Annotated in this window: 56 protein-coding genes (1 of these 56 running past the window's edge); 24 read left to right on the top strand and 32 right to left on the bottom strand. The window is 58.2% G+C overall.

The genetic code is table 11. The features are described from left to right. The 3 genes from tig to ABD827_RS15355 form a co-directional block, all read right to left on the bottom strand. Window positions 1-489, bottom strand: partial view of a trigger factor gene (gene tig, locus ABD827_RS15365; RefSeq protein WP_298719141.1) — the start only. Its footprint begins 822 nt before the window's first position; only the first 489 of its 1,311 coding nucleotides appear in the window; its start codon is at window positions 487-489; its stop codon lies beyond the left edge, outside the window. A gap of 292 nt (window positions 490-781) precedes the next feature. Further along, complete coding sequence (locus ABD827_RS15360) at window positions 782-2,479, bottom strand: NAD-dependent malic enzyme (protein ID WP_344965562.1); 1,698 nt, start codon at window positions 2,477-2,479, stop codon at window positions 782-784. Window positions 2,480-2,607: 128 nt separating this feature from the next. Beyond that, window positions 2,608-3,693: a GGDEF domain-containing protein gene (locus ABD827_RS15355; RefSeq protein WP_344965560.1), complete on the bottom strand. Its 1,086-nt coding sequence runs from the start codon at window positions 3,691-3,693 to the stop codon at window positions 2,608-2,610. A 293-nt stretch (window positions 3,694-3,986) separates the two neighbouring features. Here ABD827_RS15355 and ABD827_RS15350 point away from each other — a divergent pair, with 293 nt between their 5' ends. Genes ABD827_RS15350 through ABD827_RS15335 form a run of 4 tightly spaced genes read left to right on the top strand, consistent with a single transcriptional unit; the run spans window position 3,987 to window position 6,382 of the window. Next, window positions 3,987-4,337, top strand: coding sequence for an ArsC family reductase (locus ABD827_RS15350; protein ID WP_344965559.1), 351 nt, complete (start codon window positions 3,987-3,989; stop codon window positions 4,335-4,337). A gap of 12 nt (window positions 4,338-4,349) precedes the next feature. Continuing rightward, window positions 4,350-5,483 carry a succinyl-diaminopimelate desuccinylase gene (gene dapE / locus ABD827_RS15345; RefSeq protein WP_344965558.1) on the top strand — a complete coding sequence of 378 codons (1,134 nt, stop codon included), beginning with the start codon at window positions 4,350-4,352 and terminating at the stop codon, window positions 5,481-5,483. Further along, window positions 5,480-6,151 (top strand): M15 family metallopeptidase, encoded by a 672-nt coding sequence (locus tag ABD827_RS15340; protein WP_344965556.1) that lies wholly within the window; start codon window positions 5,480-5,482, stop codon window positions 6,149-6,151. The genes dapE and ABD827_RS15340 overlap by 4 nt, the downstream gene beginning before the upstream one ends. A 3-nt stretch (window positions 6,152-6,154) precedes the next feature. Continuing rightward, complete coding sequence (locus tag ABD827_RS15335; protein WP_344965555.1) at window positions 6,155-6,382, top strand: hypothetical protein; 228 nt, start codon at window positions 6,155-6,157, stop codon at window positions 6,380-6,382. A gap of 89 nt (window positions 6,383-6,471) precedes the next feature. Here the strand turns inward: ABD827_RS15335 and ABD827_RS15330 are convergent, their stop codons facing one another. From ABD827_RS15330 to dapA, 3 genes are all read right to left on the bottom strand, one after another. Next, window positions 6,472-8,820, bottom strand: coding sequence for a DNA polymerase II (locus ABD827_RS15330; protein WP_344965554.1), 2,349 nt, complete (start codon window positions 8,818-8,820; stop codon window positions 6,472-6,474). A 119-nt stretch (window positions 8,821-8,939) separates the two neighbouring features. Next, window positions 8,940-9,941, bottom strand: a complete 1,002-nt coding sequence (bamC, locus tag ABD827_RS15325; RefSeq protein WP_344965553.1) for an NlpB/DapX family lipoprotein — start codon at window positions 9,939-9,941, stop codon at window positions 8,940-8,942. 4 nt (window positions 9,942-9,945) lie between these two features. Beyond that, entirely contained in the window at window positions 9,946-10,833 is an 888-nt protein-coding gene (gene dapA / locus ABD827_RS15320) for a 4-hydroxy-tetrahydrodipicolinate synthase (protein WP_344965552.1), read from the bottom strand. 131 nt (window positions 10,834-10,964) lie between these two features. On the opposite strand from dapA, the gene ABD827_RS15315 reads away from it, so the two are divergent. Then, window positions 10,965-11,492: a glycine cleavage system transcriptional repressor gene (locus tag ABD827_RS15315; RefSeq protein WP_298719160.1), complete on the top strand. Its 528-nt coding sequence runs from the start codon at window positions 10,965-10,967 to the stop codon at window positions 11,490-11,492. Window positions 11,493-11,509: 17 nt separating this feature from the next. Next, a complete protein-coding gene (bcp, locus tag ABD827_RS15310; RefSeq protein WP_344965550.1) occupies window positions 11,510-11,974 on the top strand; it encodes a thioredoxin-dependent thiol peroxidase in 465 nt (154 codons plus the stop codon). Window positions 11,975-12,299: 325 nt separating this feature from the next. On the opposite strand, the gene ABD827_RS15305 is transcribed toward bcp, so the two are convergent. After that, a complete protein-coding gene (locus ABD827_RS15305; RefSeq protein WP_344965548.1) occupies window positions 12,300-12,719 on the bottom strand; it encodes a DUF6691 family protein in 420 nt (139 codons plus the stop codon). Window positions 12,720-12,721: 2 nt separating this feature from the next. Further along, a complete protein-coding gene (locus ABD827_RS15300) occupies window positions 12,722-13,141 on the bottom strand; it encodes a YeeE/YedE family protein (protein WP_344965546.1) in 420 nt (139 codons plus the stop codon). Between the two features lie 171 nt (window positions 13,142-13,312). Here ABD827_RS15300 and ABD827_RS15295 point away from each other — a divergent pair, with 171 nt between their 5' ends. Next, window positions 13,313-16,258 (top strand): sensor domain-containing phosphodiesterase, encoded by a 2,946-nt coding sequence (locus tag ABD827_RS15295; RefSeq protein ID WP_344965545.1) that lies wholly within the window; start codon window positions 13,313-13,315, stop codon window positions 16,256-16,258. A 69-nt stretch (window positions 16,259-16,327) separates the two neighbouring features. On the opposite strand, the gene ABD827_RS15290 is transcribed toward ABD827_RS15295, so the two are convergent. Further along, window positions 16,328-16,816, bottom strand: a complete 489-nt coding sequence (locus tag ABD827_RS15290; RefSeq protein ID WP_344965543.1) for a GlcG/HbpS family heme-binding protein — start codon at window positions 16,814-16,816, stop codon at window positions 16,328-16,330. A gap of 147 nt (window positions 16,817-16,963) precedes the next feature. Here ABD827_RS15290 and ABD827_RS15285 point away from each other — a divergent pair, with 147 nt between their 5' ends. From ABD827_RS15285 to bamJ (ABD827_RS15275), 3 genes are all read left to right on the top strand, one after another. Continuing rightward, entirely contained in the window at window positions 16,964-17,644 is a 681-nt protein-coding gene (locus ABD827_RS15285) for a winged helix-turn-helix domain-containing protein (RefSeq protein WP_344965542.1), read from the top strand. Continuing rightward, entirely contained in the window at window positions 17,625-18,953 is a 1,329-nt protein-coding gene (locus tag ABD827_RS15280) for a sensor histidine kinase (RefSeq protein ID WP_344965540.1), read from the top strand. The genes ABD827_RS15285 and ABD827_RS15280 overlap by 20 nt, the downstream gene beginning before the upstream one ends. A gap of 305 nt (window positions 18,954-19,258) precedes the next feature. Further along, the gene (gene bamJ / locus ABD827_RS15275) at window positions 19,259-19,729 is read left to right on the top strand and encodes a BamJ family beta-barrel-assembly machinery protein (RefSeq protein ID WP_344965539.1); all 471 of its coding nucleotides are present in this window, start codon (window positions 19,259-19,261) and stop codon (window positions 19,727-19,729) included. Window positions 19,730-19,891: 162 nt separating this feature from the next. Here the strand turns inward: bamJ (ABD827_RS15275) and ABD827_RS15270 are convergent, their stop codons facing one another. Together ABD827_RS15270 and tkt are read right to left on the bottom strand one after the other, a co-directional pair. Next, window positions 19,892-20,644, bottom strand: a complete 753-nt coding sequence (locus ABD827_RS15270; RefSeq protein ID WP_344965538.1) for a hypothetical protein — start codon at window positions 20,642-20,644, stop codon at window positions 19,892-19,894. Between the two features lie 808 nt (window positions 20,645-21,452). Next, complete coding sequence (tkt, locus tag ABD827_RS15265) at window positions 21,453-23,453, bottom strand: transketolase (RefSeq protein WP_344965537.1); 2,001 nt, start codon at window positions 23,451-23,453, stop codon at window positions 21,453-21,455. 262 nt (window positions 23,454-23,715) lie between these two features. Between tkt and metK the strand changes: the two genes are divergently transcribed. The 8 genes from metK to ruvX all read left to right on the top strand — a co-directional run bounded on the left by metK (window position 23,716) and on the right by ruvX (window position 30,383). Then, the gene (metK, locus tag ABD827_RS15260; RefSeq protein WP_344965536.1) at window positions 23,716-24,876 is read left to right on the top strand and encodes a methionine adenosyltransferase; all 1,161 of its coding nucleotides are present in this window, start codon (window positions 23,716-23,718) and stop codon (window positions 24,874-24,876) included. 470 nt (window positions 24,877-25,346) lie between these two features. Then, entirely contained in the window at window positions 25,347-25,862 is a 516-nt protein-coding gene (locus tag ABD827_RS15255) for a SprT family zinc-dependent metalloprotease (protein ID WP_344965535.1), read from the top strand. Next, the gene (locus ABD827_RS15250) at window positions 25,859-26,329 is read left to right on the top strand and encodes a peroxiredoxin (RefSeq protein ID WP_344965534.1); all 471 of its coding nucleotides are present in this window, start codon (window positions 25,859-25,861) and stop codon (window positions 26,327-26,329) included. Before ABD827_RS15255 ends, ABD827_RS15250 begins: the two co-directional genes overlap by 4 nt. A 655-nt stretch (window positions 26,330-26,984) precedes the next feature. Beyond that, window positions 26,985-27,689 carry an endonuclease gene (locus ABD827_RS15245; protein WP_298719183.1) on the top strand — a complete coding sequence of 235 codons (705 nt, stop codon included), beginning with the start codon at window positions 26,985-26,987 and terminating at the stop codon, window positions 27,687-27,689. Further along, complete coding sequence (rsmE, locus tag ABD827_RS15240) at window positions 27,667-28,398, top strand: 16S rRNA (uracil(1498)-N(3))-methyltransferase (protein ID WP_344965533.1); 732 nt, start codon at window positions 27,667-27,669, stop codon at window positions 28,396-28,398. The genes ABD827_RS15245 and rsmE overlap by 23 nt, the downstream gene beginning before the upstream one ends. Then, entirely contained in the window at window positions 28,395-29,342 is a 948-nt protein-coding gene (gene gshB / locus ABD827_RS15235; RefSeq protein ID WP_344965532.1) for a glutathione synthase, read from the top strand. The genes rsmE and gshB overlap by 4 nt, the downstream gene beginning before the upstream one ends. A gap of 70 nt (window positions 29,343-29,412) precedes the next feature. Then, entirely contained in the window at window positions 29,413-29,967 is a 555-nt protein-coding gene (locus tag ABD827_RS15230; protein ID WP_344965531.1) for a YqgE/AlgH family protein, read from the top strand. Further along, entirely contained in the window at window positions 29,964-30,383 is a 420-nt protein-coding gene (gene ruvX / locus ABD827_RS15225; RefSeq protein ID WP_344965530.1) for a Holliday junction resolvase RuvX, read from the top strand. The genes ABD827_RS15230 and ruvX overlap by 4 nt, the downstream gene beginning before the upstream one ends. A gap of 436 nt (window positions 30,384-30,819) precedes the next feature. Here the strand turns inward: ruvX and ABD827_RS15220 are convergent, their stop codons facing one another. The 7 genes from ABD827_RS15220 to ABD827_RS15190 form a co-directional block, all read right to left on the bottom strand. Then, a complete protein-coding gene (locus ABD827_RS15220) occupies window positions 30,820-31,023 on the bottom strand; it encodes a cold-shock protein (protein WP_071473096.1) in 204 nt (67 codons plus the stop codon). Window positions 31,024-31,292: 269 nt separating this feature from the next. Continuing rightward, window positions 31,293-34,520 (bottom strand): carbamoyl-phosphate synthase large subunit, encoded by a 3,228-nt coding sequence (gene carB / locus ABD827_RS15215; protein WP_344965529.1) that lies wholly within the window; start codon window positions 34,518-34,520, stop codon window positions 31,293-31,295. Between the two features lie 16 nt (window positions 34,521-34,536). Continuing rightward, the gene (gene carA, locus ABD827_RS15210) at window positions 34,537-35,673 is read right to left on the bottom strand and encodes a glutamine-hydrolyzing carbamoyl-phosphate synthase small subunit (RefSeq protein WP_344965528.1); all 1,137 of its coding nucleotides are present in this window, start codon (window positions 35,671-35,673) and stop codon (window positions 34,537-34,539) included. Window positions 35,674-36,084: 411 nt separating this feature from the next. Next, window positions 36,085-36,897, bottom strand: coding sequence for a 4-hydroxy-tetrahydrodipicolinate reductase (gene dapB, locus ABD827_RS15205; protein ID WP_344965527.1), 813 nt, complete (start codon window positions 36,895-36,897; stop codon window positions 36,085-36,087). Window positions 36,898-37,083: 186 nt separating this feature from the next. Continuing rightward, the gene (gene bamJ, locus ABD827_RS15200; RefSeq protein ID WP_298719199.1) at window positions 37,084-37,695 is read right to left on the bottom strand and encodes a BamJ family beta-barrel-assembly machinery protein; all 612 of its coding nucleotides are present in this window, start codon (window positions 37,693-37,695) and stop codon (window positions 37,084-37,086) included. Window positions 37,696-37,746: 51 nt separating this feature from the next. Then, complete coding sequence (locus ABD827_RS15195; protein ID WP_344965526.1) at window positions 37,747-38,667, bottom strand: ROK family protein; 921 nt, start codon at window positions 38,665-38,667, stop codon at window positions 37,747-37,749. A gap of 150 nt (window positions 38,668-38,817) precedes the next feature. Further along, on the bottom strand, window positions 38,818-39,081 hold the full coding sequence (locus ABD827_RS15190; protein ID WP_298719203.1) for a helix-turn-helix domain-containing protein: 264 nt from the start codon (window positions 39,079-39,081) through the stop codon (window positions 38,818-38,820). Between the two features lie 449 nt (window positions 39,082-39,530). On the opposite strand from ABD827_RS15190, the gene ABD827_RS15185 reads away from it, so the two are divergent. The 3 genes from ABD827_RS15185 to purU all read left to right on the top strand — a co-directional run bounded on the left by ABD827_RS15185 (window position 39,531) and on the right by purU (window position 41,931). Beyond that, the gene (locus ABD827_RS15185; RefSeq protein WP_344965525.1) at window positions 39,531-40,487 is read left to right on the top strand and encodes an OmpA family protein; all 957 of its coding nucleotides are present in this window, start codon (window positions 39,531-39,533) and stop codon (window positions 40,485-40,487) included. A 110-nt stretch (window positions 40,488-40,597) separates the two neighbouring features. Continuing rightward, complete coding sequence (locus ABD827_RS15180; RefSeq protein WP_344965524.1) at window positions 40,598-41,059, top strand: YchJ family protein; 462 nt, start codon at window positions 40,598-40,600, stop codon at window positions 41,057-41,059. 35 nt (window positions 41,060-41,094) lie between these two features. Continuing rightward, a complete protein-coding gene (gene purU, locus ABD827_RS15175) occupies window positions 41,095-41,931 on the top strand; it encodes a formyltetrahydrofolate deformylase (RefSeq protein WP_344965523.1) in 837 nt (278 codons plus the stop codon). 98 nt (window positions 41,932-42,029) lie between these two features. On the opposite strand, the gene ABD827_RS15170 is transcribed toward purU, so the two are convergent. Next, the gene (locus ABD827_RS15170) at window positions 42,030-42,359 is read right to left on the bottom strand and encodes a DUF1244 domain-containing protein (RefSeq protein WP_344965522.1); all 330 of its coding nucleotides are present in this window, start codon (window positions 42,357-42,359) and stop codon (window positions 42,030-42,032) included. 36 nt (window positions 42,360-42,395) lie between these two features. Between ABD827_RS15170 and yfbR the strand changes: the two genes are divergently transcribed. Further along, complete coding sequence (yfbR, locus tag ABD827_RS15165) at window positions 42,396-42,989, top strand: 5'-deoxynucleotidase (protein ID WP_344965521.1); 594 nt, start codon at window positions 42,396-42,398, stop codon at window positions 42,987-42,989. 38 nt (window positions 42,990-43,027) lie between these two features. On the opposite strand, the gene ABD827_RS15160 is transcribed toward yfbR, so the two are convergent. From ABD827_RS15160 to ABD827_RS15100, 13 genes are all read right to left on the bottom strand, one after another. Then, window positions 43,028-43,567: a DUF3833 domain-containing protein gene (locus ABD827_RS15160; protein WP_344965520.1), complete on the bottom strand. Its 540-nt coding sequence runs from the start codon at window positions 43,565-43,567 to the stop codon at window positions 43,028-43,030. Between the two features lies 1 nt (window position 43,568). After that, window positions 43,569-44,060 carry a chalcone isomerase family protein gene (locus ABD827_RS15155; RefSeq protein WP_298719212.1) on the bottom strand — a complete coding sequence of 164 codons (492 nt, stop codon included), beginning with the start codon at window positions 44,058-44,060 and terminating at the stop codon, window positions 43,569-43,571. Next, window positions 44,057-44,542 (bottom strand): DUF2878 domain-containing protein, encoded by a 486-nt coding sequence (locus tag ABD827_RS15150; RefSeq protein ID WP_298719214.1) that lies wholly within the window; start codon window positions 44,540-44,542, stop codon window positions 44,057-44,059. The genes ABD827_RS15155 and ABD827_RS15150 overlap by 4 nt, the downstream gene beginning before the upstream one ends. After that, window positions 44,512-45,765, bottom strand: a complete 1,254-nt coding sequence (locus ABD827_RS15145) for a class I SAM-dependent methyltransferase (protein WP_344965519.1) — start codon at window positions 45,763-45,765, stop codon at window positions 44,512-44,514. Before ABD827_RS15145 ends, ABD827_RS15150 begins: the two co-directional genes overlap by 31 nt. Before the next feature lie 11 nt (window positions 45,766-45,776). Beyond that, a complete protein-coding gene (locus ABD827_RS15140; RefSeq protein ID WP_344965518.1) occupies window positions 45,777-46,496 on the bottom strand; it encodes a DUF1365 domain-containing protein in 720 nt (239 codons plus the stop codon). Then, the gene (locus ABD827_RS15135) at window positions 46,493-47,740 is read right to left on the bottom strand and encodes an NAD(P)/FAD-dependent oxidoreductase (protein WP_344965517.1); all 1,248 of its coding nucleotides are present in this window, start codon (window positions 47,738-47,740) and stop codon (window positions 46,493-46,495) included. Before ABD827_RS15135 ends, ABD827_RS15140 begins: the two co-directional genes overlap by 4 nt. Next, on the bottom strand, window positions 47,737-48,465 hold the full coding sequence (locus ABD827_RS15130; RefSeq protein WP_344965516.1) for an SDR family NAD(P)-dependent oxidoreductase: 729 nt from the start codon (window positions 48,463-48,465) through the stop codon (window positions 47,737-47,739). The genes ABD827_RS15135 and ABD827_RS15130 overlap by 4 nt, the downstream gene beginning before the upstream one ends. Next, window positions 48,462-48,884, bottom strand: coding sequence for a nuclear transport factor 2 family protein (locus ABD827_RS15125; RefSeq protein WP_344965514.1), 423 nt, complete (start codon window positions 48,882-48,884; stop codon window positions 48,462-48,464). Before ABD827_RS15125 ends, ABD827_RS15130 begins: the two co-directional genes overlap by 4 nt. Beyond that, window positions 48,881-50,290: a deoxyribodipyrimidine photo-lyase gene (phrB, locus tag ABD827_RS15120; RefSeq protein ID WP_344965574.1), complete on the bottom strand. Its 1,410-nt coding sequence runs from the start codon at window positions 50,288-50,290 to the stop codon at window positions 48,881-48,883. The genes ABD827_RS15125 and phrB overlap by 4 nt, the downstream gene beginning before the upstream one ends. Continuing rightward, window positions 50,262-51,107 carry a MerR family transcriptional regulator gene (locus ABD827_RS15115; RefSeq protein ID WP_344965513.1) on the bottom strand — a complete coding sequence of 282 codons (846 nt, stop codon included), beginning with the start codon at window positions 51,105-51,107 and terminating at the stop codon, window positions 50,262-50,264. Before ABD827_RS15115 ends, phrB begins: the two co-directional genes overlap by 29 nt. Then, entirely contained in the window at window positions 51,097-52,050 is a 954-nt protein-coding gene (locus ABD827_RS15110) for a YbgA family protein (protein ID WP_344965512.1), read from the bottom strand. Before ABD827_RS15110 ends, ABD827_RS15115 begins: the two co-directional genes overlap by 11 nt. Window positions 52,051-52,329: 279 nt before the next feature. Further along, window positions 52,330-52,608 carry a YeaC family protein gene (locus tag ABD827_RS15105; RefSeq protein ID WP_298719226.1) on the bottom strand — a complete coding sequence of 93 codons (279 nt, stop codon included), beginning with the start codon at window positions 52,606-52,608 and terminating at the stop codon, window positions 52,330-52,332. A gap of 110 nt (window positions 52,609-52,718) precedes the next feature. Next, complete coding sequence (locus ABD827_RS15100) at window positions 52,719-54,149, bottom strand: glyceraldehyde-3-phosphate dehydrogenase (protein WP_344965510.1); 1,431 nt, start codon at window positions 54,147-54,149, stop codon at window positions 52,719-52,721. A 143-nt stretch (window positions 54,150-54,292) separates the two neighbouring features. Here ABD827_RS15100 and ABD827_RS15095 point away from each other — a divergent pair, with 143 nt between their 5' ends. Further along, window positions 54,293-55,087, top strand: coding sequence for a DUF2989 domain-containing protein (locus ABD827_RS15095; RefSeq protein ID WP_344965509.1), 795 nt, complete (start codon window positions 54,293-54,295; stop codon window positions 55,085-55,087). Window positions 55,088-55,313: 226 nt separating this feature from the next. Beyond that, window positions 55,314-56,309, top strand: coding sequence for a type I glyceraldehyde-3-phosphate dehydrogenase (gene gap, locus ABD827_RS15090; protein ID WP_344965507.1), 996 nt, complete (start codon window positions 55,314-55,316; stop codon window positions 56,307-56,309). The last annotated feature ends 174 nt before the right edge of the window (window positions 56,310-56,483 follow it).

The following is a 56,483-nucleotide window of genomic DNA, read 5'->3' as shown; positions in this document are numbered from 1 at the left end:
GCGGTCGTCGGTGGTGGCTTCGCGCTCAACGGCAACCCAGTCGGCGTGCTGCTTGCGCAGGGTGTCGATCATCTTGTCCAGATCGGCATCGTTCACTTCAGCCTGGGGCTTTTCAACGCTGACGGCGTCCAGACCCTTTACTTCCACTTCCGGGTACACTTCGAACGTCGCGGTAAAGGTGAAGTCTTCACCGGCTTTCAGCGCGGAAGGCTCCATGGTCGGCATGCCGGCCGGGTTCAGTTTCTCGCTGATCACCGCTTCGAAGAAGTTGCGCTGCATCAGGTCGCCGGCCACGTCGGCTTCAACGGAAGAGCCGAACATTTTCTTGATAACGGTCAGCGGCGCCTTGCCGGGACGGAAACCGTCGATGCGGCGAGTCTTGGCCAGTTGACGCAGGCGGCTGTTTACTTCGCCTTCTACCTTGTCGGCAGGTACGGTAATGGTCAGGCGGCGCTCCAGGCCTTGAGTCGTTTCTACAGAAACTTGCATTCTTCTACCTCAATTTTCTTCAGCACCGTGGTGCTGACCCTGTGATTGATTTAAAACAGCCTGGGCTGCTTCCTTGAATCCTGGTGAAGACAAATGTCTTCTCGGCAAATTAGACGCGGCATTATAACGGGGCATCCCGGCAGCGTCGAGCGTCGCTACGACTCAGGTTAAGCAATATGGGGCCGAACTCGAGCTTTTCAATGAAAACGGCCGCACAAAATGTCGTTATCTGCCACGCCATGAAAAAGGCATGCCGCAGCATGCCTTTTTTTACCCGTGACTGTCGCTCACATTAGAACGAGACGCGACGGTATTTGCGGTATTCCGGCTGCCAGAAGTTGGCTTCAATCGCTTCATCCAACGCGGCGTCGGAAATCTGCAACGCCTGGCCCTGCAACTGGGCGGTTTTGGCCACCATCTTGGCGATCTGGCGGCTCACCTGCTGGATGTCTTCCAGCGGCGGCAGCAAGGCGCCTTCGCCATCAATGGCCAGCGGCGAGCAGGCCGCCAGGGCACGGCTGGACGACATCAGCATGGCATCGGTCACGCGCTTGGCGCCACAGGCCAGTACGCCCAGGCCGATACCGGGGAAGATGTAGGAGTTGTTGCACTGGGCAATCTCGTACAGCTTGCCCTTGTGCTCCACCGGCGCGAAGGGGCTGCCGGTAGCAACCAGTGCCTTGCCGTCGGTCCAGTTGATGATGTCTTCCGGCGTGGCTTCTACCCGGGAGGTGGGGTTGGACAGCGGGAATACGATGGGTCGCTCGCAGTGGGCGTGCATGGTCTGGATCACTTCTTTGGTGAACAGACCCGGCTGGCCGGATACCCCGATCAGAATATCGGGCTTGCCGTTCTGCATCACTTCCAGCAGCGAGATATTCTCGCCGGCCACGGTCCAGTCCTGCAGGTTTTCCAGCGACTGGGCCAGCGGACGCTGAAAGTCGACCAGATTGGGCATGTTGTCGGTGATCAGACCGAAGCGGTCCACCATGAACACCCGCTCGCGCGCCTTGGCATCGCTCAGGCCTTCGGCCTTCATCTGCGCCACGATTTGCTCGGCAATACCGCAACCGGCAGAGCCGGAGCCGAGGAAGGCCACTTTTTTCTCGGACAGCTTGCTGCCGCTGGCCTGACAGGCCGCGATCAGTGAGCCCAGGGTAACGGCGGCGGTGCCCTGAATGTCATCGTTGAAGCAGCACAGCTCATCCTTGTAACGGTTGAGTACCGGCATGGCATTTTTCTGGGCGAAGTCTTCAAACTGCAGCAGCACCTTGGGCCAGCGACGCTTGACCGCCTCGATAAAGGCATCCACGAACTGCTCGTATTCTTCGCCGGTCACCCGCGGGTTGCGCCAGCCCATGTACATGGGATCTTTCAGCAGTTGCGGATTATTGGTGCCCGCATCCAGTACCACCGGCAGGGTATAAGCCGGAGAGATACCGCCACAGGCGGTGTACAGGGACAGCTTGCCGATGGGAATGCCCATGCCGCCGATGCCCTGATCGCCCAGACCCAGAATACGTTCGCCGTCGGTCACCACTATGACCTTGACGTTCTGCTTGGTGGCATTCTGCAGTATGTCGTCGATACGATCCCGGTCCGGGTAGGAAATGAACAGCCCCCGGGCGCGACGATAGATATTGGAAAACTCTTCACACGCCTTGCCCACGGTCGGGGTATAGATGATGGGCATCATCTTGCTCAGGTGGTCGTGCACCAAACGGTAGAACAGGGTCTCGTTGGTGTCCTGAATGTTGCGCAGATAAATATGCTTGTCGAGATCGTTCTGAAAGGAGGTGTACTGTTTATATGCCCGCGACGCCTGCTCTTCGATGGTCTCGATGTTGTGGGGCAACAGCCCTTCCAGATTGAACGAAATTCGCTCTTCCTTGGAGAAGGCGCCGCCTTTGTTCAACAGCGGGGTTTCCAGCAGGGCCGGGCCTGCATAGGGTACATAAAGGGCACGTTTTTCATGATGCTCTTGGGGCATAAGACATCTCGCTTAGTTATAAATCCCGAAGGGAAAGTTATGATTTGAATAATAGGGGGCTCGCCGGCCAGTATAAGCCAAGCCCCCTTCCCAAACCACCATCGGCGCGTGCTTATACGGCCAATAGACTACCGATGTGCCACCACGCAATTGCGACCCTGGCTTTTGGCTTCATACAGCGCTTCATCGGCCTGATTCAGCAGCGCCTCGAGATCACTGTCCTTGTGCCCTGCCACCACACCGGCACTCAGGGTCACCATGACTTCACTCTCGTCCAGCGGATTTTCCACCGGCTGGGACTCCACCGCCAGCCGCAGGGTTTCGGCCTGCCGTACCCCCTGCTCCAGCTCGGTCTCGGGCAGCAGTACTATGAACTCCTCACCGCCATAGCGAGCGACCGTCGCGTCCTTACCGAAGATATCCATGATGGTGGTGGACACGCTGACCAGCACCTCGTCCCCCATCAGGTGACCATGTTCATCATTGATGCGTTTGAATTTGTCGAGATCGAACAGGATCAGGGTATAGGGTTGTTCGCGACGACTGTGCCGACGGGTATCCTCGAGTTGACGCATAAACAGGCGGCGGTTCATCAGCCGGGTCAGCGGATCCCGGGTCGACTCCCGGTACAAATCCAGCAACATGCGCAACTGCCCGGCCTGCACCCAGATCATCGACAGGCTGAAACACAGCAACAGCCAGACCCGGTCGATCAGCTCGCCATTGTCCAGGGTGCGGGAGTCAAGCCAGTAATCGGTGGCCAGTATCGCCACTATCACCACCACCGCCGCGCGCAGGCCGGAGCGTACCGGCAGCGGCAGCACCGCCAGCAAGGCCAGCAGAAAATAGGGGAAGGCGATGTAGCCGACCGGAATGGGCACCCCGTCGCGAAAGCTCCACAGGCTGACCAGATTGAACAGCAGCAGAATGCCCAGCAGCGCAAAGAGCGACAACACCATCCAGCGACGATTGAGCTTGCACAGGTAACTGAGCGGCAGCAGCGGGGTAAGCATCACGCTGGTGATCAATCGCACCTTCCACAGCAGCTTGAAATGAGCCGGATCCAGTACCCACCAGTCGACGGCAATCCAGCCGGCAATGCCGATAATAAGCAGGGTCACCAACCAGCGAAAGCGAACGGCAACCACACCGATGCGGATGAGCTTAAAATCCCGAGAGTGATAGTTATCACTCCAGTATTCCTTGAGTTCCAACCCCTTCCCCTTTTCTTTGTTTAATGATTAAACGGCAAACAAGCAGAATAACGCGTTCCATGCCGCTCTGGCCGATGGTAACGCCGATGGTCGCGCGAGCACGGCAGCGGCATCACGACGACAGAAATGGCAAAAAACGCAAACAGTACCCAAAGCTCGCACCGGGCGCCAGTTTATATTGCCGATGGTTAAAAATCATTGAGACGGTTGAAGTTTTGTTCTTTCCCGGTGGCGTGTTGCAGGGCGCGGGCTTAAGTGACAAAATTCCGCCCATGCCCCAACAGGACTTCATCATGACCATCAAACTCTACGGCATCAAAAACTGTGACACCGTCAAGAAGGCCCGCAAATGGCTGGATCAACACGGCATCGAATATCGCTTCGTCGATCACAGAGCCGACGGTCTGGACCCGGCCGAACTGCAACACTGGCTGGAACAACTGGGCTGGGAGCAGGTGCTCAACAAAAGAGGCACCAGCTATCGCGCCCTGTCGGACGCCGACAAGGCCAGCCTGGGCCCGGACACCGCCGCCGCCCTGTTGCAGGCGCAGCCGGCGATGATCAAACGACCGCTGCTGGTGCTGGACGACGAGCTGCACCTGGGCTTCAAACCCGAACTGTATTCCCGCCTATTCAATAAGTAATCAAGGATTAGAATGACTGACTCTGCCGTGCTGGCCCTGACCCGGGACCTGATTAACCGCCCCTCCGTGACCCCCGAAGACGAAGGCTGCCAGGAGCTGATGGGCGCCCGCCTCAAGGCGCTGGGCTTTGAACTGGAAACCATGGTGTTTGAAGACACCACCAACCTGTGGGCCCGCCGGGGCAGCGAAGGGCCGCTGTTCTGTTTCGCCGGTCATACCGATGTGGTGCCGCCCGGCCCGCTGGATCAGTGGCACACACCGCCGTTTGAAGCCACCGACATCGACGGTTACCTGCACGGCCGGGGCGCCGCCGACATGAAAGGGTCGCTGGCGGCCATGATCGTCGCCACCGAACGCTTCATTGCCGCGAACCCGGATCACCAGGGCTCCATCGCCTTTCTGATCACCAGCGATGAAGAAGGTCCCTTCATCAACGGCACTACCCGGGTGATCGACACCCTGGAAGCCCGCAACGAAAAAATCACCTGGTGTCTGGTGGGCGAGCCTTCCTCCACCCATGAGGTAGGAGACGTGGTCAAGAATGGCCGTCGTGGCTCCCTTACCGGTGATCTGGTGGTCAAGGGCACCCAGGGCCATGTGGCTTATCCCCACCTAGCCGACAACCCGGTGCACAAGGCGGCCCCGGCCCTGACCGAGCTGGCCAACACCGTATGGGATCACGGCAACGACTATTTCCCGCCCACCAGCTTCCAGATTGCCAACGTGCAGGCTGGTACCGGCGCCTCCAACGTGATTCCGGGCGAGTTCAAGGTACAGTTCAACTTCCGCTTCAGCACCGAGCTGAACGAAGACACCATCAAGGCCCGGGTGCACAGCCTGCTCGACGCCCACGGCCTGGACTACCACATCGACTGGCTGCTCAACGGCAAGCCCTTCCTCACCGACAAGGGGAATCTGGTGCAGGCCACCGTGGAGGCCATCAAGGCGGTCAAGCATCAGGAGCCGGCCCTGCTCACCACCGGTGGCACCTCCGACGGCCGCTTCATCGCCCAGACCGGCGCGCAGGTCGTTGAACTCGGCCCGGTCAACGCCACAATTCACAAGCTCAACGAATGTGTGAAAATTGCCGATCTGGAACTGCTTACCGACATGTACGAAGGCATTCTGGACCGTCTGCTGGCATGAACCCACTCTGCCTGCTGGGCCTGAGCGATACCCATCTGGTGGCGCTGAACGAGCCGGGCCACCGGCTGCAGGCCGACGCCAGAGACGCCTTTATGGCCATGCAGGCGGCGGCGAGCGAGGCCGGTTTTCACTTGATGCCGGCCTCGAGCTTTCGCAGCTTCGAGCGCCAGCTGGCCATCTGGAACGGCAAGTTCGAGGGCAAGCGACCGCTGCTGGATGCCAACAGCCAACCGCTGGATGCGCTGGCCCTGAGCGAGCCTGCGCGTATACTCGCCATCCTGCACTGGAGCGCCCTGCCCGGCACCAGCCGCCATCACTGGGGCACGGATCTGGATATTTACGACCCGACCCTGCTGCCCTTGAATAAAAAGCTGCAGCTCGAGCCCTGGGAATATGAAGCGGACGGGTACTTTTATCCGCTCAGCCAGTGGCTGGCCGCCAACATGGGCCGCTTCGGCTTTTACCGGCCCTTTGCCCAGAACCGCGGCGGCGTGGCGATAGAGCCCTGGCACCTGAGCTACCGCCCGCTGGCCGAAGCCTGCGCCAGCCAGCTAACCCCCTCATTGGTGGCCGAGGCCTTGCGGCTGCAGCCAGTGGCGGGAAAAAAGCATATCCTTAAACAACTGGACGAGATTTTCGCCCGTTATATCACCACTACCGAGGATTAAGCCATGAGCACCTGGCTCTGGATTGCCCTGCCGTTATTGTTTGTCGTCGGCCTGTTTGTCGGCGCGCTCAAGGACACCAAGCAGATTGAAAAGTCGGTGAAGAAAAACCGCGACAAGATGAACCTGAAAGACTGGGACACCGAAGAAAGCAAGAAAGACGACTGGGGCGTGCCCCCCGGCAGCTACCACCCCGACGACAAGGATGATAAGGACAAAGGAACCAAGGAATAGGGACTAGGGACTGGGGATTGACCGCCAGTTCCCAACCACCCATCCCCAACCACCAATCCCTATTCCCTAATCCCCAATCCCTGTTCCCCCTAGAACAACCCGAGTTGCTGGCCAATCAGCGCATCGAAGCTCAGGCCCGCGAAGGGCAGTATGGCGTCGGCCACCGGCTTGAGCTGGCGGTCGACGTAATGCTGATAGTCGATGGCCGACGTCTGGTATTCCACCGGCTCGGGGCCATTCACCGTGATCAGATAACGGATCACCCCCTTCTGCTGATAACGTAACGGCACGCCCCGTCGGGCATTGTGCTCGTCCGCCAGTCGCGCCGCCCGCACCTGGGGTGGCTGTGACTTCACATACTGGGCCAGTGGCCGACGCAGGCGCTTGCGATACACCAGCTCGGCATCCCGTTCTCCGGCCAGGGTCTGTGCCAGGGTCTGGCGAATGAAATCGCTCGGATCCCGATCATCAAACACCAGCCGGTACAGCTCGGTCTGAAACTGCTGCGCCAGCGGCGTCCAGTCGGAACGCACCGTCTCCAGCCCCTTGAACACCAGCTCGCTTTCACCCTTTTTGATGCTCAAGCCCGCATAGCGTTTTTTCGAGCCCTGCTCCTGACCGCGAATGGTCGGCATCAGAAAACGGGCATAATAGCGTTCGAACTGCAATTCCAGACAACTATCCAGCTGCAGCTCCGTGGCCAGTTGCTGCCGCCACCGGTCGGTCATCAGGGTGGCCAGGCGCTCACCTTCCCCGCTGGCGGTATCTTCATCGTGATAACCGGTCAACAGTACAAACACCGAGTCGGTATCGCCGTAGATCACCTCGTGGCCCTCGGCCTCTATCCAGCGGGCGGTCTGCTGCATGATCTCGTGGCCACGCAGGGTAATGGACGACGCCAGTCGGGTATCGTAAAAGCGACAACCGCCGGAGCCCAGCACCCCATAGAAGGAATTCATCAGTATCTTGATCGCCTGGGAGCGCGGTGCGTCCCGCTCGCGCTTGGCCTGATCCCGCTCTTGCCACAATCGTTCGATAATGGCCGGCAGAAAGTGCCGCCGGCGGGAAAAGCGCGCGCCGCGAAATCCGGGAATGGCATCGTCCTCTTTCAGCCCCAACACCAGCCCCAGAGGATCGATTCTGAAGGTACGAATAATGGCCGGATACAGGCTCTTGAAGTCCAGTACCAGCACATGACGGTAGAGCCCGGGCCTGGAGTCCATCACATAACCGCCGGGGCTGGCCAGGCCGCCACCGGCGGGCAGATTGGGCGCCACAAAGCCGGCCCGATGCAGATGCGGCAGATAGACCTGAGTAAAGGCCGCCGCCGAGCCGCCGACCCGATCCAGCTCCAGCCCGGTGAGCTGGCTGCGCAGCCGCAGAAAGTCGAGCAACCGGGTGTGTTCGAAAATGTCCCACACCAGGCGGCAGTCTTCCAGGTTGTAGGCGGCAAGCTTCGGCTTGTTGTGGCGAAAGTCCCGGGTGATGGCCGCCAGCCGGTGCTCCACGTCTTCGGTCTGTTTGCCCCGTCCCAGCAACTGGCGAGACACCGATTCCAGGCTGAAGCTGTCGAACTGGTAACAGGCGGTCTTGAGCGCCTCGATGCCGTCTATCGCCACCCGCCCCGGCAGAGTCAAAAACACCTGTCCGGTATAGGTCGACTCCCGCAGAAACGCCGCCTCGCCGCCTCGGCCCAAGCGCAGCCTGATCCCGTGCAGCGCCGCCCGCTGCAGCAACAATCTAAAGTCGAAGCCGACCAGATTCCAGCCGATGATAATATCCGGATCGTGACGGTTCAGCGCCTGCTCCAGGGCTTTCAACAGCGCTTGCTCATCCGCCACCCACTGCATATCGGTCTCTGCGGGCTCAGGTTGGCCTATCATCAACACTCGCGCCAGCCCCTCGCCGTAGAGACCGATGGAATACAGCTCGCCCCGGGCCGAGCATTCGATGTCGAGTGACAACACTCGAAAGCGGGGGCTCCAGTCACCGGGTTTGAGCCTGGCCTGACCGAACTGCCGATAACCGGCGGCCGCTTGAGGCTGCCCGATAAAGTCGACCGAGCCCCGGATGAAGCGGCTGAGCAGAAAGCGCTCGTGCAGCCGCAGATCGTCTTCAAACACGCCGATACCGTCACGACGCAAGCACTCCGCCGCGGCCCTGTGTTCGGCCATGGTGGCAAAATAGAGCACCGCCACCGGCTGATATTCCAGCGTCTGCAAACCGGGCTCGGCCCATTGATAGCCGATACCGGCCTGCGCCAGACTCTGTGCCACCGCCTCCCGCCGCTCGGTCGGCACCATCAGCAGCGGCCGCTCGCCGGACAGCAGCAAGCGCACCGGCCCCTGTGCGGTACAGAGCCAGTAGATGATTTCGGTGCTGCCGGCCCGATCACGGCTGTGCCGGGTCAGGATAAAGCCCTGCTCGATCTCGGTCATGACGGCATTATACCCATTAAGGGAACGTGAGGGGTGAGGCGTGAGGGGGAAGGTATTTAGTTAAACATGACAGGCCCCGTCGATACGGGGCCTGTCATATTGGACACAGTCGGTAGGGCTTAGCGGATCAGGTCGGTGCGCTGAAAGGCATCGCCCAGAGTGCGCGCCAGCTGGCTCAGAATGTCGGCAGACACAGGTACCTTGCTCTTGTCGCTCAGGGTGATACTGCTCTGCTCGCCCAGATCACCGAGCTGAATGCGATATTGCTGCTCGGGAATATCCAGTGCCGGCAGCCCCAGATCGCGCCACTTGCCCTTGCTCAGGCCGTCGAATTCCACATCGACATAGCCCAGCGCCTGCTGACGGTTGGTCAGATCGAAGCCAAGCTTGGGCAACAGGGTAACCAGCCGTTTCCAGCTTCTGTCGTAGCCTTCGTCGGTCAGCAAGCGGCCTTCTACCTGATCCAGTGTCAGCTGAATCGGGCTGCGATCCAGCAGATCCTGCTGCTTGGTCAGCGCACGCTGATACGACAGCGAGAAGGCATTCAACATGGCCGCTTCCGCTCGTTGCCGATCCTGCGTCAGCTGGGCATCGGCCCCCTCGGCGCTCACCTGCACCGCCACCGCGCGGCGCACTGCATCCGGCACCAGCTGCCAGCTGAATTGCTGCTGTTCGTTGCCGATGGCCCGACCATCGCTGCGCCAGCCCTGGGCGGTCTGGCTGAATTCGGCTTTCTGCCCCTTGAAGAAGGCGGCCAGCGCCTGGCTCAGCTCTTGTTCCAGTGGCTGATCCAGCCGTTGCTGATAAAACCAGAGACCACTACCGATATCGCTATCCATGGCTTCGGTACCACGTACCAGTGGCAGCACCTGAGTCGGGGGCCGCACGTCTACCGCCTTGCCGGTCACGCCGCCAATCACGCCCTGGGTCGGAGCCGGAATCACGTATTCGCTGTTGAATTCCGGTGCTTCCAGTCCGGCCGGGATCAGCAAGGGCGTGGTTCTGAGCTTGGCATCCTGGTAGTCAAACCCCCGGTTTGCCTGCGCTCGGGTTTCGGGATTGCTGCAGCCGGCCAATACACTCATGGCCAGCAGGCTTAATACTATTTTTTTTGAATTCAACGTTTTATCCACGCCCTGTTAACTCCGCTTTAAGTAACGCTTCCCTTAGCTGTTCCTTCCCCGACGTATTCAGGGGGATCAAGGGCAAACGCGGCATTGAGGTGTCGATGAGCCCGAGTTCGGCACAGGCCCACTTCACCGGTATGGGATTGGTATCACAAAACAAATGCTGATGCAGCGGCAACAGACGTTGGTTGATCACTTCAGCCTGCGCCCAATCGCCGACCAGCGCGGCCCTAAACAGGGCAGCCATGTCGGCCGCCGCCACATTGGCGGTGACCGAAATCACGCCATGACCGCCCAGACGAACAAAATCCAGCGCCAGATGATCATCGCCGCTGAACAACAGAAAATCGTCACCACAACAATGTTTGAGCTCGCTGACCCGGTCAAGACGTCCGCTGGCATCCTTGATGCCGATTACCGGCCCCAGTTCCGCCAGTCGTCCCGCCGTTTCCGGCAACAGATCGCAACCGGTACGACCAGGCACATTGTAAAGCAGCTGCGGCAAATCACAGGCATCGGTAATGGCGGAGTAATGCGCCAGCAAACCGGCCTGTGACGGTTTGTTGTAATAGGGCGTCACCGACAGTCCCGCCGCCACGCCCATTGCTTTCATGGCCTGGCTCAGCCGAATGGCCTGGCGGGTATTGTTGGAGCCACAGCCGCCAATCACCGGAATGCGGCCATTGGCAAATTCGAGCACCCGACGCACCACCTCAAGGTGTTCGTCGGTACTCAGGGTCGGCGACTCGCCGGTGGTGCCCATGGCGGCGATGGCCGCCGTACCGCTGGCCACATGATAATCCACCAGTCGCTTCAGGCTGTCGTTATCGACCTCGCCCGCCGCCGTCATCGGCGTAATCAGTGCCACTATGCTACCGCTGAACATAGTAAATTCCGTTAAGGATCAAGAGCGGCTATGGTAGTGGCGCCCCCTTCGGAATACAAGAGAGGCGCTGGAGCCCCTTGCTATTTGTGCTACCATGGCGCCCTCTTCCACCGACCTTTTCGGATAGCCAGATGACGCATCATCTTGTGGTCACCGCCATTGGTGAAAACAGAGCCGGCATCGTGAACGAAGTGGCGCGCCAGGTCACCGACTGCGGCTGCAATATCGTCGACAGCCGTCTCGGCATCTTCGGCAACGAGTTCACCTTTATCCTGTTGCTGTCCGGCAGCTGGAACCAGATCACCCGACTCGAGACCACACTGCCGCTGTTTGGCCAGAGTCAGGCCCTGATCACCATGATGAAGCGCACTCAGGTGCTGAGCCAGCCGAGCTATGCCCTCAGCGCCGACGTGGAGCTGGTGGTGGCCGACCGCCCCGGCATCGTCAACCGCTGCACCCAGTTTTTCAGCGACCGGGGCTGGGACATTCAGGCCATGCAGAGCCAGACCCTGACCGGCGCCGAGTCCGGCCAGTTTCAGGCGCATTTTCAGCTTAACCTGCCCGAGCAGCTGATCGACAGCGAAGCCGAAGACGCCGTCGATTGCTTGTGCCGCGAGCTGGAATGCGAACGACACAGCCTTCGCCTCAAACGCAAATAATTTCAAGGAGTTCGTCGATGACCTATTTACCCGCAGGCAGCCCCGCCCCTTCTTTTACCCTGCATGATCAGAACGACAAACCGGTCAGCCTGGCCGACTTCAGCGGCAAAAAAGTACTGGTGTATTTTTATCCCAAGGCGATGACCCCGGGTTGCAAGGTACAGGCCTGCGGCCTGCGCGATAGCCGGGCCGAGCTGGAGCAGAAAAATGTGGTGGTGCTGGGCATCAGCCCGGATCCGGTGGCCCGGCTGAAGAAATTCGAGGAAAAAGACGCGCTCAACTTCACCCTGTTGTCCGACGAAGACCACGCCGTGGCCGACGCCTTCGGGGTATGGGGTCTGAAAAAATTCATGGGCAAGGAATACGACGGCATTCACCGCATCAGCTTTCTGATTGACGAGTCAGGCACCGTGACCAAGGTGTTCGACAAGTTCAAGACCAAGGATCACCACCAGGTGGTGATGGATTACCTGAACGAGTGATCCTTGATACCAGGGCCCTCGCCCAAAGGGCCCGCTCCGTCGACTCGCTATAGATACATCCATGTACGCTCTCCGTTTCATCCCTGAAACGGAAGGTCGACGGAGCAGATCCCTTTGGCCTCCTTGATTCTACAGAGTCGTCTGTTGGCGATGTCTTCGGGCAACGCGGAGATCAGAAAGAGGTAACGGAGCCGACCTCCCACGACCGTGAAATGCCAAGGATGGCATTTCCGAGCCCTCAGGGATGAGTTTATGGCGTGTCGTGAGAGGTGGCTGTGTTACCTCTGAACTCGATTTGAATTTAAACCCAACCAATCAGTCTATTTCAAGACGGCTTGTTGAACCGTCCTACCAGCCAGAATCCGGCCAGCATGGCGGCGATGAAAACGCCGGCCTGCCATTGCAGACTGGCGCCCAGCCCCAGTGCCGGCCCGGGGCAGATGCCCGCCAGCCCCCAGCCGATACCGAACAACAGGGCCCCTAACACCAGCCGCTTATCGATAAGCGGCGCCGGCACCCGGGGCAGTTCGGTGCCCAGCGCACACTGGCTTCGCCCTGTTCGGCGCCACAGCCAGTAGCCGGGGGCAAACACCGCCAGCGCCCCGCCCATCACCAGCGCCAGGCTGGGGTCCCAGTCGCCAAACAGATTAAGAAACCCCTGTACCTTGGTCGGATCGACCATACCGGAGACAACCAGGCCCAGCCCGAACAAGCCGCCCGACAGCAGTGCAATCAATAGCAACATGGTTATGCTCCCAATCCAAACAGTGTCACTGTCATGATGCCCGCCGCCATAAACACCAGCGTCGCCACCACCGAACGCCACGACAGCCGCCCCATGCCACAGATGCCGTGGCCGCTGGTGCAACCATTACCCAGCCGGGCACCGATGCCGACCAACAAGCCGGCCAGCACCAGCCTGATGACGGAAAAACGCTCCAGTGACGGGGCGGTAAACCCGCCGCTGTCGAACAGAAAAAACGCCATCAGCATCAATCCCGCCACAAAAGCGATACGCCAGCGTTTATCCGGCATACTGCCAATTCCCGCAATGATTCCACTAATTCCGGCGATACGCCCGGCAGCAAGTAGCAACAACAGGGCGCTGCTGCCGATGAATATGCCGCCCAGCAATGCAGTCCAGGGGGTGAAGTTCACTATGGTCATCACACCACTCCATTTAAATTAGATAATGCTAATGATACCGCACACTTTTAGTTTAGCAATAGCTTATGTATGCATGGTGGCGAATCGGTGTCCTGTTATTTACAAGACGGCGATCAGTCGGCAAGATGGGCGCCATTCGGCAAGTGTGTACTCACAAGGAACATCAGCACCATGCAGTTACCTGCATTGAATCGCCCCCATCATCATCTGTGTTTTTTCAGATTGGATCCGCAGTTTTGCCTGGCTCCGTTAACCGCGCTGCCCGCCGATGATATTCGCCTGCCCGATGCCGATCGCTCGCTGCTCTGTCAGCTTGATGATAACGACCGTCGCCAGCTGGAACAGCTGTGCGCGGCAGAGCAAGCCGCCAGCATCGGCCTGACCATCGCCGGCCGTCGCTGGCAATGTCACCTGGCCCCTACCGAAAACCGCCACTGGCTGCTTAGTGCCGAGATGGGCAAGGTTCAACGGGACGACGAACTGGGTCTGATGGAATGGCAGCTGCAGCAAGGCTGGGAGCAAGCGCCCTCGTCACTGGCGGCCCAGATGCCGATGCTGATGGACACCCTGATCGGTCAGCAGAACGCCGACCGGGTGATATTGTGGCGTCACTATGCGGCAGAAGAAGTGCTGCGCCCCTTGTACAGCCAGGGATTGCCCTTTTCATTGCAACCGGTCAAGGCCGAACGCCGTTATCTGCGTACTCTGCAACAAAGAGGTGGCTTGAGTTACAGCCACTGTGCCGAGCAGCCACTGTTGAGTGCCTTCGGCTACCTGCCAGCCGACGGTATTCAGCACCGGCTCGATGTGCCCCTGCTGGTCGATAAGGCGATAGTCGGGCTGGTGAGTCTGGAATACCGGCGGCAACGCGCGCCGGTCACCGCCGCAGACATGCAGTTTGTTGCGGTCATCGCCGCCCGCCTGGCCGGACTCATTGCCGCACCTGCCATGCCTGCCCCCATCGCCGATATTCATCTCGGCCAGCTGACCCCGGTGCTGTCGCACCATACCGGACAGGACTTTTTCAATCAGTTGATGCAACAACTGGCCACCCTGTGCGGCGCCGATATCGCCCTGGTGGGGTTGCAACATGCTCGAAAAGACAAGGTACGGGTGCTGTCCTGCTATACCGACAATCAGCTGCAGCCCCAATTCAGCTATCATCTGGCCGGAACTCCCTGTCATTTCAGCCTTCAGCCTTCAGCCAACATCTGTGTTCACCATAACCATACCGCCGAACGATTTCCCGACGACCGGGTACTGAAGGAAAAAGGCATTCAGGCCTATATCGGCTTGTCGATAAAAGATCAGCATCAGCAGCCCATCGGCATTCTGGCCCTGCTGTTCAGGCAACCACTGACCCAGACCACCGCCCTGCAGAGTCTGTTGGATCAACTGGAAAACAGGGTAAGAGACGAGCTGCTGCGCCGCCGGGATCAGGAAGCATTAATGGTGGCGGCGGCGGCCTTTGATGCCCAGGAAGGACTCTTTATCACCGATAGCCACATGCAGATACAGCGCGCCAACCAGGCCTTTGCCAACATCAGTGGCTATGAGAGCGACCAGCTGACCGGCCGCTCGGCGTTGAACCTGCGCGCCGAGGATCCGCACAGCACCACGATAGACGCCATTGTGCACGCCATGGAGCAACAGCATCGGTGGCAGGGTGAGCAACGTCTGCTGCGCGCCGACGGTCGCGAGTTGCCGGTCAGCATTCGCATCAGCCAGGTGCGGGATGGCCTGGGCATCATGCACTATGTCTGCTGTGTTGAAGATCTCTCCGAGCAGAAGGCCGACAAGCAGCGCATCGAGCAGATGGCCTATTTCGATGAACTGACCGGCCTGCACAATCGCCGCTTCATGGTGGAGCATATCGCCCATACGGTGGCGCTGGCCGAGCATGAATCGACGCGCGGCGCCTTGTTGCTGCTCGATCTCGATGACTTCAAGAACATCAACGACTCGCTCGGCTATGCCACCGGCGACGACCTGCTGGTACAGGTTGCCGAACGGCTGCATGGCTTTGCCGGCCAAACGGAAGGTATCAGCCTGGCGCGCATTTCCAGCGACGAGTTCGTTCTGCTGTGTCCCGAACTCAGCCACGGTTACACCGGTGCCAAAACCCGGGCCGAACAGCTGGCTCTGGGCCTGCGTGAACAGTTTCTGTTACCGTTTCAGCTCGGTAGCCTGCGCCTGCATCTCAGCGCCAGCATCGGCATCAGCCTGTTTCCGGTGACCGGCATGGGGCTGGAAGAATACCTGCGTCAGGCCGATACCGCCAACCACATCGCCAAGCGGGTCGCCCCCGGCAGCCATGTGTTCTTCAGCCAGGAAATGGCCGACGAGGTTCAGGAGCGGGTGCGCATATCCAATGCCCTGCAACAGGCGCTTATCAACGATGAACTGGAGCTGTATTTTCAGCCCCAGCAGCAGGTGAATGACAACCAGCCGCTGGGCGTCGAGGCACTGTTGCGCTGGCACCCGCCGGGCAAGAAGCCGATCCCGCCCGGCCACTTCATTCCGATAGCGGAAGAAACCTCGCTCATCTGCGATATCGGAGACTGGGTACTGCAACAGGCCTGCAGCCGTATTCAGCGCTGGCAGAGCGAGGGCCATCAGCCGGGCCGGGTATCGGTCAACATCAGTGCCCGCCATTTTCACAGCGCCAACTTTGTTTCCCGGCTGGCGTTGCTGCTGCAACAATACCCGGCCTGTCAACACCGGCTGACGCTGGAGGTAACCGAAGGGGTGATACTCGACAACCTGCAGGAAAGCCGCACGCGCATGGCGCAAATCAAGGCGCTGGGGGTGAACCTGTCCATCGACGATTTCGGTACCGGCTATTCTTCTTTCGCCTACCTGCGGGAGCTGCCGGTGGATGAACTGAAGCTGGATCGCTCCTTTATTCAGCATATCGACAAACGGCCACAAGACAGGGCCATCATTGCCTGCCTGCTGGATCTGGCCCGTACCCTGGAAATGAGCGTGGTGGCTGAAGGCGTGGAAACCGAGCCGCAGCTGGCCACCCTGGCCGAGCTGCACTGTCCGGCCTATCAGGGCTACCTGCGGGCGAGGCCCATGCCGGAAGCCGAGTTACTGCGCTGGCTGGTAGAGTAATAACGGCAGGCCTTCATCGGATCTGCCGTTATGGCCAGCTTGTTGCGGTCACGAGTATTCCGACGGTCGTTACTGCAATACCGCCTCGATGGCCGCCTCGGCACAGGCCTGATCCAGATGGCCACCCGGGGCGCCGCCAATCCCGATACCGCCCACCAATTGCTCACCAACGCGTACCGGCAGTCCGCCACCCAGCATCAGGATGTCCGGATGCATGTCGCGCAATCCGGCCAGGCCCGGTTTTTCGGCAATGAGGTTGGCATATTCGGCGGTAGACTTGCCCAGAGAAGCAGCGGTATAGGCTTTCTTGCGTGCACTTTCTATGGTGTGCGGCCCTGCCAGCTCATCACGCGCCAGCGCCTTGAGCACACCGGAGCGATCCACCACCGCCACGGTGACGTGGTAACCGTCGTTGGCACAGTGCTTGAGCCCCTCGGTCACCAGCTGCTGGGCCGTATCGGTGCTGAGCATAGCGGTACTGAGCACTGTGGTGTTGACGGTTTGCGCCTGAGCTCCCAGGCTGGCCAGGGCCAGTAACGCCAGATATTTTTTCATCATTTTTGTCTCCGTGGTAAATGTCCAAATCACTATACCCACTCCCCCGTGCCACTGCATTACCGCTTCATTACAGAATGAAAGGGGAGCAGGCAGCCCCCGGCGTCACTGTTACAATACCGGCTTATCAATGCATGACGGAAAGCGCCAATGGAACTGTTGCTGGTGGAAGACGACGCCAAAATTGCCGACTTTATTCGGCGCGGACTGGCTGAGCAGGGCTACCGAATACGGCATTATGTGCGGGCGGAAGAGGCGGCATTGGCCGCGAGAGAAGGCGCCCCCGCTCTCGCCATCGTCGATATCATGCTGCCCGGTCAGGACGGCCTTAGCCTGGTACAACAATGGCGCGGCCAGGGCATGGGCTTTCCCATCCTGATGCTGAGCGCTCGCCGCTCGGTGGATGACAGGGTGCAGGGATTACGCCTGGGTGGAGACGACTACCTGACCAAGCCCTTTGCCTTCAGCGAGCTGCTGGCCCGGGTAGAGGTACTGCTGCGCCGCAGCAACACGCATCCGCATTCGTCGGAGCGTCCCCTGCAACTGGCCGATCTGACCCTGGATCCGCTGGGCAAGCAGGCCAGTCGCGCCGGCCAACGTCTGCAACTGCAACCACGGGAATATGTGTTGCTGGAATTATTGCTGCGCCATCAGGGCCGGGTACTGTCTCGCAGCCAGATTCTGGAGCGAGTATGGGACTATCGTTTCGACCCCCAGACCAATGTGGTCGATGTGCTGATCTGCCGATTGCGCAACAAGCTCGACAAGGATCACCCGCAAAAACTGCTGCATACCCTGCGAGGAATAGGCTATGTCCTGCGTATCGACTGAACCCCGCTTCGCCACCGGCTGGATCCTCACCCTCTGGTATCTGCTGCTGATGACCCTGGTGACCGTCGGCCTGCTGCTGGCCGGGGATCACCTGCTGGGCAAGCGCCTGCTGGAGAAAGACCAACAGCTGGTCAGCACCCTGCAGGAAAATTATCACCGGGTCGGCCAGGACGCCGGCCCCGAGAAGCTGCTGCATGTATTGCACCGGGATAGAGAGTTTCTGCAACTCAGCCACTACCGGCTGCGCTTCGACGCCCCCGACGGCCAGCCGCTGTTTGTGGCGGGCCCGTCGCTGCCCGCTCAAACGGCGGGGCTGCTGGACGACGGTAGCTGGAGCCAGAGCATGGCCATTGGCGACCACCGGCTGCACATAGCGCTTGATGCCGGGCCGCGGCAGCAGGATCTGGCTCGCTACCGGCTGACCATGCTGCAACTGATGCTGCCCATGCTGCTGTTCAGCCTGCTGCTGGTGGCCTGGCTGACCCACAGCACCCTGCGGCCCATTCAAGGGCTGATCCTGCGGGTGGCCGGTCTGCAACGAGACGGGCTGGAACAGCCGGTGCCGCTTACCGCCTCTCCGCGCAGCGAGCTGGGCCGGCTGACTCTGCTGTTCAACCAGCAGATGAGCCGGATTCATCGGCTGGTCTGCGGCCTGCGTCATGCCCTGGACAGCGCCGCCCACGATCTGCGCACTCCCCTCACCCGCCAGCGGCTCAGCCTGGAACAGGCGCTGTCGAGTGACGATGCCGCTCAGTGGCGCGAAAGCCTGCTCGACTGCGCCGAAGAAAACCAGCGCATGGAGGCCCTGCTCGGCTATCTGCTGGCCATTACCGCCGCCGAGCAGGGGCTGGATCCGGCCCACGAAAGCGACTGCGAACTGGACGAAATTCTGCGCGACACGGTCGATCTCTACGACATGGCCGCCGAAGACAAGGGCGTGCAACTGACCACCAACATCGACGACGATCTGCGGCTGCGGGGCGATGCCCAGGCCCTGCGCCAGGCCTTCGCCAACCTGCTCGACAACGCACTCAAATACACTCCGGCGGGGGGCAGTATTCGGCTGGAAGCGCATCGGCAACAAGGTAACATTCGGGTCCGGTTTATCGACTCGGGCATCGGCATCGCTCAGGCCGACCTGCCCCATGTGTTCGAACGGCTGTACCGGGCCGACAGCAGCCGGCAAAGTCCCGGCCACGGGCTGGGGCTAACCCTGGTCAAGGCGATACTCGACAATCACAGTGCCCGTATTACCGTCGACTCGGATCAAGGCGGCACCCGTATCGAGTGTCGTTTTCCGGGCGGCTGATACGGACAAAGCGGTTACATAGCCGATCTATTGGGTGGCACGGTAAGGAGAGGATAAAGGGCCCGCTCCGCCGACACGCCATGAATACGTCCATGTAGGCTCCGCCGCGCCATCCCTGGCGCGGAGGGTCGGCGGAGCAGACCCTTCATTCTCCCTGATGCTCCTGCGTGGCCTGTTAGCACTGTCTGGGGGGAGTCGGCGTTAATGAGGAATGTCAATATGATCAAATGCTTAATGGAATTGGTGTTACCTCGAAAAGCATCGAGTGCTAGAATACGAACATCTCAACATTCACAGGATAAGTAATGAAATTTTTCATTTTGGCGGTCGTCATTCTGGTCGTGGGCTTTTACATCATCAGAAATTCAAATCACAAGAAGGCGGCGGTTGAAAACATCGCGGCAGCAAACGAGTTTTTAGCCCAGAACAAAACCAATGATGATGTGCAGGAAACCGCCTCCGGTTTACAGTATCAAATACTGACCAAAGGCGAAGGTGATACTCACCCCAGCGCCAAATCAACGGTCACCGTGCATTACCATGGCACCCTGTTGGACGGCACCGTATTTGACAGCTCGGTAGAACGTGGTGAACCCATCAGCTTCCCCTTGAATCGAGTAATAAGAGGTTGGACCGAAGGCGTGCAATTGATGGTAGTGGGTGACAAGTTCAAGTTTTTCATTCCATCCAAACTCGCCTACGGCAACAGCCCCGCCGGCACCATAAAACCGGGATCCTTGCTGATTTTTGAAGTGGAACTGCTGGAAATCGAATAACTTCAATAGCGCCCTGCTCTCTACGCCACAGACACTATGATAAAAAGCCTGGCTGACCCACTGGCGTAATGCAGCAGGTCAGCCAAAGCTTCCATCAAGTCAGCTTTAAACTCTGCTTAACCAAGCTTGGAGCCTAAATGGAAGGAATTTAGTTATAACGCCTCAAGCAGAGGCGCCAGCTCCGCTGGCGTCATGCTGGCTTGATTTGTTAGATTTCTCTTGCTCTAAGCTTTGATATTCTATTTGTAGCTTTTCAAGTGCTTTTAGGTCGCCTGAATGGTGTTTAAGAAACTTTGCATCTAACCACTCATATAAAGAATTAATTTTTTCACCATACGGTGTCACTAGATCAGATAGCTTTATATTCTTGCTTTGCTTGGCTAAAAAAGATTTGCTAAAAGCTGACCATCGGCTCCACGAAATAAGCTTCTCAGTCTCTAAGCTGATAGTACTTTCGAAATCAGGCTCCCCTCTAGTGAAGCTAATGGACATTTGGCTATGAGGGAGACCTTGATGGAGCATATAGTTTCTTAAGTCTTGGATAAACCTACATAACTCATCCTCTGCATATTCAGACTTAATTTTTTGAGCATACGCTTGATGTAGGGGAGTATCCTTGTAGTGTTTATCAACAAATATCCTTGTGTGCTCAATTAGTGTTTTTGCTGACGCAATAAAGTTGTGAAATAGTCTATTAATTTCTCTATGCGCTTGATGCCCAGCTTCTCTATTTTCCTCAGACATTAGTTTTAGACCAACCTGAGGCGTTTCGATCAATTTCAAGCCTTCATTAAGCTCCTTGAGATTCATGGAGAATATGTTGTAGCTAAAACTGTGACTTTTCATACGATTATGAAACTTCATCCCTGAGCTATCCATTATTTCCTTAAACAATTCATAGCTTCGATTTTCCACGATTCTCTCCTGAAATCTAACATTTTTAATACTAAGCATGCGCATATACACTCATGCTCATATTGATCCTTGGTCATATTCGATATCAACGAACACCCTAACTACAACCATCTGATATTTGATGTTTTTTTAAGTTTCAATGAAAACATGTAAGCACCAGCTTGCAGCAAAACGAGCATTTTGGGCACGTAATGAAAAATAGTTGATATAAGACACCAAGTTTTCAAACCGCGACTTTCTGCTCATTCATTTACATAGGCCATGAACTTCATATGAGACCATTCTGGACGGGGTTACGGTGAAGTGCAATTGAAAAACCAAGGAAATACCGCCGTATGCGGTGGCCTCTGCCAACAGACCATTCCGGTGCATCAGGGAGGATGAAGGGATCTGCTCCGCCGACCCTCCGCGCCAGGGATGGCGCGGCGGAGCCTCAAGGGAAGGATTGACGGCGTGTCGGGGGAGTTGGCCCTTTGTCCGACGTTTATGCCCAGATGAAAGAGAGCATTTGTTTAATGGAAAGTACTAACTGGCGACTTCGTTGCTAATGAAGAGGCGGCTGGGATAGCCTCAGCCGACCATCACATGACAGGACGTCATGTGCTGAGCGTCGCAGGGATGCGGTTTAGCGTGTCGGAAGAGGCTACCCGGTTGCCTCTGAGCTGAATAACAGAGCTTAGGTTCTGCTGCGCAGAACCGGCCGGCTGAAGCGGCCTCTACAAAAGACTGCCCCCCTCTTCTTCAGACACAAAAAAACCGGCCGCAGCCGGTTTTTTCATTCAGCAATAACGCTCATGCTTAGGACAACTTACTTGCCTAACAGGGCGTTCGCCTTTTCTACCACGTTGTCGACGGTGAAGCCGAACAGCTTGAACAGATCACCGGCCGGAGCCGATTCACCGAAGGTAGTCATGCCGATGATGTCGCCACCAAAGCCGACATACTTGTACCAGTAGTCTTTGATGCCGGCTTCCACAGCCAGACGCTTGGTCACGGCGGCGGGCAGCACGCTTTCCTTATATTCGGCAGACTGGGCATCGAACACGTCGGTACAGGGCAGAGACACCACCCGTACCTGCTTGCCGTCGGCACTCAACTGCTCTTGCGCGGCCACGGCCAGCTCGATTTCGGAGCCGGTGGCGATGATGATCAGCTCGGGCGTACCGGCACAATCTTTCAGCACATAACCGCCCTTGGCCACGTCGGCCAGCTGGGCGTCGGTGCGATCGATCTGACCCAGCCCCTGACGAGAGAAAATCAGCGAGGTCGGGCCGTCTTTGCGCTCGATGGCCGCTTTCCAGGCCACGGCAGACTCAACCTGATCACAGGGGCGCCAGGTGCTCATGTTCGGGGTCAGACGCAGCGCAGCAATCTGCTCAACCGGCTGGTGAGTCGGGCCGTCTTCACCCAGACCGATGCTGTCGTGAGTGTAAACGAAGAGGGAGCGCTGCTTCATCAATGCCGCCATGCGCAGGGCGTTGCGGGCATATTCCGTAAACATCAGGAAGGTGCCGCCATAAGGTACAAAACCGCCGTGCAGGGCGATACCGTTCATGATGGCGCTCATGCCGAACTCGCGTACACCATAGTGCAGGTAGTTACCGGAGGCATCTTCGGCACTGATGGGCTGGGAGCCTTTGTGCATGGTCAGGTTGCTGGGGGCCAGATCGGCACTGCCGCCAAGCAGCTCGGGCAGAATGGCACCAAAAGCGTCCAGTGCGTTCTGGGACGCCTTGCGGGTGGCAATCTTGGCCGGGTTGGCCTGCAGCGTCTTGATGAAATCGGCACTTTGCGCGGCCCAGTCGGCCGGCAGCTCGCCGTTGACACGACGCTTGAACTCGGCAGCCAGCTCGGGGTGAGCGGCAGCGTAGGCGGCAAACTGCTCGTTCCACTGTGCTTCTGCAGCGTTGCCTTTTTCTTTGGCATCCCACTCGGCATAGATGTCGGCAGGGATTTCAAACGGCGCATGGCTCCAGCCCAACTGCTCGCGGGTAGCGGCAATTTCAGCTTCGCCCAGCGGTGCACCGTGACAGTCGTGGCTGCCGCCCTTGTTCGGCGAGCCAAAACCGATCACGGTTTTGCAGCAAATCAGGGTCGGGCGTGAAGTGTCGGCACGGGCGGCGTCGATGGCGGCGGTCAGGGCCGCACTGTCATGGCCGTCCACGTCGGCAATCACCTGCCAGCCGTAGGCTTCGAAGCGCTTCGGGGTATCGTCGCTGAACCAGCCGTCTACTTCACCATCGATGGAGATGCCGTTGTCATCCCAGAAGGCAATCAGCTTGCCCAGACCCAGAGTACCGGCCAGGGAGCAGGCTTCGTGGGAGATGCCTTCCATCAGACAGCCGTCACCCAGGAAGGTGTAGGTGTGATGGTCTACTACTTCATGGCCGGGGCGGTTGAACTGGGCGGCCAGGGATTTTTCGGCGATGGCCATGCCCACGGCATTGGTGATGCCCTGACCCAGAGGGCCGGTGGTGGTTTCGATGCCCGGTGCATAACCGTACTCCGGGTGGCCCGGGGTCTTGGAGTGCAGCTGGCGGAACTGTTTGAGATCGTCGATGGACAGCTCATAGCCGGTCAGGTGCAGCAAAGAGTACAGCAGCATGGAGCCGTGACCGTTAGACAGAATGAAGCGGTCGCGGTCAGCCCAGTTGGGGTTGCCGGGGTTGTGCTTGAGGTAGTGGCGCCACAACACCTCGGCGATATCCGCCATGCCCATGGGGGCGCCGGGGTGACCGGAATTGGCTTTCTGTACCGCATCCATACTGAGTGCGCGCACGGCATTGGCCAGCACTTGACGAGAAGGCATCGACATCTCCTGAGAACATTAACTTGAAAGGGGTGAAGAAAACGGCGGTATTGTCCCAAAGACGGCCTGAGGGCGCAAATCTAATCTCCCAGCTCAAACGGATAGTCTAACGGGTGGCCAAACGGAGTGGGCAAACCAGACAGCCAGACGACTTTTTACTGGCAATCGGGCCGACGCCTCTCTAGAATAGCCATCCAGATGTTAATACCGCCGTATTCGGTGCGTCATTACACCCCAGATTAATTCAAGTTAGGAAACTACCATGGCCAGACTGTTTACCTCCGAGTCCGTATCCGAAGGTCATCCGGACAAAATTGCCGATCAGATCTCCGATGCGGTACTGGACGCCATCATCGAGCAGGATCCCAAGGCGCGCGTGGCCTGCGAAAGCTTCGTCAAAACCGGCATGGTGATCGTGGGCGGTGAAATCTCCACCAGCGCCTGGGTCGACATCGAAGAGCTGGTACGCCGTACCGTGCGTGACATCGGCTACACCAGCTCCGACATGGGTTTTGACGGCGAAAGCTGCGCCGTGCTCAACGCCATCGGTAAACAGTCTCCGGATATCGCCATGGGCGTGGATCGGGTAGATGAAGACCCCTACGCTCAGGGTGCCGGCGATCAGGGCCTGATGTTCGGTTATGCGTCCAACGAAACCGACGTGCTGATGCCCGCCCCCGTTACCTACGCCCATCGTCTGGTCAAGCGTCAGGCCCATGTGCGCAAGGCCCGCGAACTGCCCTGGTTGCGCCCGGACGCCAAGTCTCAGGTGACTTTCGTCTACGACGACAACGGCAAGCCGGTAGGCATCGACACCGTGGTGCTGTCTACCCAGCACAGCCCGGACATTGACCAGGCCACCCTGCGTGAAGCGGTGATGGAGATGATCATCAAGCCGGTGCTGCCCGCCGAGTGGCTGACCAGGAACACCAAGTTCCATATCAACCCGACCGGCCAGTTCATTATCGGTGGCCCCATGGGTGACTGTGGCCTGACCGGACGCAAGATCATCGTCGACACCTACGGCGGCATGGCCCGTCACGGTGGCGGCGCCTTCTCGGGCAAGGATCCGTCCAAGGTGGACCGCTCCGCCGCTTATGCCGCCCGCTACGTGGCCAAGAACATAGTGGCCGCCGGCCTGGCCGACCGCTGTGAGATTCAGGTTTCCTACGCCATCGGCGTGGCCGAGCCCACTTCCATCAGCGTGGAAACCTTCGGCACCGGCAAGGTGTCAGAAGAGTTGCTCGACGCCCTGGTACGCGAGCACTTCGATCTGCGCCCCTACGGCCTGATCCAGATGCTGGACCTGAATCGTCCCATCTATCAGTCTACCGCCGCCTACGGCCACTTCGGTCGGGACGAATTCCCCTGGGAAGCGACCGACAAGGCAGAGCTACTGCGCGACGCCGCCGGCCTGAAGTAAGTTGATAAAGGGGAAGCGAAAGCTTCCCCTTTTTATATGTCAGAAGCCCTTGGGTTGCTGACAACTATCGCCATGCGAAGCGGCAGTGCGGTTGCCCTCCGCCGACACGCTTCAAGCCCATCCCTGGGACGCTCGGCACATGCCATCTGACCGGCAGGGATGGCGGGAATGCCGACATAGCAGGAGCATTTGTTGGCCTTGGCATGTGACGGTCGGCTACGGCAATCCCCACTGCCGTTTCGTGAAACAGCGGTGCTGTCTGCCGAATACTGACAGCCAACTCGGTATCAACAAGAAGGGCAAAGGGTGTCTGCTTCGCCGCGCCCTCTGCGCCATGGATGGCGCAGCGGAGCCCCCATGGATGGGTTCACGGCGGGCCGGAGAAGCAGTGCGCTTTGCCTGACGAAAGCGCACGGTACAGCAAACGGCAAGAACCTGTGACTAAGAGGCAAGCCTACAGCTTTACAAACATGAAACCTGATGACGCCCTTTTTAAGCGAGTACAAGACAGAGTCACCGAGTGTATGACGCTTGCCGCCCAAAAACTGGACCGCGAGTTTTCGCCGCCGGTCGTCAACTTTAACCAGCGCGGCCGCATCGCCGGCTCGGCCTGGCTGGAACGCTGGGAGCTGCGCTTCAACCCGGTATTACTGGCCGACAACGAGGCCGAATTCATGGCCGAGATCATTCCCCATGAAGTGGCCCATCTGGTGGCCTTCACCTGCTTCGGCAAGGTCAAACCGCACGGCTGGGAATGGCAGAGCATCATGCGGTCGGTGTTCGGGCTCACGCCGCGTACCCGTCACCGGCTGAACACCGCCAAAGTAGCCCCAACCTTCAGCTACGACTGCGGTTGTCGCCGGCATCAGCTGAGTTTACGTCGCCATAACAGCATTCAACGCGGCAAACGGCGCTATCAATGCCTGCATTGTAATAAACTGTTGTCGTTATCCACGACAGACATCCCAAAAAGGAAAGTCCCATGATCAAGATTGGCGATCAACTCCCCGAACAGAGCTTTACCTTTATCACCGACGCCGGCAAGAGCAGCGCCGACAGCACCGCGCTCTTTGGCGGCAAGAAGGTGGTGATCTTCGCCGTACCCGGCGCCTTTACCCCCACCTGCTCCAACGCTCACCTGCCCGGCTTTGTGGCCCTGGCCGACCGGTTCAGGGCCAAAGGCGTGGATCTCTACTGTCTGTCGGTCAACGATGCCTTCGTGATGCGCGCCTGGCAGCAGGCGCAGAATGCCGGAGCCATTACCATGCTGGCCGACGGCAACGGCGCCTTTACCCAGGCGCTGGGTCTGGCCAAGGACACCGGTGACTTCGGTGGCCTGCGCGCCCAGCGTTTTGCACTGGTGGCAGAAAATGGCGTGGTCACCGCCCTGCAGGTGGAGGCACCGGGCAAGTTTGAGGTCTCTTCTGCCGACGCCATGCTGGCCCTGGTGTAATACCAATTCCAGTAATGATCTGATCATATTAAGGCCTCAGATCAGAGGCAATACAGCCACCTCCCACGACACGCCACTGGGCTAGCCATCTTTGCTGGGTAACGGCTGCGAATATTCACTGGATATTCGGTCCATTACCCAACAAAGATATACGGCAGCAAGCTGCCCCATGGGGGCTCGGAAATGCTGTCTGACCGCCAGGGATGGTGGGAATGCCGGAACGGCAGGAGCACTTTTCGGCCCTGGCATTTCACGGTCGTGGGAGCCGTTCTCTGTTGCCTCTTCTTGAACACCGAGTTGCCCGAAGGCAGCACCAACAGGTGACTCTGCTGCATCTAGGAGGACAAAGGGATCTGCTCAGCCGACCATCCGCGCCACGGATGGCGCGGCTGAGCCCCCAGGGGGCGAGCTTGCTCGCCGTGACGAGCCGTTTCAGCCTGACCGAATATCCAGTGAATATTCGCAGTAGGCTGAAACAACGAGTGTCATGTCACACGGCGAGTCGGCGGAGCGGGCCCTTTGTTCGACTTTTATACGAAAATGAAATAGATCATTTGTTTAATTCTCACTCCCCCCCTCCCGCCATGAGCCCTTTCCCCGCCCCTGTTGCGGGTGGTAAACTGCCCCATTACAAAACCATAAAAAATAACGAGTCGTGCGCTATTTCATTTTACTTTTGGGCTTCAGCTCCTGGCTGGCCTATGGCGAAGCCTTGTCTTTTCGTCAGGCCAAGCGGGCGGCGCCCGCTATTTATAACGATCATCCGATCACCTTTTACTGCGGCTGCCCTATCGGTGCCAATGGCAAGAAACTGGTGCCGGATCTGGCACGCTGTGGCTATCAGGTGCGTAAACAACAAAAACGGGCCAGCCGTATCGAGTGGGAACATGTGGTTCCGGCATGGGAGTTGGGTCATCAGCGCCAGTGTTGGCAGCAGGGAGGCCGCAAGAACTGCACCCGCAACGATACGCTGTTCAAACAGATGGAAGGGGACTTGCACAACCTGGTGCCGGCGGTGGGTGAGGTCAACGGCGACCGCTCCAACTATCGCTTTTCAGAATGGAACGGCCGGCCGAATCAATATGGGCGTTGTCAGATGCTGGTCGACTTCAAGGGCCGAAAAGTCCAGCCGCCCACGGCCAGCCGGGGGGCCATCGCACGCACCTATCTGTATATGCAACGGCAATACAAACTGAAGATCGCCTCGCAGCAACTGAAACTGTTTGAAGTCTGGAACCGGCAATATCCGGCCAGCAAATGGGAATGCGAACGAGATCGTCGCATCAGCGCCATTCAGGGCAACAGCAACCCCTTTGTAAAGGAACAGTGCAAACATTATGCGTATACCCAGAATCCATGAACCCGCAGCCCTGTCTTGCGGCGTAGAACTGGCACTGTCTGAAGATGGGGCCAATCATGTGGGCCGGGTGCTGCGCATGCAGCCCGGTCAGCAACTGGTGCTGTTCAACGGCCAGGGTGGCCAGTATCAGGCCGAAATCCTGCAGGCCGATAAAAAATCGGTGCGGGTGCGCGTCGGCGACTTCGACAATGCCGACTGCGAATCACCGCTGCATTTTCATCTGGGGCAGGTGATCAGCCGCGGTGACAAGATGGAGTTCACCATTCAGAAGTCGGTCGAACTGGGCGTCAATGTGATCACCCCGCTGTTCTCCAGCCGCTGCGGCGTCAAGCTGTCCGGCGAGCGACTGGAGAAGAAGCTGCAGCAATGGCAGAACATCGCCATCGCCGCCTGCGAGCAATGTGGCCGCAACCGTATTCCCGACATTCGCCCGGCCATGACGCTGGAACAATGGCTGGCCGAAGACACCACCGACCTCAAACTCAACCTGCACCCCAGAGCCGACTACAGCGTGGGTACCCTGCCCGCCCCCGACGCCGGCCTCAGGCTGCTGGTCGGCCCCGAGGGCGGCCTGTCCGATGACGAAATCATCCAGGCCCGCACCCGCGGCTTTATTGATATACTGCTTGGCCCCAGGGTGCTGAGAACAGAAACCGCGGCCCTGACCGCCATTACCGCCCTGCAATGCCGCTTTGGAGATCTTGCATGACCATTAAACTGGGAATCGTGATGGACCCCATTCAGTCCATCAATATCAAGAAAGACACCAGCTTCGCCATGCTGCTGGAGGCCCAGCATCGGGGCTATGAGCTGTGGTACATGGAAATGAGCGATCTCAGCCTGCGCGACGGCGAGGCCTTCGGCCACATGGCGCGGCTGACCGTCAAGGAAGACGCCAACCAGTGGTTTACCCTGGAAGAAGCCGAACGCCAGCCGTTGAGCTCGCTCGACGTGATTCTGATGCGCAAGGATCCCCCCTTCGACACCGAATTCATTTACGCCACCTACCTGCTGGAACGGGCCGAAAGCGAAGGCACCCTGATCGTCAACAAGCCCCAGAGTCTGCGTGACGCCAACGAAAAACTGTATACCGCCTGGTTTTCCGAGTTCACACCGCCCACCCTGGTCAGCCGCAAGGGCAGTGATATTCGCGCCTTTCATCAGGAGCATCAGGACATCATCATCAAGCCGCTCGACGGCATGGGTGGCGCCTCGATTTTTCGAGTGAAGCAGGATGATCCCAACCTGGGCGTGATCATCGAAACCCTGACCGAGCACGGCAGCCGCTATTGCATGGTGCAGGCGTATATTCCCGCCATTACCGACGGCGACAAGCGGGTGCTGGTGGTGGATGGCGAGCCGGTGCCCTACTGCCTGGCCCGTATTCCCCAGGGCGGTGAAACCCGGGGTAACCTGGCCGCCGGTGGCCGGGGCGAAGCCCGCCCCCTGAGCGACAGCGATCGCCGCATTGCCGAGGCCCTGGGTCCGGTACTGAAGGAAAAGGGACTGATCTTTGTGGGGCTGGATATTATCGGCGACAAACTGACCGAAGTGAATGTGACCAGCCCGACCTGTGTGCGGGAAATTGAAGCCGCCTTTCCGGTCAACATCACCGGCATGCTGATGGACGCCATCGAAAAGCGTCTATCCTGACAATAATGCCCGACCCGAATCCCGCCGGCGTTGCGCCGGCGGGGCCATTCCCGACCCAAGACGAGATGACATGGACTCACTGCAACATCATTTTCTTATTGCCATGCCCAGCCTCAAGGATCCCTTCTTCGCCGGCTCCGTGACTTATATCTGTGAGCACAACGACGAAGGTGCCATGGGGCTGGTGATCAATATTCCCATCGATATGCCGCTGCATGAGCTGTTGCATCAGCTGGAAATGGAGCCAGACGATGTGCCCGAGATGGACACGCCGGTGCTGCAGGGTGGGCCGGTAGCCGCCGATCGGGGCTTTGTCCTGCACAGCCCGGTGGAAGGATTCAGTTCCAGCCAGTTACTGAGCGATAATCTGATGATTACCACCTCGCCGGATGTCCTGGAAACCCTGGGCACCGACCAGGCACCCGAGCATTATCTGGTGGCGCTGGGTTATGCGGGCTGGACCCCGGGACAACTGGAGCAAGAGCTGACGGAAAACAGCTGGCTGACCATTCCGGCCGACACGGCGCTTATCTTCGACACCCCCCTCGCCCAGCGCTGGCATCAGGCCATCGCCCGGTTAGGCATAGACGCCCGTCACCTCTCGTCTCAGGTAGGTCATGCATGAGCCTGACCTTGCTGGGTTTCGACTATGGCACCAAGAGCATCGGCGTGGCGGTCGGTCAGCAGATCACCGGCTCGGCCCGCCCGCTGCTGGCACTGAAAGCCAACGAGGGCGTGCCCAACTGGGATCAGATTGAAGCCCTACTGAAGGAGTGGCAACCGGGCCTGCTGGTGGTCGGCCTACCACTCAACATGGATGGCACCGAGCAGGACATCAGCCGCCGCGCCCGCAAGTTCGCCAACCGACTGCACGGTCGCTTCGGCATCAAGGTCGAACTGCAGGACGAGCGCCTGACCACCACCGATGCCCGCGCCCGCCTGTTCGAGGCCGGTGGCTACAAGGCGCTGGGCAAAGACGCGGTAGATGCGGTGTCGGCCCAGTTGATCCTGGAGTCCTGGATGGAAAGCAATTACTCGTAATACCAATCCCAGCAATGATCTGGTCATATCAAGGCCTCAGATCAGAAGCAACACAGCCGCCTCCCTCGACACGCCATAAACCCATCCCTGGGGGCTCGGAAATGCCATCCCTGGCATTTCACGGTCGTGGGAGGCGATCTCTGCTGCCTCTTCTCGAGCATCGAGTTGTCTGTAGACGGCGCTAACAGGCAACTCCGGTGCATCAAGGAGGACAAAGGGATCTGTTCAGCCGACCATCCGCGCCACGGATGGCGCGGCTGAGCCTCCAGGGAGGGATTCACGGCGAGTCGGAGGAACGGGCCCTTTGTTCGACTTTTATACAAAAATGAAATAGATCATTTGTTTAGTGGGATTGGTATTACTCCACTCCTCAGATGCTAAAAAACAAAAAACCCGCCGAAGCGGGTTTTTTAGGTCTTGAATTACCGAAGGGTAATTACAGAACCTGAATCTGTGAAGCCTGCGGACCCTTGGCACCTTCAGTAGCGGTGTAGGATACAGCCTGGCCTTCTGCCAGAGTTTTGAAGCCACTACCGACGATTTCGGAGAAGTGGGCGAACAAGTCTTTGCTGCCATCAGCCGGAGTGATGAAACCAAAACCTTTTGCTTCGTTAAACCATTTTACGGTACCGTTAGCCATTTTATCTTACCTTTATTTTAGTGACGAGCTCGTGCTCGGAAAATGCAACAAAATCAAATAAGGGAAGCTTGGTGATGACTGTAGTGCCGTAAGGAACGAACAATATACAAAGGCCGCGCTAACTTGAAACTCTTGCTGACGTGCACTCTACGGAAGTAAGGGGGTGGCGTCAAACATTATCGCGAATATTTATTGTGTGATATTTGAGCAATAAAAAAGGCGCCTTTCGGCGCCTTTTTCTATTCATACTCTATCTATCGCGATAGTGCTTATTCGCCCTTGGCGATACGGGCATGCATTTCCTGCACCGATATCACGGAGGCGGTGGCATCGTGCGCCATCGCCATCACGGTGGCGAAGGCACCGTTCAGCGTGGTGGTGTAGGCCAGTTTCTGGGCCAGAGCACCGCGACGCAGCTGACGCGAGTCTTCGATGGCCTGGCGACCCTCGGCGGTGTTCACGATGTAGGTGTACTCGTTGTTCTTGATGCGATCCAGAATATGAGGACGACCTTCGTGCACCTTGTTGACCAGACGCGGGTTGATGTTGGCTTCACCCAGCACCACGGCAGTACCGTGAGTGGCATCCAGCTGATAGCCGGCTTCCAGCAGGCTGGCGGCCAGGTCGACCACCCGCTGCTTGTCGCTGTGGCGAACCGACAGCAGAGCACGGCCTTCTTTCGGTACGCCCTTGCCGGCACCCAGATGGGCCTTGCCGAAGGCTTCGGCAAAGGTTTCACCCACGCCCATCACTTCACCGGTTGAACGCATTTCCGGGCCGAGCAGCGGATCGACACCCGGGAACTTGTTGAACGGCAGCACCACTTCCTTGACGGAGTAGTAAGGCGGAATGATTTCCCTGGTCACGCCCAGCTCGGCCAGTGACTTGCCGGCCATGACCCGAGCGGCAACCTTGGCCAGCGGAATACCGGTGGCCTTGGATACGAAGGGTACGGTACGAGCGGCACGCGGGTTGACTTCGATCAGGTAGATATCGCTGCCCTTGACCGCAAACTGAATGTTCATCAGACCGACGACACCCAGCTCCAGGGCCAGTTTGCGCACCTGTTCGCGCATCTCGTCCTGAATCGCCTTACTCAGGGTATAGGGAGGCAGAGAACAGCCGGAGTCACCGGAGTGAACGCCCGCCTGCTCGATGTGCTCCATGATACCGCCGATGACCACGTCCTTGCCGTCACAGATGGCATCAACGTCCACTTCGGTGGCGTCATCGAGGAAGCGATCCAGCAGTACCGGAGACTCGTTGGACACGGTGACCGCTTCGTTGAAGTAACGACGCAGATCCTGCTCGTCGTAAACGATTTCCATCGCCCGGCCGCCCAGTACGTAAGACGGACGTACCACCAGCGGGTAACCGATTTTCTCGGCCAGAGACACCGCCTGCTCCATGGCAGTCACGGTGGCATTCTGCGGCTGTTTCAGCCCCAGGCGCTCTACCGCCTGCTGGAAGCGCTCACGGTCTTCGGCACGGTCGATGGCGTCCGGGCTGGTACCGATGATGGGTACACCGGCCGCTTCAAGGTCGCGCGCCAGTTTCAGCGGCGTCTGGCCGCCGTACTGCACGATCACGCCCTTGGGCTGCTCGATGCGCACGATTTCCAGCACGTCTTCCAGGGTCACCGGCTCGAAGTAGAGACGATCGGAGGTGTCATAGTCGGTGGACACGGTTTCCGGGTTACAGTTGACCATGATGGTCTCGAAACCGTCTTCCCGCAGCGCCAGCGAGGCATGCACACAGCAGTAGTCGAATTCGATACCCTGACCGATACGGTTGGGGCCGCCACCCAGTACGATAATCTTGTCTTTATCGGACGGCTTGGCTTCACATTCCTCATCATAGGATGAGTACATGTAGGCGGTGTCGGTAGAAAATTCGGCGGCACAGGTGTCCACTCGCTTGTAAACCGGGAATATTTCGTAGCGGTGACGCAGCTTGCGTACTTCACCTTCCGACACACCCAGCAGTTTACCCAGGCGCACATCGGCAAAGCCCTTGCGCTTCAGGCTGCGCAGCAGCTCCGGAGACAGGTCGGCCATGCCGAGTTCTTTTACCTGTTCTTCCAGCTTGACCAGATCTTCAATTTGTACCAAGAACCAGCGGTCCACATTGGTCAGCTTGAACACGCCATCGACGCTCATGCCGGCACGGAAGGCATCGGCAATGTACCAGATACGCTCGGGGCCCGGCTCCTGCAGCTCGTGGCGAATGCGCGCCAGGCTATCCGAGTCGTTGAGGTCAACGATGGGGTCGAAACCATACTGTCCGGTTTCCAGGCTGCGCAATGCTTTCTGCATGGACTCCTGGAAATTACGGCCAATGGCCATGACTTCACCGACCGACTTCATCTGGGTGGTCAGACGGTCGTTGGAGCCGGCAAATTTCTCGAAGTTGAAGCGCGGAATCTTGGTCACGACATAGTCGATAGCCGGTTCGAACGACGCCGGGGTCAGACCACCGGTAATGTCGTTCTGCAGCTCGTCCAGGGTGTAGCCGATGGCCAGCTTGGCCGCCACCTTGGCGATGGGGAAACCGGTGGCCTTGGACGCCAGGGCGGAAGAACGAGACACCCGCGGGTTCATCTCGATGATGACCATGCGACCGGTTTTGGGGTCGATACCGAACTGCACGTTGGAGCCGCCGGTTTCCACGCCGATTTCGCGCAGAACCGCCAGCGAGGCGTTACGCATCAGCTGGTATTCTTTGTCGGTCAGGGTCTGGGCGGGTGCCACCGTGATGGAGTCACCGGTGTGCACGCCCATGGCATCGAAGTTTTCGATGGCACAGACGATGATGCAGTTATCGTTACGATCCCGCACCACTTCCATCTCGTATTCTTTCCAGCCGATCAGAGATTCGTCGATCAGCAACTCGTTGGTCGGCGACAAATCCAGACCACGGGTACAGATTTCTTCAAATTCTTCCCGGTTATAGGCGATGCCGCCACCGGTGCCGCCCATGGTGAAGGAAGGACGGATGATGCAGGGGAAACCCACCTCTTCCTGTACCTTGTAGGCTTCTTCCATGCTGCGGGCGATGCCGGCACGCGGACAGGCCAGACCGATGCTCTTCATCGCCGTGTCGAAACGGCTGCGATCTTCGGCCTTGTCGATGGCATCGGCGGTGGCACCAATCATCTCGACGCCGAATTCGGCCAGTACGCCGTGCTTTTCCAGCTCCAGCGCACAGTTCAGTGCGGTCTGGCCACCCATGGTGGGCAGAATCGCGTCCGGACGTTCTTTTTCGATGATCTTGCGCACCACTTCCCAGTGGATGGGCTCGATATAGGTGGCATCGGCCATCTCCGGATCGGTCATGATGGTGGCCGGGTTGGAGTTCACCAGAATGACCCGGTAACCTTCTTCACGCAGGGCCTTGCAGGCCTGAGCGCCGGAGTAGTCGAATTCACAGGCCTGACCAATCACTATCGGGCCTGCGCCCAGGATCAGAATGCTCTGTATGTCTGTACGTTTTGGCATGACTCTTCCCTACTCCTTACGCGCGGTACTGCTTAATCAAATCAATAAAGTGGTCGAACAGATCGGCCGCTTCATGCGGACCCGGGCTCGCCTCGGGGTGCCCCTGGAAGCTGAACGCCGGCTTGTCGGTACGATGAATCCCCTGCAGAGAGCCGTCGAACAGCGACTTGTGAGTCACCCGCACGTTGGCCGGCAGGGTCGCCTCGTCTACCGCAAAGCCGTGGTTCTGGCTGGTGATCATCACCACGCCTTTATCCAGGTCTTTCACCGGGTGGTTGGCACCGTGGTGACCAAACTTCATTTTGACGGTATTGGCACCGCTGGCAAGACCCAGCAACTGGTGACCCAGGCAGATGCCGAATACCGGAATATCGGTTTCCAGAAAGGCTTTGATGGCTTCAATGGCGTAGTCACAGGGCTCGGGATCACCGGGGCCGTTGGACAGGAAAATACCGTCCGGATTCAGCGCCAGTACTTCGGCGGCCGGGGTCTGGGCCGGTACCACCGTCAGGCGACAACCCCGATCCACCAGCATGCGCAGAATGTTGCGCTTCACGCCGTAGTCGTAGGCCACTACATGGTAGGGCAGTTCGGTCGCGGCCGGCTGGCTGTGGCCTTCGCCCAGGGTCCAGCTGCCTTCGGTCCAGGCATAGGTCTGGGCGGTGGTGACTTCTTTTGCCAAATCCATACCCTTGAGACCCGGGAAGCCTTTGGCTTCGGCCAGGGCTGCCGCTTCGTCCAGGTTTTCACCGGCGATGATGCAACCGGCCTGTGCGCCTTTTTCACGCAGGAGTCGGGTCAGCTTGCGGGTATCGATATCGGCAATACCCACTATGTTATGGGCTTTCAGGTAATCGGACAGGGAGCGCTGATTGCGAAAGTTAGAGGCGACAATGGGGAGATCACGAATGATCAGACCCTGGGCATGAACCCGATCGGACTCTTCATCTTCAGCATTAGTGCCGGTATTGCCTATATGAGGATAAGTAAGCGTAACGATTTGACGGGAATAAGACGGGTCGGTGAGGATTTCCTGGTATCCCGTCATCGACGTATTGAATACCACTTCACCGACGGAACAACCGTCGGCACCAATGGCTGTACCGCGAAAGACAGAACCGTCTTCCAATACAAGCAGCGCTGAGTGAGTCAAGACAACCTCCAAGTTAATTCTTATAAATCAACAATTTACCTGGCTGTCCCGAGGTGCAGACAAAAAAATATTACTGCATCTCGGCTAATACTGGGCAAATTCTGCGTATTTTATATAAAAGCGGCGTTTTCGACAAACTTTTTCGTGAAAAACCTTTCATTTCACCTGAAGCCAGGAAAAATCGAAGTAAAAATCGACAAAAAACGCATAAAAACAAAAAATGAAGGAAATAACGCGGAGAAAAAACGAATTGAAATGAAATTTCACACTTTAATGCTAAAAATAAAAAGTAAAGAAATAAACCTTTTAAAATCAATATCATATAAATAAGTGAAAGCGATAAACCCAGCCTGGAAAACCCGTTATCTTGCTCAACGACATCAGGTTAAGGCCGGGTTCATCGCATAAATATTATTTCAGGTTCAACACGTCCTGCATGTCGTACAGCCCCGGCTGCTGCACGGCAATCCAGGCGGCAGCCCGCACGGCACCATTGGCAAAAGTCAGCCGGTTGGACGCCTTGTGGGTGATCTCGACCCGCTCGCCGATATCCACGAACATGGCGGTGTGCTCACCCACGATATCGCCGGCGCGCACGGTGGCAAAACCGATGGTATTGCGATCCCGCTCACCGGTAATGCCCTCGCGTCCGTACACGGCGCATTCTTTCAGATCCCGGCCCAGGGTGTCGGCAATGACCTCCCCCATGCTCAGCGCGGTACCCGACGGCGCATCCACCTTGTGTCTATGATGGGCTTCGACGATTTCGATGTCGGTGTAATCGCCCATTACCCTGGCCGCCTGCTCCAGCAACTTGAACACCAGATTGACGCCAACGCTGTAGTTGGAGGCCATGACCATGGCGATATCTTCCGCAGCGGAGTTGATCTCGGCCTTTTGTGCCTCGTCAAAGCCGGTGGTGCCGATCACCAGCCGCTTGCCATGCTGCCGGGCCAGGGCAATATTCGCCAGAGTCGCGTCGGGCCGGGTAAAGTCGATGATCACATCCACCTGCTCGATCACCGCCGCCAGATTGTCGGTCACCATCACGCCCAGACGGCCAACATTGGCCAGTTCACCGACATCGACACCCAGTACCGTAGAGCCCGAGTGCTCGATGGCGGCGGTCAGGGTAACGCCCTCGGTATGGGTCACGGATTCGACCAGTACCTTGCCCATGCGTCCGTTACAACCAGCCACGGCGATGCGAACCGGATTTGTCATGCTGTTATTCCTTTCTTCATGCTAAGCCAAGGGTAAACCGGAAGTTTGCCAGATAAAAGCGGCCTTTAAAACGAAAAAGCCCTGAAGAGCAAGGCGCGAGCAGTCATGTTGTTCTCACGCCTTGCTCTTCGGGTTTTCCTGTCTTTCAGGACATAAAAAAACCGGCGGCTGCCGGTTTTTTCAGAATCAGACGATTTCGAGCAGTTCAACTTCGAACACAAGAGTCGCGCACGGCGGAATGGAGCCGGCACCCTGTTCACCGTAGGCCAGATCGTGCGGCACATACAGCTTCCACTTGGAGCCAGCCGACATCAGTTGCAGGGCTTCAACCCAGCCTTTGATTACGCCGTTCACCGGGAACTGAGCCGGTTCGCCGCGCATGACGGAGCTGTCAAATACGGAGCCGTCGATGAAGGTGCCGTGGTAGTGCACGCGTACGGTATCGGTCGCGGCAGGCTTGGCGCCCTCACCTTCGGCCAGTACTTCATACTGCAGGCCGGACTCGGTCTGCTGTACTTCGGCACGCTCACCGTTGGCAGCGAAGAAGGCAACTTCTGCTTCTTTGGCTTCGGCAGACTGGGCAGCCTGCTGCTCTTGCATGCGCTGGGTGATCACCTGAAAGGCGCCGTTGATGTCTTCGCGAGAAACGGCGAAGTCCACACCGGCAAGGGCGTCGGCCAGGCCCTGCTGTACGGCCGATACTTCCAGACCTTCAAAGGATTGCTGGCTCAGCTGATCACCGATTTGACGACCAACACCGTAGCTGGCTTTTTGCTCTACTGTCTCATATGACGACATGACATTCCCTTCGTTTGGGTATAAAAAAGGCATGCTAACAAAATAACTCGGTCAGCTAAATGGCAAGGCGGCACGCATGGCCAATAATGCAGCACCTCGTACCCCGCCGCTGCCACCAAACACCGGCGGTCGCACCGGCGCCGGTTCCACATTGTTCATCAGGTATTCGGGCAAGCGACAACTCAGTTCCCGATATAGCCAGGCCTGCTCGCTGAGACCGCCACCCAACACCACCACATCCGGATCCAGCTGGGTCATCAAGCTACCCAGCCCCGCCGCCAGAATATCCAGATAAGGCGACAGACAATCGTTGGCTACTTGCTCTCCCCGTTGCCAGGCACCGATAATGGCAGGGCCCGACAGCGGCTCGCCGCCGACATGGCGATAAAGCCGGCTTAAGCCGGTGCCGGAGACATAGGTTTCCAGACAACCATGCAGCCCACATCCACAGGGAAACAAAGGCAATCCCGGATAACGCGCAAGCAGGCTGGCATTGACGCCCCCGTGCCCGAATTCGGCACTGCCGCCACGACCACTGTTTACCAGTTGTCCTCGGTGTAACAAGGCGCCGCCAACCCCGGTACCCAGCGTCAGTGCCAGCGCCAGTTCGGCCCCGGCCGCCGCCCCCTGGTGATATTCCGACAGCAGAAAGCAGTTGGCGTCGTTGTCGGCATATACCGGTCTTGCCAGCCGGTGCTGCAAGTCGCCTTTAAGATCATGGCCATGAATCGCCGGCACATTGGGCGCCAGCATCAGGCCGTTACTGTCCAGCACACCGGGAAAGCCGATGCCGACATGACCGGCCGTCTGCCAACGACCATCGGCCGCCGTCACCAGCTCGCCCAGCATCTGAACAAAGGCAGAATAACGGGTCGTCGGCGTCTGGAGCACCAAACGCTCACGCTCTACGCCCTGCGCATCAAACACGGCAAAGGCTATCTTGCTGCCGCCGATATCAACACCGTAAAACATTGAAAACCTCTGAAGAAAACAGCACGGACTATGGCTTTGAAAATAACATCCGCCAACAGATACCGCGAAGCAGCTGCCAACATCACGGTATGGGAGCTTTAGGTACGAGGGCTTGATATAAAGAAGAAGACAATCCCTTGTCTTCTTCTATCATTCGGCAATCTGCTCCGGACTTATCTGACCCACACTTTCTATGGTCTGATCAGACAACAACCAGAGGGTGAATCTGTGCAGCTCGGGGTGCTGCGCCAGAGCCACCAGAAAAGCACCACCCACTTCCCGGTATCCCAGCTCATAGTTTTTCAAGGTGGTGGGGGGAACTTGAAGCAGTTCGGCAAATTTGGGCCGACTAAGACCCATTGCCTCACGGATTTGCCGGATCTTTTTTCCGACCAAGCTGGTATCTGGATTCATAACCTTGCTACTCCTATCGAAGAATTCCGATAACCACTGGTATCGCTGTCTTATTAGTTTAACACCGCTAAAGAGACTCGTTATGCTCTGCTCCTGTTTTACCGAAAAAAATTCCAATTTAGACTCAGTTAGCGCCTAACTACACTATATAACTCCGATTTCTCCGCAAACTGCAGCGTTGCATTGCAAAAACCCGCGCAAACTGCATCAGCATCTTGAGTCAGTTGCGACAAATTTGGCCTTTCTCACTCGCCGCCTGCTTGTGGGCCTCAATGAAAACCGTTAGTCTGCAATCGTGCGGATGTACAAACACAGGATGAACCTGTTCCATATGGTTCTTCCTCTGAACAATAAAAATATCAAACGGACACTCCGCACTACACTGCCCTCAGTGTGTGCTGATATATCCACTTCGGCCTCGGCCGAATGCAAATAAAATGAGGAAGACGATGATGAAAAAAACAGTGGCTCCTTCCCTGATTGCAATCGCTATCGCAGCCGCCGGTATCTCTACCAGCGTGCAGGCCAATGACTGGTACCTGGGTGCCGGTGCCGGTTACGCTCAGTATGAAGATATCGATGAAAACAACGCCAACCTCGACAAGGATGCCGAAGCCGTCAGCATGTTCGGTGGTTACAACTTCAACCAGTATTTCGGTGCCGAGTTGGGCTTCAACAACTTTGGCGAAGATGCCGACACCAAGGCACTGAACCTGTCTGCCATTGGTCGTCTGCCGCTGAGCGAGCGCGTTTCCCTGTTCGGCGAGCTGGGTGCCCTGGGCTGGGATACCGACACCGGCGCCGGTGACGAAGGTGTTTCTCCGCTGGCCGGTCTGGGTCTGGCCTACCGTGCCTCCGATCTGGTCGACGTACAGGCCCGCTATCGCCGTGTCGAAGACATGGGTGATCTGGTCAACAACGGCTTTGAAACCGATGTAAACAACTTCATGCTGGAACTGGTGCTGCACCCGAACCGTGGTGTGGCTACTCCGCCGCCGGTTGCCCCGGTAGCACCTCAGCCGGCTCCCGAAGTGACCTATGAAACCCGTACCGTCACTGCCGATGGCTCCATCTACTTCGCCTTCGACAAGTCCGACCTGTCTGGCGACTCTCGTGCCACCCTGGACGAAGTGGCCCGCTTCGCTCAAGAGAACCCGGATCACCAGGTTGAACTGGCCGGTTATGCCGACCGTCTGGGTAGCGCCGAGTACAACCGCAAGTTGTCCGAGCGTCGTGCCCTGGCCGCCAAGGACTATCTGGTTCAGCGTGGCGTTGCCGCCCAGAACATCCAGACTGCCTGGTACGGTAGTGAACTGGCCGAAGGCGTGACCGAAGCCGAACGTCAGCGCGACCGTCGCGTAGATGCCAAGGCGCAGGCCACCATTCAGGTTGAAATCATCGAATAACAGCGATTGAATTCCTGACCGCAAAAACGGCTCCCCGGAGCCGTTTTTTATTTTTACCTTACTGCGGTCATGGCATACTGTTTTTCTTTTTATCCCGGACTTTCCTTCCCATGCGTTGCCATTGCCACAGCCAGCAGCCCTTCGAGCTTTGCTGCCAGCCCTATCTGCAGGGTGCTTCTGCCGCACCGACGCCCCTGGCCCTGATGCGATCCCGCTACACGGCGTTTGTGCTGGGCCTGGGCGACTACCTGCTGCAAAGCTGGCACCCGGATACTCGAGGGGCACTGACCGCGGCTGAACTGTCACAAACCGGGCTCGACACCGACTGGCTTGATCTGACCATCGTCTTCGCTCGCGGTACGCCTGCCGACACAGAGGGAGAAGTGGAATTCAAGGTTCGCTACCGGGAAAACAACCGGGTGGTGACACTGCACGAGCGCTCCCGTTTTATCTCGGTAGCAGGCCATTGGCTGTACCATTCCGGTCAACTCAATCCGCCCAAAATCGGTGCCAATCAGCCCTGCCCCTGCAACAGTGGAAAAAAATACAAACAGTGCTGCGCCAGACACTGAGCCCCTTCATTCAACTAGCCGACAGACGCCTTATCATGGAACGAAAAATACTGCTGACTCACTGCCCCGATGCCAAGGGGCTGATCTCGAAGATCACCAACATCTGTTACAAGCACCAGCTCAACATCATGCGCAATGACGAATTCGTGGACTACGACAACGGTCATTTCTTCATGCGTACCGAGCTGGAAGGCTATTTCAACGATCATACCCTGCTTGCCGATCTGGACGATGCCCTGCCCAGCGGCAGTCAGCGTCGGCTGGTGCCTGCCGGTAACAAGCGGGTGGTCATCATGGTGACCAAGGAAGCCCATTGCCTGGGTGACATTCTGATGAAACGTTTCGCCGGGGCCATGAACATCGATATTCAGGCTGTGATCGGCAACTACGACACCCTGGCCGGGCTGACCGAAAAGTTCGATATTCCCTACCACACGGTGTCACACGAAGAGATGAACCGGGCCGAGCACGAGCTGCAACTGGCCGAAATCATCGACCGCTATCAACCCGATTATGTGGTGCTGGCCAAGTACATGCGTATTCTCAGCCCCGAATTCGTGGCCCGCTATCGCCAGCGGCTGATCAATATTCACCACTCCTTCCTGCCCGCCTTTGTCGGCGCCAGTCCCTACCGGCAGGCCTTTGAGCGCGGTGTGAAAATGATCGGCGCCACCGCTCATTTCGTGACCGACGATCTGGACGAGGGCCCCATCATCGAGCAGGACGTGACCCACGTAAACCACACCTTCAACGCCCAGGAAATGGCCAAGGCCGGTCGCGACGTGGAAAAATCGGTGCTGAGTCGGGCGCTCAACCTGGTGCTGGAAGAAAAGGTGTTCGTCTACGGCAACAAGACGGTGGTGTTCAAGTAAGAGCGGGGAATGGGGAATGGGGAATGGGGAATGGAAAGGATAAAATCCCCAATCCCCAATCCCTAATCCCCAATCCCTGCCCCCCAGCCCCGCCGACGTCAGTCGTGCTTGTGGCTTTTCTCGAAGGCCGCCTTCTGTTCGGGCGTCGCTTCCTGCTGGTATTTCGCCTTCCACTCGTCGTAGGGCATGCCGTACACCCGTTCCCGCGCCTGGTCGTAATTCATCTCCACGCCCTGTTCTTCGGCGGCGGCCAGATACCACTTGCTCAGGCAATTGCGGCAGAAGCCGGCCAGGTTCATCAGATCGATATTCTGTGCATCCTTGCGCTTGTCCAGGTGCGCCAGCAGGGTACGAAAGGCGGCGGCTTCCAATTCAATCTGGGTTTGCTTGTCCATGTTGTCTTCTCCATTGGGGTCGGTTAGTGCCATTATAACGATATCGCCCTTCACAACACAGGCTCGCCCATGAAACGCAGTCACTTCTTCGCCCACATGGCCCGCATGAAGCTTATTCAGCGCTGGCCGCTGATGCGCAGCATAGAGCAGGAAAACGTCGCCGAACACAGCCTGCAGGTGGCCATGGTGGCTCACGCGCTGGCGGTGATCAGAAACACCAATTTCAACGGCAACCTGGATCCGGCCCAGGCGGCCATGCAAGCGCTGTTTCACGATGCCAGCGAAGTGCTGACCGGCGACCTGCCCACCCCGGTCAAGTACTTCAATGAAGACATCGCCCGGGCCTACAAGGATATCGAGCGCAACGCCGAGCAGAGTCTGCTCAAGATGCTGCCCCCGGAACTGCAGGCAACCTATGCTCCCCTGCTCTGTGACCACGGGCAGGACGATTACAGCCGGCTGGTAAAGTCGGCGGACATTCTCTGTGCCTATCTGAAATGCGAGGAAGAAATCAGCGCCGGCAACCGGGAGTTTGCACCGGCCAAGAAGCGGCTCACCGAGATGCTGGAAGCACGCATGAACGATGAGATCCGCTATTTTCTCGAGGTGTTCGTGCCCAGCTTTTCGCTGTCGCTGGACGAAATATCCAGCCCGGAGTTTTAGCTCGTGAGGGGTGAGGGGTGAGCTGCCCGCCTCACCCTTTACCCCTCACTGTTTTTACGTTCGATCCACAGGGTCACTTCACCGACCTTGAAGCCCCATTTGGTCATTTCGGCCCGGTTGAGCACCCGATTTTCGTCGAGCAGATACATCCAGTCGTTGAAGTCGATATTCCAGATCTTGCCGTCGACCGGCACCGCCAGGGTATAACGCCAGTTCAGTGCAAACCCCTGCGTCTGGCCGGTGGCCGGCACCACCACATCATCGGCGGTACCGCTATACTGGCCGTCCGGGCCTTTTTCCAGCCGCCAGACTCTCCGCTGCTGCTCGCCGTCCTCATAGACAAAGTCTTCTTCCAGTACGCCCTTGTTGCCGTCCCAGCGGCCGATCATCTCGACCGAAAAGCGGCGCAGCACTCGGCCGGATCTGTCCTGTACCATGCCGTGAGCCACCAGCTCGCCGTTGAAGAAGCTATCCAGCTCGAACGCCGGTTGAGTATCCGCATAATCATGAATATTGCTGCTGCACGACATCAGCAGCAAACCGGTGCAAAGAGACAGACTCAGTAACAGAATTCGCATATCAGTTTCCTTTCAGTTGTCGGGTCAAACCGGGATCCCGGCTGTTGGGCGACAGCCAGATGGCCAGAAAAGCGGGGCCAAAGGCGGGATCGGATACTTCCCCCAGTGACTGCCAGTTGAAGTAGAAGCGGCTGACGCCCGTTGCCTCCACCCGCACGACCAGCTCATCGCCATTGCTGACCGAAGGCCAGAGTGCATCCAGCTGGTTGCGCCATTGGGGTTTCCAGTCAATGCCGAGCCGCTGCCACTCGGTTACGGTGGCATCGAGCAAGTCTTCCTTGTCGATATTGCGCCGATAACGCAGGGCCAGCGCCTGAGGAAAGTCACCGGCACGGTATTGCCCGTCCGCGCTGTAAAAACGGGCCTGATACAGCTCCCAGAACAGCCAGCGCATGCTGCCCTGACCGATCTGATTCAAGTCGGACGTCGGGGTCGCCCACAATGGCAGCGGCATGGCCATCAGCCACAGTATCAACAGAACTTTTTTCATCATGCTTCCCTCCGTAAACGCTGATCGAGCCGTACCAACAGCGGTAACAGGGCCGACCACAACAACGCCAATATCATCGCGCTGGGCCAGAATCCCAGCGGCAGGCTCACCGCCCCCAGTTGCCAGCCGGCCAGGTAGGATCCGGCACCGGCCAGTGCGCCGGTTATCATCAACAGCCAGAGCGAAAAGCGCCGCATCCAGTGCAGGCTGTGCCCCAGGGTCAACACAAAACCGACCCACAGCAGCCCCAGCCACAGCGGCCAGTGATCGAAAGCAAACACTCCCGTCAGGGTCAGCAGCAGGTCGACCGCCATACCCAGCAGCGCCAGCCACAGCACCCGGACATCGGCCCGGCGACTGGGAGTAAACATGAAATGCACTCCCAGCAGTAACGCAGTCAGTCCGCTCCAGCTATTTTGTCCCGCCACCGCCAGCAGCCAGAAGCCTTCAAAGGCTAGCAGTTGAGTCCATTGCCATTTAGACATCTGCGTGCTCCCGGCTTGGCCGCCTCAAAATGCACCAGCCCTATGGTGCCCTCGCGAAAACCGCCCTCGCAGTAGGCGAAATAAAACGCCCATAGCCGATGAAAATCCCGGCTGTAACCCAGGCGCTTCAACGCCGGCTCCAGCTGATGAAAACGCTCGGCCCAAATCTTGAGGGTCTCGGCGTAATGATGGCCATAATCCTGTAGTCGGGTCAGGGTCATGTCGGTCTGCTCTTTCAGATGCCGGCACATTTCGCTGACCGAGGGCAGACAGCCACCGGGAAAGATATAGCGCTGAATAAAATCCACGCCCTTGCGATAGGGTTCATAACGCTGATCGGTCATGGTAATGGCCTGGATCAGCAGCTTGCCTTCGGGCTTGAGCAGACGATTGAGGGACTCGAAATAGGTTGGCAGGTATTCATGGCCCACCGCCTCAATCATCTCCACCGACACCAGCTTGTCGTACTGCCCCTCGAGATCTCGATAATCTTTCAGCAGCAGCGTCACCCTATCGCCCAGCCCTTCCTGCTCGACCCGTTGGCGGGCATGCTTGAGCTGTTCGGCCGACAATGTGGTGGTGGTCACCCGGCAGCCGTAATGACGGGCGGCAAAACAGGCCAGCCCGCCCCAGCCGGTGCCGATTTCCAGCAGATGATCGCTGGGCTTGAGCTCGAGCCGGTCACAAATCAGCCGCAGTTTATGTTCCTGTGCCGTTTCCAGGCTGGCATCCGTGGATGGAAACACCGCCGAGGAATACTGCATCAGGGGATCGAGAAACAACCGATACATGTCGTTGCCCAGATCGTAGTGGGCGGCGATATTGGCCCGGCTGCCGGTCAGCGAATTACGATTGAAGCGATGTTTCAGCTTGTGCCAGGGCGAGGTCAACCAGCCCAGGCGTCGCTCCAGCCGGTCGAGCACCGGAATGTTGCGGGCAAACAATTGCACCACCGCCGTCAGATCCGGACTGTGCCAGCAGCCATCGACCCAGGCTTCGGCCGCCCCTATGCTGCCGCCGAACATCAAGCGCCGATAGGCACCGGGGTCGAGTACCCGCACCCGGGCCTGCAAAGACGCATCCCGGTCACCAAATTGAAAGGTTTCCTGGCCTTCCTCTATGGTCAGCCCCGCGTCTTTCAGCCCGGCCAGCAGGGAAAATGCCAGACTGCGCGTCCAGCGTTCCAGCAGCCTGGGTTCCGACCTGTTGAACGTCGTTTCCATCTTGGCTTCCTTCAATAATGTGAATGGTAGGGAATGCGTTTTAAAAACAGCCGTATCGCCTGCCAGTAAATGCCGCGCACTATGGTCAGGGTCATCATCGGCCATTGCAGCAAGGCCGCTTTCAACACGGCCCGGTCAAAGGGATGGCGTCGCAAACTCAGGGTGGCATCAAACAGCAGCGCCGGATCCCGGTTTTCGATGTGTACCAGCGCCCGCTGTGCCGGTGGTGTTATTCGCCAGTGATATTGCATATCCAGGCTCATGAAGGGCGAGACATGAAAGTCTTTGTCGGTGGGGGTCGTGCTTTCCAGATCCACCAGGTAACAGTGCCGCTGATTCCAGGGCGTGTTGTGTACCTCCGCCAGCAGGTAGCGAGCCTGCTCACCGCGATAACAGAAAAACAGGTTCACCGGGCTGAAATAGAGCCCGAAGCAACGCACCTGCCCCAGCAGCAGCACCCGGTTCAGCCCGCCGGTGTCGCCACCCAGATGTTCGACCTCCTGCAGTACCGCCGTTTTCAACGGCAGAGCCGGGTCGCCCAGATAATCGCGGCGGCGAAAGCTCAGGGGCGCAAAGCGTTCGCAGGCGAATAATCGGCTGCTGCTCGCCAATTGCTCCAGCTCATCCAGATCCAGCGCCAGCATATAGAGGCCGTAGCTGAAGCGATGCTCGCGCGGGGCATAACGACGATGGCGTACCTGACCCTGATAGATGGCGCTGTGCGAGGTCATAGGCTGACTCCGAAACGGGCACAGACATCGAGCGCACTCCTGACACCGTCTTCATGAAAGCCGTTGTACCAGTAGGCGCCGCAGAAGTGAGTATGCTGTTGTCCGCAAATGTCGCCGCGGCGGTGCTGGGCGGTGATGGCCTCGCGGTTATACACCGGGTGGGCATAGGTGAAACGGCGCAGTATCTTGTCCGGAGCTATGGCGTGGCTGCGATTGAGGGTGACACAGAAGGTCTCTTGCGCGTCCAGCCCCTGCAGTATGTTCATGTTGTAGGTCACCGCCGGCAGCGCATCCTCGCCGCCGTCCAGCCAGTAGTTCCAGCTGGCCCAGGCCCGGGGTTCGCGCGGCAGCAGCCGGGTGTCGGTATGCAACACCACCTCGTTATCGCGATATGCCAGTCCGCCCAGCACCTGCCGCTCGGCCTCGGTGGCATCACTCAGCAATCTCAGCGCCTGATCCGAATGACAGGCAAAGATCACCTCGTCGAACTGCTCGACGCCATCGGCGGTTTCAATGCTTACCCCGTTCGAATGCCGACGCACAGACAGCACCGGCGTGTTGAGCCGAATATCCCTGAGCGGCGCGGTCAGCGCCGGAATATAGCTGCGCGAGCCGCCCTGCACCACGTACCACTGGGGTCTGTCCACCAGGTTGAGCAGGCCGTGATGATTGAAAAAGCGCAGAAAGAAGGCCAGCGGAAAATCCCGGCTGTCGGCCAGCGACGAAGACCAGATGGCCGCCACCATCGGCAGTATGTAGTGCCCGCTGAAGAAGTCGGAGAAGCCGTAGCGATCCAGAAAACCGCCCAGGGTCTCGCTATCACTCAGGGTGCCGTCCTTGATCATCTTCTTGCACAGCAAGTTGAAGCGCACTATTTCGGCCAGAAAGCCATAGAAACGCGGCCGCCACAGGTTGGCGCGCTGGGCAAACATGGAGCCAAGGGTATGGCCGTTGTATTCAAGCCCGGTCCGGGCCTGATGCACGCTAAAGCTCATCTCGGTGGTCTGGGCCTCGATGCCGATGCGGGCCAGCAGCCGCCGGAAGTTTGGATAGGTTCTGTCGTTGAACACGATAAAGCCGGTGTCGATCGCCCGCGATATGCCACCCAGCTGCACATCGACGGTGGCGGTATGACCGCCGAGATAATCGTTGGCTTCAAACAGGCTGATTTCGTGCTGCTCACTCAGCAGCCAGGCGCTGGTCAGACCGGAAATACCGCTGCCAATCACGGCAATACTGCTCATGGTTCACTCCTTACCGTGCGTCGTGCCAGCCGGGTCCAGAGCCGGTGTGGCAACCAGGACAGCAGACGCAGTACCGTGATGAAAGCAAAGGGAAAACAGATCTCGGCCTTGCCCTTGGCAAGCCCCTTGCTAATGGCCGCGCTGGCCTGCTCGGGCGATACTCGGCCGGGCATGGGAAAGTCGTTTTTACGGGTCAGCGGGGTGTCGACGAAACCGGGGCGGATCAGGCTGATCGCGATATGATGCGGCGCCAGATCAATCCCTAAGGTGCGCACCAGATAATCCAGCCCGGCCTTGGACGCGCCGTAGGCCTCGGCCCGGGTCAGCGGCAGAAAGGTCACCGAAGAGCTGACCACCGCTATCCGCCCGCCCCGCTTGACCCTGGGTATCATCGCAGACAGGCAATTGGCGGTGCCAATCAGATTGGCATTCACCACCCGGGCGAAGAGCTCGGCATCAAAGCGGCTGGCATCGTCGATGTATTCGCAATTACCCGCATTGAGGATAATCAGATCCAGTGGCGCCAGCTCGCTCACCGCCTGCTGCATGGAATCGAACTCGAGCATGTCGAACACGCAGAATTCGGCATCGATGCCCGCCAGTGCCTGTTCCAGTTTTTCCCGGTTGCGGCCACAAGCCACTACCTGCCAGCCATCGGCGCGATAATCCCGGGCCAGTTGCAGCCCGATGCCGGAGTTGGCCCCGGTAATCAATACCCGTTTCATTGGTTAAGCCTCCGTTTCAATGCGCGGATCACGCCACCCAGCAGTGGCAACTGCTCATACAGCATGGCGCCCATGTCGAAATAATCGGTGTGCTCATAGACCTGCTCGGCAAAACGCAGATGGCTGACGCCGGGCACCTGCACTTCCTTGCCGCCGTTCAGGCGCGGATGACAAAACACCATCTGCCAGCGCACCAGGGCCTCGCCGTCCTGCTCCATCACCTGCTCGATATCGAAACGGCACGCCGTCACCTGCGTAAACAGCGTGTCGAAATACGCCACCAGCGAGGCGATGCCCTGAATTTCGTGGGCCGGATCGCAAAACCGGATGTCGGGCGCATAAATGTCGTACAGCCCCTCAAGGTGATTCGGCGACAAGCGCTGGTATTCCCGGCAGAACACCGTCAGCGCCGGGCTCATACCGGCTCCCGGTCTTTCAGTGCATCGAACATGGCGATGGCATGCAGCCGGGCTCTGGCATGATCGACTATCGGTTTAGGGTAACCGTGCCCTGGATGATGCGTATCCAGCCAGTCGTGCGGAGCATGAATCACCTTGGCCGGCACTCCGGCCAGCTCCGGCACCCAGCGGCGAATAAAGTCGCCGTTGGTATCGAAACGCTCCCCCTGGGTGCTGGGATTGAATACTCGAAAATAGGGCGCGGCATCGGCGCCGGTGCCGGCGGCCCATTGCCAGCCGCCGTTATTGGCCGCCAGTTCACCGTCAATCAGCGTCGACATGAACCAGGCTTCGCCCCGGCGCCAATCGATATGCAGATCCTTGGTCAGAAAGCTGGCCACTATCATGCGCAGCCGGTTGTGCATCCAGCCGGTCTGCGCCAGGCAGCGCATGGCCGCATCGACGATGGGATAGCCGGTCTGCCCCTCGCACCAGGCCCGGAATCCTTGGTCGTCCCGACTCCACTGCAACGCTTCGGTGTCCGGCTTGAAGGCCCGCTCCATCGACAATCGCGGAAACGCCACCAACAGATGGCGATAAAACTCTCGCCAGATCAATTCATTGAGCCAGACAAAGCCCGGCTCGCCCCGACTGAACGGCAACTGTTCAAGCTCATATTCCATCGCCGCCAGACATTGGTTGGGCGACAGAACACCCAGCGCCAGATAAGGCGACAGACTGCTGGTGCCGTTTTCGGCCGGAAAATCCCGTTGCTCGCCATAGTCCCGCAACGACGACTGACAAAACTGCGCCAGCCGCTCGGCGGCGGCGGCTTCTCCCGCCGGCCACTCTTCACTCGATATTCGCTCGCCACTCAGACCGAGCGGCGTGCAGGACTGCGGCTCGCCCTGCGCCGCCGGCACCGGCAAAAATCGATAGCCGCTGGCACGCACCCGCGCCAACCAGCTTTTGGCGAAGGGGGTAAACACCTTGTACATGTCGCCGCTGCGCGTGGTCAGGCTACCGTGATCGACCACGCAATCGCCGTTATATACACGACAGGGAATCGTCAGTGCCTGCTGTACCGCCTTGTCGCGACGACGTTCGTCGATGCCGAGCTCCCGATTGGCGTAAAGTGCATCGAACTGTCTTTCTTCCAGCCACTCGGCCAACAGCGCCGGGACCTCGGCAAAGCGATCAACGGTCAACACCGTCAGTGAAATACCCAGGTGCGCCAGCTGCTCGTTCAGTGCCTGCAGGTTGCGGGACAAAAAATCACGCTGTATCGGCGCCCTGCCGTGCTGTTGCCACTGGCCCGGGCTGTCGATATAGATGGCCTCAACCTCGGCGCCACCGGCGGTTGCTTCATAAAGGGCGGGGTTATCCGTCACCCGGAGATCAGCTCTGAACCAGACTAAATGACGCATCATGCTCCCTCTCAATCTCGCTGACCGTGACGGCAAAGGGCCGGTTCAACCAGCCTTGCTGCTGATAAAGCGTGCCAAGTTCACCGGTAAAAAAGCTGTGCTGTGGAAAGGCCACGTCCATGTCGTTGAACCAGCTCTGACTCAGGCCCGCGCCCAGTATTACCACCAGAGTGTCAAATTTGAGTCTTCCCTCTGCCAGCGGTAATGTCAGCGGATCGAGCACCCCCAGATCCAGGCTGCGACATTCCAGTCCCTGCAGCTCATACTGGGTCAACACCGACTGCTGCTCTCTCACCTGACCCACCCGGGCTACCGCTATCACGGGTCCGGTTTTAATGGTCAGCAACTGGTGCATCAGCCGTTTCAGCAAAGACAGGGCACTCTGTTCGATAAGCTGGGCATCCGGGCGCTGCAGACGCGCCAGCGCCAGCAACCAGGGCTCGACCACCCGGCGTAACACCAGCTCGGCCGGATAGAGGCTGGTCAACTCCAGCAGTTCGGCTTCCAGCCGGCCAAGGTTGAGCTGCTGCGCGGCCGTCATCAGTCGCTCGCGGGCCTGCTCCCAGTTGGAGCCGGTGACCTCCGGGGCGGGCTCGGCCAGCAGGCCTTTTACCTGACCGATACTGACCCCCTGATCCAGCCAATGCAGTATCTGGCGGATCAGCGCGATATCATCATCGGAGTACAAGCGATGGCCTTTCTCGGTACGGGCCGGCTTGAGCAAACCATAACGACGCTGCCAGGCACGCAGGGTGACCGGGTTGATGCCGGTCAGTCGGGAAACGTCCCGAATCGGGTACAGGGGTTCAGATGCCATAACGCAGTCGCAATGCCTCGGGGTGGGGATTGAGATAAACCTGCTGGTGCAGATAGTCGTTGGGGTGCTCTTCCAGGTAGTGACGCAATAAGGTTATGGGCGCCAGCAGGGGGAGGATGCCTTCCCGATATTGATGAATGGTGCGGGCCAGCTCCTGGCGTTGCCGTGGGCTGAGCTCCCGCTTGAAGTAGCCCTGCAGGTGCTGCAGCACATTGGTGTGATTCTTGCGGCTGACGTTGTTGCTCAGTGCCTGCATCATGCCTTCGATATAGGCATTCGCCGTTTGTTCGACATCGACCGACAAATCGGACAGCAAGTTGCCAAGTCGCTGGTAGCTGTCACGATGATGGGCCATCAGCAGGTACTTGTAACGACTGTGAAAGGCGATGAGCCGGGCCGCGGTAATGCCCTCGTGACGCAGGCACTGCCAGTCGTGCAGCGCAAACACGCGAGTCACGAAGTTTTCCCGCAGTACCGGATCGTTGAGCCGGCCATCTTCTTCCAGCGGCAATAAGGGCTGCGCCCGCATCAGCTCGGCGGCATAGATACCGGTGCCTTCCTTGGCATTGCCTTTGCCACTTTCGTGGTACACCCGCACCCGTTCCATACCGCAGCTGGGTGATTTGGCACAGAGGATGTAGCCACTCAGGCCATCGAACTGTGGCGCCATGGTACGGCCATAGTCGCGCAGCGCCGACGTCACATCGTCACCTTTGGCCGTTTGCGCGATAATCTGCTCGTCTTGGTTTATCAGCCGAATGCTGGGCCGGGGTGTGCCCAGGCCAATGGCCATTTCCGGACACAGGGGCACAAACTCCACGAACCTGGCCAGCTGTTCGGTACAGAAATCGGAACGCTTGTGACCACCGTCGAAGCGCACCTGTTGCCCGGTCAGACAACCGCTGATGCCGACGCGTATTACCTTGGGATCAAACTTGTACATCTTCATTCCTCTTGTACAACTATGTCTTACAAGATAGACCTTGTTGTACAACAAGATCAAGCTTGTACAAGAAAAATTTCAAAGGGATTGGGGATTGGGGATTGGGGATTGGGGATTGCACGGTGCAACTGTTATGGGCTCCGGGGCAAGCCCGGAGTGACTGCCGTCATTCCGGGCTTGCCCCGGTATCCATTTTACAGACGGGGCATGCTCTTCTGGCATAACACGTCAGAACAGGCTCCGCCACATACGGCTGACCGCTTAACGCTTCATACTGGTTCAGTTCAGTTTCTGGCGGGTGATCTCGGCATCATCGCGAAACTGGCGACGCAGCTCGGATTTGCTTTTCATCACAAGCTCGCCTCCCTTGCCGATGGTCATGTGCTCGGGATTGTCGTTGTGCATCGCCTGCCACAGCAGCACCGCCTGCATGCTGCTTTCCTTCTGCTCGGGGGTCAGTGCGGCGCCATCCGGCCACTTGCCGAGTTCAACCGCCGTCTTGAGCTTCTGATACACCTCTTCGGGCATATTCTGGATCGCTTGCTGAAAAGATGACATGACACTTTCTCCTCTGGAACGGTAGCAATGCTACCGTCGCGAAAAAAAAAGAGGCAGCCCATGGCCGCCCCTTCTCAACTGTTACGGCACTGCTTTGCCTGTCTCTGTCCTCAGGCGGGCAGATCCATCAGTTCGATACCGGCCATTTTTTGCATCACGCGCACAACCTGACAGCTGTAACCAAACTCGTTGTCATACCAGACGTAGAGCACGGCCCGGTCGTCTTCGGCGATGGTCGCCAGCGAGTCGACGATACCGGCAAAACGAGAGCCCACCATGTCGGTGGAGACCAGCTCGCTGCTGGTGCTGAAGTCAATCTGGTTATGCAGCGGTGAGTCCAGAGACACCTTGAGCAGATACTCGTTCAGCTCTTCGGCGGTGGTGGCTTTATCCAGATTCAGGTTAATCACCGCCATGGAAACGTTCGGCGTCGGCACACGAATGGCGTTGCCGGTCAGCTTGCCCTTGAGTTCCGGCAGTGCCTTGGCCACGGCAGACGCGGCGCCGGTGCTGGTCAGTACCATGTTCAGTGCGGCACTGCGACCACGACGATCGCCCTTGTGGAAGTTATCGATCAGGTTCTGATCGTTGGTGTAGGAATGCACGGTTTCGACGTGACCATTCTTCACACCATAGGCGTCATTTACCGCCTTCAGCACCGGAGTAATGGCGTTGGTGGTACAGGACGCGGCAGACATGATGCGGTCTTCCGGCAGAATCATGTTGTCGTTGACACCGAACACGATGTTCTTGATATCGCCCTTGCCCGGTGCGGTCAGCAGCACCTTGGCGGCACCCTTGGCTTTGAGATGCAGGCCCAGGCCGGCTTCATTGCGCCAGATACCGGTATTGTCGACGATTAACGCATCGTCGATACCGTACTGGGTGTAGTCGATTTCTGCCGGGCTATTGGCGTAAATTACCTGAATATAGGTACCGTTGGCGATAATGGCGTGGTTTTCGGTATCGACTTCAATGGAGCCATTGAAGGGACCATGCACGGAATCACGACGCAGCAGGCTGGCACGCTTTTCCAAATCATCAACCGAACCACGTACTACGATGCCGCGCAGACGCAGGCCATGGTTGCCACCGGAGCGCTCGATCAGCAGGCGTGCCAGCAGGCGGCCGATACGGCCGAAACCGTACAGCACCACGTCGGTCGGCTTGTTGTCATGGTCGGTGTTCAGGGCAGAAGCCAGCTCGCTGCGCAAAAAATCGGCCAGGCCGGACTCGTCCTGGTGATTCTGCCAGTAGCTGACCGCCAGCTTGCCCAGATCGATGCTGGCCGGGGCCAGATCCAGCTCGCTCAGTGCCTTCAGCACCGGGTAGCTCTGGCTGACCAACAGGGCCTTCCCTTCGTGGCGACTCACCACACGATGAGCCTTGATAATCTCAATGGTAGAGGCATTCAGCAGGGGACGTGCGTGAACGCAGATTTCCACCCCCTGGTTGCGATACAGTTTGCCGATCAGGGGCTGCATGGACTCTGCCAGCTCCTGGCTTTGCTGCCAGGCGGAAAGGTAACTCTCGTGGGTCATCGACCGAATCCTTTTATTTCAGGTAACTGTCATTAGTATTGAGGCGGGCAAAAATCATGCCGCATCAGCTCTATTTAAGTGCGCCCATTTTAGTGGATAGGGGGTATGATTACCAGACTAAGGACAGGCAATAAGATACTCATATGAATACCAAACGCGCTTTTTTGATACTCATGACCCCGCTATTTTTAACAGCATGTGAGCAAGATCGCATCCAAACCATCTGCGAAACAACACCGCAATTCTGTGTTGATCTGCATGAAGACAGCTGGTGCAAGTTTGAACGCTCGGGTCTGATCCGGGCGCGACGGCAGCAGGCAGGCACGCCGAATGATGCCAACACCCATGCGCTGATGGTCAATCTGAAAATCTATCACGATTGCCTGGACCCTCTGCTGGCCATCGAGTATACCAAGCGCAAAGAACGTAAAAACGACAAGCTGGAAGCGGTGATCAAGGCAAAAGCCGCCCTGGCACAGCTCGAGCAGCAGACCGAAAGCTCGGAGTATCCTTATCTGCTGCTCTGGCACTGGCAGCATAGGGGAAATCATCAGGCGAAAGCCCGCTTCATTGCACTGGCCGACCGGCCACAGATGCAGCAACCCGAGTTGCAGAAGGAGCTGGCGGAATTGCTCATTATTCGCGATAGACCGGCGGCCATGCGGGCCTTGCACCGCGCCCTCAGTCTTTATGACGCCGACGCCACCATAGATACCGATATTATCGCCGATCTGCTGACGCTCTATACCCGTGAACGACGCTATCGCGAGCTCTGGATCTGGAGCCGGGTGCTGAGTCGTCTGGGACATCCGGACAAGCTGAATCTGGAGCGTATCGACGCTTATGCCCGCTTCGACCAGGAGCAGCAACAACAAATGAAGCAAGAAGTCGACACCATCATTCGGCAGCTGAAAACCGGCACCTATCGTCGCAGCTAACCCTGTTATATTTGGGTATGGTGGATGCGCCGGCAGGGCATGGTTCGGGCCATGAAATGGCTCATCGGCCAGCCTGAAACAGCAGCCCGTCATCATTCAACATGATCCTGCGCAAGAGAAGCTGTGATCCTGATCATACTCGATTGACGGTTTCTCTTTTTTTTGTAACGTTACCAACAGCTTTTTCATCCTTCCTCTTTTTATCCTTCAAATATCAGGTGAATTTATGACGATCAAGGTAGCTATCAACGGTTTCGGACGCATCGGTCGACTGATGTTACGGGCCGCCTGTGAGCGCGACGATATGGAAGTGGTGGCCATCAACGATCTGCAGAACGCAGACTACATGGCGTACATGCTGAAATACGACTCGACCCACGGCCGCTTCAAAGGCGAGGTGGCGATGGAAGGCGGCATGCTTATCGTCAACGGCAAGCCCATTCGGGTGACCGCCGAGCGTGATCCCGCCGCGCTGAACTGGGGTGAGCTCGATGTGGATGTGGTGGCCGAGGCCACCGGCATTTTCATGACCGATGAGAAAGCCCGCAAACATATTCAGGCCGGCGCCAAAAAGGTGGTGATGACGGGGCCGTCGAAAGACGGCACGCCCATGTTCGTGATGGGCGTCAACCATCGGTGCTATGCGGGCGAAGACATCGTCTCCAACGCTTCCTGCACCACCAACTGCCTGGCGCCGCTGGCCAAGGTGGTCAATGATCACTTCGGCATTGTCGAAGGCCTGATGACCACGGTTCACGCCACCACCGCCACCCAGAACACCGTCGATGGCCCGTCGCAAAAAGACTGGCGCGGTGGCCGGGGCGCCGGTCAGAACATCATCCCCTCCTCTACCGGCGCCGCCAAGGCGGTGGGCAAGGTGATACCGGAGCTGAACGGCAAGATCACCGGCATGGCATTCCGGGTACCCACCCCCAACGTCTCTGTGGTGGACTTGACCGTACGTCTGGAAAAACCGACCAGCTATGCCGACATTTGCGCCGCCTTCAAAACGGCGGCCGAAGGTGAACTGAACGGTATCTTGGGCTACACCGAAGACGCCGTGGTCTCGACCGACTTCCTCGGCGAGCCCTGTATTTGTGTGTTTGACGCCTCCGCCGGCATCGCCCTCAACGACAACTTCGTCAAGCTGGTCGCCTGGTACGACAACGAAATGGGCTATTCTTACAAGGTGCTGGATTTGATCGCCCATATCTCGAAATAAACCTGCATTCTTGTAAAGTGTGAGGGGCAAGGGGTAAAACCAACCTTGCCCCTTTCCCTCGTGAAGCCCCGCTCTTTTTTATAGCCATTTTCTGTCTTCCCCCTAGGGGGCGTTCTCAATCATTGTAAAATCCTGCCGATAGTAAGTGCATCATGGATCTGAAGAGAGTGAAAC

It is taken from the genome of Oceanisphaera sediminis (assembly GCF_039539745.1).
GTDB classification, from domain to species: Bacteria; Pseudomonadota; Gammaproteobacteria; order Enterobacterales; family Aeromonadaceae; genus Oceanimonas; species Oceanimonas sediminis.
This window is presented reverse-complemented; position numbering and strand designations above follow the sequence as displayed.

What these genes read in the sequence shown, in the direction of transcription:
- yfbR (WP_344965521.1), top strand. Translation starts at nt 42,396, where the DNA reads ATGAAACGCAGTCACTTCTTCGCCCACATGGCCCGCATGAAGCTTATT.
- ABD827_RS15135 (WP_344965517.1), bottom strand. Translation starts at nt 47,740, where the DNA reads ATGAGCAGTATTGCCGTGATTGGCAGCGGTATTTCCGGTCTGACCAGC.
- ABD827_RS15220 (WP_071473096.1), bottom strand. Translation starts at nt 31,023, where the DNA reads ATGGCTAACGGTACCGTAAAATGGTTTAACGAAGCAAAAGGTTTTGGT.
- ABD827_RS15335 (WP_344965555.1), top strand. Translation starts at nt 6,155, where the DNA reads ATGAGCACCTGGCTCTGGATTGCCCTGCCGTTATTGTTTGTCGTCGGC.
- ABD827_RS15150 (WP_298719214.1), bottom strand. Translation starts at nt 44,542, where the DNA reads ATGTCTAAATGGCAATGGACTCAACTGCTAGCCTTTGAAGGCTTCTGG.
- ABD827_RS15170 (WP_344965522.1), bottom strand. Translation starts at nt 42,359, where the DNA reads ATGGCACTAACCGACCCCAATGGAGAAGACAACATGGACAAGCAAACC.
- ABD827_RS15330 (WP_344965554.1), bottom strand. Translation starts at nt 8,820, where the DNA reads ATGACCGAGATCGAGCAGGGCTTTATCCTGACCCGGCACAGCCGTGAT.
- gap (WP_344965507.1), top strand. Translation starts at nt 55,314, where the DNA reads ATGACGATCAAGGTAGCTATCAACGGTTTCGGACGCATCGGTCGACTG.
- ABD827_RS15300 (WP_344965546.1), bottom strand. Translation starts at nt 13,141, where the DNA reads ATGACCATAGTGAACTTCACCCCCTGGACTGCATTGCTGGGCGGCATA.
- ABD827_RS15315 (WP_298719160.1), top strand. Translation starts at nt 10,965, where the DNA reads ATGACGCATCATCTTGTGGTCACCGCCATTGGTGAAAACAGAGCCGGC.
- ABD827_RS15250 (WP_344965534.1), top strand. Translation starts at nt 25,859, where the DNA reads ATGATCAAGATTGGCGATCAACTCCCCGAACAGAGCTTTACCTTTATC.
- ABD827_RS15360 (WP_344965562.1), bottom strand. Translation starts at nt 2,479, where the DNA reads ATGCCCCAAGAGCATCATGAAAAACGTGCCCTTTATGTACCCTATGCA.
- bamJ (WP_344965539.1), top strand. Translation starts at nt 19,259, where the DNA reads ATGAAATTTTTCATTTTGGCGGTCGTCATTCTGGTCGTGGGCTTTTAC.
- ABD827_RS15180 (WP_344965524.1), top strand. Translation starts at nt 40,598, where the DNA reads ATGCGTTGCCATTGCCACAGCCAGCAGCCCTTCGAGCTTTGCTGCCAG.
- carB (WP_344965529.1), bottom strand. Translation starts at nt 34,520, where the DNA reads ATGCCAAAACGTACAGACATACAGAGCATTCTGATCCTGGGCGCAGGC.
- ABD827_RS15190 (WP_298719203.1), bottom strand. Translation starts at nt 39,081, where the DNA reads ATGAATCCAGATACCAGCTTGGTCGGAAAAAAGATCCGGCAAATCCGT.
- dapB (WP_344965527.1), bottom strand. Translation starts at nt 36,897, where the DNA reads ATGACAAATCCGGTTCGCATCGCCGTGGCTGGTTGTAACGGACGCATG.
- rsmE (WP_344965533.1), top strand. Translation starts at nt 27,667, where the DNA reads ATGCGTATACCCAGAATCCATGAACCCGCAGCCCTGTCTTGCGGCGTA.
- ABD827_RS15155 (WP_298719212.1), bottom strand. Translation starts at nt 44,060, where the DNA reads ATGATGAAAAAAGTTCTGTTGATACTGTGGCTGATGGCCATGCCGCTG.
- ABD827_RS15125 (WP_344965514.1), bottom strand. Translation starts at nt 48,884, where the DNA reads ATGAGCCCGGCGCTGACGGTGTTCTGCCGGGAATACCAGCGCTTGTCG.
- metK (WP_344965536.1), top strand. Translation starts at nt 23,716, where the DNA reads ATGGCCAGACTGTTTACCTCCGAGTCCGTATCCGAAGGTCATCCGGAC.
- ABD827_RS15185 (WP_344965525.1), top strand. Translation starts at nt 39,531, where the DNA reads ATGATGAAAAAAACAGTGGCTCCTTCCCTGATTGCAATCGCTATCGCA.
- ABD827_RS15230 (WP_344965531.1), top strand. Translation starts at nt 29,413, where the DNA reads ATGGACTCACTGCAACATCATTTTCTTATTGCCATGCCCAGCCTCAAG.
- ABD827_RS15095 (WP_344965509.1), top strand. Translation starts at nt 54,293, where the DNA reads ATGAATACCAAACGCGCTTTTTTGATACTCATGACCCCGCTATTTTTA.
- gshB (WP_344965532.1), top strand. Translation starts at nt 28,395, where the DNA reads ATGACCATTAAACTGGGAATCGTGATGGACCCCATTCAGTCCATCAAT.
- ABD827_RS15195 (WP_344965526.1), bottom strand. Translation starts at nt 38,667, where the DNA reads ATGTTTTACGGTGTTGATATCGGCGGCAGCAAGATAGCCTTTGCCGTG.
- tkt (WP_344965537.1), bottom strand. Translation starts at nt 23,453, where the DNA reads ATGCCTTCTCGTCAAGTGCTGGCCAATGCCGTGCGCGCACTCAGTATG.
- ABD827_RS15350 (WP_344965559.1), top strand. Translation starts at nt 3,987, where the DNA reads ATGACCATCAAACTCTACGGCATCAAAAACTGTGACACCGTCAAGAAG.
- ruvX (WP_344965530.1), top strand. Translation starts at nt 29,964, where the DNA reads ATGAGCCTGACCTTGCTGGGTTTCGACTATGGCACCAAGAGCATCGGC.
- ABD827_RS15110 (WP_344965512.1), bottom strand. Translation starts at nt 52,050, where the DNA reads ATGTACAAGTTTGATCCCAAGGTAATACGCGTCGGCATCAGCGGTTGT.
- dapA (WP_344965552.1), bottom strand. Translation starts at nt 10,833, where the DNA reads ATGTTCAGCGGTAGCATAGTGGCACTGATTACGCCGATGACGGCGGCG.
- purU (WP_344965523.1), top strand. Translation starts at nt 41,095, where the DNA reads ATGGAACGAAAAATACTGCTGACTCACTGCCCCGATGCCAAGGGGCTG.
- ABD827_RS15100 (WP_344965510.1), bottom strand. Translation starts at nt 54,149, where the DNA reads ATGACCCACGAGAGTTACCTTTCCGCCTGGCAGCAAAGCCAGGAGCTG.
- ABD827_RS15130 (WP_344965516.1), bottom strand. Translation starts at nt 48,465, where the DNA reads ATGAAACGGGTATTGATTACCGGGGCCAACTCCGGCATCGGGCTGCAA.
- bamJ (WP_298719199.1), bottom strand. Translation starts at nt 37,695, where the DNA reads ATGTCGTCATATGAGACAGTAGAGCAAAAAGCCAGCTACGGTGTTGGT.
- ABD827_RS15105 (WP_298719226.1), bottom strand. Translation starts at nt 52,608, where the DNA reads ATGTCATCTTTTCAGCAAGCGATCCAGAATATGCCCGAAGAGGTGTAT.
- ABD827_RS15140 (WP_344965518.1), bottom strand. Translation starts at nt 46,496, where the DNA reads ATGACCTCGCACAGCGCCATCTATCAGGGTCAGGTACGCCATCGTCGT.
- dapE (WP_344965558.1), top strand. Translation starts at nt 4,350, where the DNA reads ATGACTGACTCTGCCGTGCTGGCCCTGACCCGGGACCTGATTAACCGC.
- ABD827_RS15340 (WP_344965556.1), top strand. Translation starts at nt 5,480, where the DNA reads ATGAACCCACTCTGCCTGCTGGGCCTGAGCGATACCCATCTGGTGGCG.
- ABD827_RS15285 (WP_344965542.1), top strand. Translation starts at nt 16,964, where the DNA reads ATGGAACTGTTGCTGGTGGAAGACGACGCCAAAATTGCCGACTTTATT.
- ABD827_RS15255 (WP_344965535.1), top strand. Translation starts at nt 25,347, where the DNA reads ATGAAACCTGATGACGCCCTTTTTAAGCGAGTACAAGACAGAGTCACC.
- ABD827_RS15280 (WP_344965540.1), top strand. Translation starts at nt 17,625, where the DNA reads ATGTCCTGCGTATCGACTGAACCCCGCTTCGCCACCGGCTGGATCCTC.
- phrB (WP_344965574.1), bottom strand. Translation starts at nt 50,290, where the DNA reads ATGCGTCATTTAGTCTGGTTCAGAGCTGATCTCCGGGTGACGGATAAC.
- ABD827_RS15305 (WP_344965548.1), bottom strand. Translation starts at nt 12,719, where the DNA reads ATGTTGCTATTGATTGCACTGCTGTCGGGCGGCTTGTTCGGGCTGGGC.
- bcp (WP_344965550.1), top strand. Translation starts at nt 11,510, where the DNA reads ATGACCTATTTACCCGCAGGCAGCCCCGCCCCTTCTTTTACCCTGCAT.
- ABD827_RS15295 (WP_344965545.1), top strand. Translation starts at nt 13,313, where the DNA reads ATGCAGTTACCTGCATTGAATCGCCCCCATCATCATCTGTGTTTTTTC.
- ABD827_RS15290 (WP_344965543.1), bottom strand. Translation starts at nt 16,816, where the DNA reads ATGATGAAAAAATATCTGGCGTTACTGGCCCTGGCCAGCCTGGGAGCT.
- ABD827_RS15115 (WP_344965513.1), bottom strand. Translation starts at nt 51,107, where the DNA reads ATGGCATCTGAACCCCTGTACCCGATTCGGGACGTTTCCCGACTGACC.
- ABD827_RS15160 (WP_344965520.1), bottom strand. Translation starts at nt 43,567, where the DNA reads ATGCGAATTCTGTTACTGAGTCTGTCTCTTTGCACCGGTTTGCTGCTG.
- ABD827_RS15145 (WP_344965519.1), bottom strand. Translation starts at nt 45,765, where the DNA reads ATGGAAACGACGTTCAACAGGTCGGAACCCAGGCTGCTGGAACGCTGG.